The sequence below is a fragment of the Pedobacter sp. D749 genome, assembly GCF_019317285.1.
Lineage (GTDB): Bacteria > Bacteroidota > Bacteroidia > Sphingobacteriales > Sphingobacteriaceae > Pedobacter.
The window spans coordinates 1,153,426-1,211,096 of the sequence record NZ_CP079218.1; the positions used below are offsets into that span (position 1 = coordinate 1,153,426).

Consider the following 57,671-nt stretch of genomic DNA (forward strand, 5'->3'; position numbering starts at 1 on the left):
TCAATAGTAGTAAATGTTCTGCTTTTGTGCGGCTAATGATGCATTAGAACCAACATATCATTTTAAGTAAAAATTAACTTTTAGATTACATACAAAATAAAGACTTACCATATTTTTGACCGTTCTCGAAATCTTATTTATAAAACAGGAAACGAAGATTTAAAACCAAAAATGAAATACTTAGTCAAAGAAATCAGTGACGGAAACTGCGATATTACTTTGTTGCCAGAAAACCTGAATGATAGAAATCTTTTAGCCGAAACTACGAAAGGCCTTCAGCAAGATGATCAGGAAGCTATCCAATCGCATTATGAACATGCTTTAAAGAATGAAGTTCATGGCAATGCTGCATTTGTTTCTCTAAATAACGAAGAAAGCAATTATCCGAAAAGAGTAAATGTGAATTACCAGATTATTTTAAGCTGAATTAGCTTAATTTACTGCGAAAAGGCTTTCTTTACTATTAAAGAAAGCCTTTTTTGTTTTATTTCTAACTTGTAATATAAATTCTTCTCCAGTCGGGTTACATAAAAAGCTTTTTTTATTGCGTTAAGGTTTTAATATTTGATATTTGTTTGTCATTACGAAATTAAAAGGGAAATATTTTTGATAAATGACCATATTTGAGCCTAATTAGAACATCGTTCTTATTGCTTAGTATATTTGGAAATGAATTGTGTTTCTGGATAATACTTAGGTGAACACTAATTGATGCTAAAATAGTTAAGCGGAAACTTTAAACCATACACATACATTTTGTTTTAGCCTGACTAGCAAGCAAGAATGTGCGGCTAATGAATAACAGAAAGGCAGCAATGCTGATCAAAAGAGCAGCCATACATCACGAGCTTAAAACAACTAAATAAAAAAAACACAAGTAATGATAACTTTAAACCACACCAACCTTGAACCATCATATGCCATAGGGATTGATGTTGGCGGCTCTGCGATCAAATGCGGTGTAGTAAACGAGCAAGGAGAAATTTTGTATTCCACGCTGATTCCGCTAAAAAAAGCAAAAACTCAGGGTTCAATTATTGCACTTATTGTGGAAGCGATCCAAACCTGCGCAGCAAAAGTGAAACATCCTGTTTTAGGTGTGGGAATAGGATTTCCTGGAACGATATACAATAATAGAATTATTGCCGGTGCTGATAATCTGCCTGGTTTTAAACAACTTGCCCTGGGCGAAATCCTGCAGGATGTAACCCGTTATAACGTTATTATGGATAACGATACCAATTTGATGGGGCTGGGGGAGATGTGCTATGGTGCTGCTAAAGATTGTGGTGATGTGGTTTTTCTTACCGTCGGTACAGGGATTGGGGGAGCTGTTATGATTGACAATAAACTCTATGGCGGATTTAGAAATAGGGGAACTGAATTGGGCCATATTATTGTAGAACATAATGGTTTAGCCTGTGTGTGTGGCATAAAGGGATGTTTGGAAGCCTATGCTTCAGTAACTGCATTATTAAAACATTATCGATTTATTCATCCGGGCATACCCGAAACAGCAGAAGTTGATGGTCGTTATATTATAGAAAAATACCTGGCTGGTGAAGAGTATGCCCTGAAAGCTATGGGGCAGCATTTCGATTACCTGGCAACAGGGATCACTAGTTTTATTAATATTTTTAGCCCTGAAAAAATTGTAATTGGGGGTGGCATAAGCGAATCTGGTGCCTTTTATACTAGAGAAATAGAACGTAGGATCAAGACCTTAGCTGTTCCGGTATCATCAGGCAATGCCTTGGTTGTTCCGGCAAAATTGGGCAATAAAGCAGGCTTACTGGGCTGTGCAGCAAATGTTTTTCGAAAATTTAAAGCATTCGATTATGCAACCACTTAAATTACAATAGGAGATTGGGAATATAAATAGTAATCTGCATCCTGACAGATGAAAGCCTATTTGCCGTTATTCCTTATCCTGCACAGTCCAAACCAGGTCTTGCGTTTGATACCCCAGGTCATTTGCTTTTCTTAAGTAATCAGACTTTATTGCATCTGGGATATACTTTGTCCGCGAAAGTATCCAAAGATAATTTAGGTTATTACCAGCTATCAGGGCGTACTGGTAATCTTTGTCGATATCAATTACATTGTAACCGGCGTAAAACGGACCAAAAAAGGAGACTTTTAACCTTGCTTCGTCATCACTTTTAACAAATTTGGCTTTTCCAATGCTTTGTTTCCATTCGTTTTTTACCATATCATACCCCTTATTGTCGACCTTGATAGACCCGTCATCATTTTTTGAATAGGTAGCAGTCACATTCTTCAGGTTCTTTTCGAACTTGAAATCCATCCTGGCAATTTCGTACCAGGTCCCCAGGTATTTACCCTTATTAAAAGGCTTAACTGCTGATGCCCCTTTAGGGATTGAAACCTTACAGCTTGCATAGGCGGCTGCTATTATCGCTAATGTTGCTAACAAAAGCGTATTCCTGTATTTTGTTGTCATGATGGTAATTTAAATAACTGCAACAATGGGGAGGCACAAATGTTTGGGCCTTCAGATAAGGTTGAGATTTATTCCGGTTTTGGTAAGCTTTTTGAGCGTGGGCATTTTTGACTGCAATAGATAACATGTTCTCAGTTCTTCGCTCATTTTGCACGTCACACAAACGGGCGTTACAGATTGGAAATGTTTTTATGGGTAGGTGATGCTTTTTACATCCTTTATAAGCTGACTATTTAAATGATAATTTCTAGCCTACTAATTGTTTAATAGAGCTCTTTGTATGTATAGATGAAAATTTATTTTAAATCACCGACATTTGGGCTTTCTTAACCAATAGCGTGAAATAGCCCATGAAATATTTATTCTTGTTTACAGCTTTAATATTCTTGCATTACAATAGCTTCGGCCAAAAGAAAAAGTCACGGACTGAACCGCCACCTCCTCCGAAAGAAAGTTTAATAGAATTTTCGGAGAAACCATTTACCCTTCAGCCATATTCTTTCCCCATTTTATTTGAGTGGGAAATTAATGCAGATACCACGCTTAAAACGGGTGCCGTTTTTAAAAAAGTGATAAAGCTCACCTATGAAAAAACAGAAGTAAACAGTTATTACAGCCAACAGGAAGTTACCTTTAAAAGGTCAAAAACAGGCTTAGAAAATTCAGAACAGAAAATTCCAAAACTGATCATAAAGGTTGATTATTATGATGTTGAAATTTTAAATGATGTAGTCCTATTTAAAGAAAGGGACCGTAAAGTAATGGCCTTGAAAATTATTTATGATAAAAACAATTGGGTAAGACGATTGAAAGACGTAGATGTTGGAACTGTTTATCACCGCGTCAAATCGGAGGAACATCCAGTCGTTGCACCATAGCCCGGTAATTAGGAATATAAGGAATGAACACAAAAGCTAAAATTAGAAGATTGGAGAAAATCATATTGATTTCATATGCCGGAATATGGTTTCTCTTACATCTGCTATCAAGGCTGTTTTTGGATATGTATACCAGTAGCGAGCCTCCGGGATATTTGACCGTTGCAGCAATAGTTATTACTCCTATTGCTATTTATGCTGCTTTAAGAACCATGTTTTCGAAGAACGAAAAATGGTACCGTGCTATTATTTATTTCGTGGCCTATTTAGCACTTGGTATATTTACAAGTGAATACATTATCGTAAATGGCGATCTGTTACTATCAATGACCACTATTCCCGGAAAAACAGTTGAAGTTCCGGTGCTGAATGTCCATAAAGTTATTAAGCGTAAGCTGGGTTTTGATCATACTGCTGTTACCCTGCTTATTGAGGGTAAACCGATAGAAATGGAGGCAAGGCCATATACCTACTTTTTCTTAAAGGATAAAAAAGTACTTCGTATCATATCCCGTAAATCTTCTTTGGGAAATAATTACGTAACCTACATAGAATTAAAAGGTGGAGAACGAGGACTTGCACGGTGGCTGCATTTTAAAGATTGGTTATACAGATACCGCTTGCTATGGGCTGTGTTGACAGGTTTTATTGTTATTATCTGGATCGCAATAGTATGGTTTCCTGTAAAGACACAAAGAAAGCCTGTCCGCATCGGCTTTTGGAAAACAATGGGTATCGTTATGGGCATCCTCGTAGGTATTGCAGCGTTGTTATACGCTGCTCTACTCATTTATGTACGCTTTAAACTGTAAAGCTATATTTTTGATAATCTAAATAAGAGGGGGGGGAAGTTAGGAGATAGCTATAAACTAAGAAGCCTGCAAATTAATAATTTGCAGGCTTCTTATAATTTTTGTAATTTCTGTTTGTACTCGGGGCGGGAATCGAACCCGCACGCCTTTGAAAGCACAGGATTTTAAGTCCTGCGTGTCTACCAGTTCCACCACCCGAGCATTAGCCTGTTCCGAAATCCTTCGGTAGGTTAACTTTAAAATAAATGCCTTCTGGTAGGAAGGCATTTAGAGCGAAAGACGAGATTCGAACTCGCGACCCCGACCTTGGCAAGGTCGTGCTCTACCAACTGAGCTACTTTCGCAAATTAATACATGTGTTGTATTCCTTTGGGGTTGCAAATATAGGAATTAAACTTTTCGAATCAAAAAAATAAAATAAATTTTTAAAATAAAATTGTTAATGCTTCAAAATCAATGAAAATAAAAATAAAGTCTTAGCCAGGAGGATCACAACTTTAAACTTCTCCATTCCTAATTTTTTGCTTAATCGCTTTAAACAAAAAAACCTTTCATTTCTGAAAGGTTTTCGTTCGATTTTTTTGTGTGTACCCCCAATGATACAATTATACAAATATTTTCATGAAGATTTGGATGCATTATTGCGGTTGATTGCATAGAAACGGACTTTTGTAAATATGGCAACGGTACAAATATCCAAACCTTTTGAGTTGATAGGTAACAGAAACCATAAGGTTTTATCATTCTCTTCAAAGATTAATGTTCAAAAAATAAATATCGCCAACAACATTGAATAGATCTCTTTATGTCTCAACAAAATCTAAAGGAAACGAATCAAATTATCATTTATCAAACAAAAGATGGCGAGACTGAGATTGATGTAAAACTTGAAAATGAGACGATTTGGTTGACTCAAAATCAGATTGTTGAGCTTTTCAAAGTAGCAAGGCAAATATTAGCGAGCATATTAAAAATATCTTCCAATCCCAGGAACTAGATAAAACATCAACTATTCGGAATTTCCGAACAGCTGAAAAATAGGGAGAAAGAAAGATAACCAGAAATTTGGCTCACTATAACCTTGATTTAATTATATCGGTAGGATATCGTGTTAATTCTTTTAGGGATCACCTATATCTGTTATTGGGTACAGACGCTAAACGATCGGGCTGACGCTGGAAATTCCAATTTTATGGTTGCTAAGCTAATATTTTTTTTAATTGATTGATTTGTTGAACTTTACATTTTTTTTTATAAATTAGCTATTGATAATTTAATTAACAGATAATTATAATAATGGATTGTTAATATAAGTTAATATAAATTAAAAAGACGAGTATCAATCATACTAATTAATCCAAATTATAAGATAAAAAAATCTAAAACATCTAATTAACCGCCTCAATAATGAAAAAAAAGCTGCTCACCAGTATTGCGCTAGTTGCAATTCTGCTTTTTTGCCTAACCTATCCTCCCCAATGTCACGGGCAGTCTGCCGTTAAGACTATAACATATGATTGGGCCACAAAAGAAATCCTAAATAATAAATCGCTTCCGTTTGATGAACGGTTCAAGTTTAAGATTGTAAACCTAGACACTAAAATCAAAAGTGTTCAGGTGCTTATTAAAGAAGCAAATGGTTTAGTTTGCAACAGCCCACTAGATACAATTTGTTTCAATGAGCTTCCAACGGTAAATGAACTCTCATTTACATCACAAAAACTACAAAGTGTTACGGTTAAGAATGTACTTAAGCCTAATAAAGACTACTTTATCGGCTTCCAAATTGTTGAACGTGCAAAGTTAACCAATGAGGCACAAGCAGCACTCGACAAATATTTATTAAGTAATGCCGATTTAGGCAATGAAATTGATGGGTTAATGCGTGCAAAACTGGCCAAATTAAATATTGCCGATATTAACAAGGTCCTCTATAAGTATATCAAAATTTTCAATGGAAAGTACGAAGTAGATACTGCAAGCATCACCGCTGAGAAAAAAGATGATATGCAATATCAAGTTTTGACTGCTTTTTTAAATCTAAGCTCTATTGGAAAAAAAATCTACTACCAAGTCCATAGTCTTCAAACTCAATACAAAATTTCAAATGAACTTATTGCACCTTTAAATGATCTGATTGATACAACTAGTAATATTCCCGAATGTTGTAGGCTCAAAAATGGCTCTTCTATTGATTTACTTAACGGCAAACTTGAAAAAATCAAACAAGAAATTTTGAAAAAATCGGCACTGGACTCAGCAAAAAAAATAGAATTAGAGGATGACTATAAATCTTTTGTTGATGACATCCAAACAGAACTTACCACTCGCAATAAAGCAATAAAAGACTGGATAGGTATAACACTTTTAGGTGTAGTTTTAGATAAAACTATAATGATGATTGATCTTGGAACCACTACAATAGACCAGCAAAGCACTACAAGTAGCCCATATATATCGCAATCTTTTGGCTATGGTTTTAGTCCGCGAACCTCAAAAGGATTATTTTATTTTTCATATAGCATTTTCTTTCGACCAATCAATTTAAATGTACCGTTGTCAAACTACACAGGTAAAGACTATTTTGCTACGAGATTTTGCGCTAACCTTGGCTTTACCCTTGAAGATATAGAAACCAATAAAAGTGGAAAAATAAGTGGATTAGGTTCGCTTTTTTCCAATAAAGCTGGACTTATCGGAATAGGTTATCGACCGTTACCATTTCTTAAAATAGATTTTAATTATCTGATGTATTACATGAACGACCCAAATCCGCTGTTGAACCAGAAACGCTTTACTGCTTCACCAATGATAGGCGCTTCTTTCAACTTGAACATCATAAAGATTTTCACCGGTCAACCTAATACACTTACTAGTCTAAAAACTTACACAGAAAATTAATAGCCATGTGGATTAAAGTTAATTCAGCAACCCTTACGCCAAAAACAATTGCCAGTGGCGCTTCCGTAGAAGTAACCATTAAATTTAAAGGACAAGCCAAAGTAGCTAATACCAAAGTGGATGTTGTATTCACTATAACGCCGAACAACCACTTAACGATTAATGGTGAGGGGTCCGAAAATGACACCTTTACTTTTGGAACAACTTCCGCGGAATATACAAAAAAGGTAACGATTAAAAACAACCATACTCCAGCATCTCAAAATTCGCTAAACGGCGCTATTTCTATAGATGGTACCGCTACGGTTTCGAATGTAAAGACTGGCACTAATGTTGGCATTTTGTATAAATAATTATGAAAAAACTAAATTATCTCTCAATTGCATTAATTTTATTATTTATCATTTCTTCATGCAAGAAACAAGAAGAATATGTAATTAATGATAAATTAAATCCGGATGAAATTATCAACATCACATCAATCCAGCCTGGCTCCTTTGCTGCTGATAGCAATTCGAAATATATCATTCGTGTTCAGATCAATTCACGTACAGACTCCGCAGTGAGCGTGAACTTAACCACAACATCTGGACTAATAAATTCAAAATCTAGGTCTGAAACAATGCGCGTAAATGTAAACAGGTATGCTGATTTTATATTAACAGCAGGACAGACACCAGGGCCGATTTCTCTTAGGGCATCAGTATTGAGCACCTTTTTCCGCGATACAATCTTAACTTTCACCAAATCATATCCCGATACGATTTTATTGCATCCAGAAGCCTATACGATTGCCAAAAACTCATCCGTTGTGGCAAACATCCAGCTGATTAAAAATATGGGATTCCCAAGTAAAAATCAAACAATATTTCTGTCTGCTTTAGATATAAGCGGCAATAACATTGGAAGATTTACCTACACTGGCTCATATAGTCCTGGAGCAGTCATTAGTGGATCTTTTAGTCCGCCTACAGATTATATAGGAGTAGTAACGCTTGTGACTACGGTTGTTAAAGAAGACGGGGGGAAAATCGTGGGCAAGAACAATATTAATGTTCAATAATAATAAGGAGATATGCTTATATAATCAGTATTTAGTAATGGTGATACACTAAAACAACTTCTTGCAAGGAGCAGGTATGTATTGTATAAAAAAGCTTTTGACTGGACACCAAGTCAAAAAGAGCGGGCGGATTTGCTATTTGAAAGATATCCAGACCTCAAAGTAGCTCATTCGTTTAGTATGGAACTCAGCCATATATTTGATAAGACCACTGAAAAAGTGTTTGGTCTGGCCAAATTAGCTAAATGGCACGAAAAAGTAAGACAGTCCGCCTTTAAGGCGTTCAATACGGTTGCTAGATCAATTCAGAATCACTATCCGACTATTCTCAACTATTTTGATAACAGGTCCACAAATGCTTCGGCCGAATCTTTCAATGCAAAGATCAAAGCTTTTAGATCCCAATTCCGAGGGGTTAAATGCGTAAAGTTTTTCCTGTACAGATTAACTCAATTGTATGCTTAAAAAATGCATGGTCCACAACTTTTGGCGTTGATCCCTTTAAACTTCTCAATTCCAAATTTTTGCTTAATCCCTTCAAACAAAAAAACCTTTCATTTCTGAAAGGTTTTTGTTCGATTTTTTTGTGTACTCGGGGCGGGAATCGAACCCGCACGCCTTTGAAAGCACAGGATTTTAAGTCCTGCGTGTCTACCAGTTCCACCACCCGAGCATTAGCCGCTGCCGATCTCCATCGGCTTGGTTAACTTTAAAATAAATGCCTTCTGGTAGGAAGGCATTTTGGAGCGAAAGACGAGATTCGAACTCGCGACCCCGACCTTGGCAAGGTCGTGCTCTACCAACTGAGCTACTTTCGCATTTACAAAACTGATGTTGTTGTTTCGTTTTGGTGATGCAAATATAGGCAGATTTATATTTCTGTCAAGAGATTTCTTGTTAAAAATTTAATATTTAATTTAAATTGCTGGCTTTCAGTACCAGTAAAATTAAATCAGTTTCAAAACCTTTTGCCTGAAGGTAGCTCATCAGCTTATTTTTCCGTTTGAACGCATCATTTTCACCTAAATTTTCTGCTTTTTTAACCGCTAATTTTTCTATCGTTTGCAAATAATCATCTTCATCTATACTGTAAATTGCTTTTTGTAAAATTTTATCAGGAACGCCTTTCAATTTTAAACCCTGTTTAATTTTAACCCGGCCCCAATGTTTGATGTTGAATTTGCCCGATGCATAACTTTTGGCAAACCTTTCTTCATTCAAAAAATTGTTGATGATCAGGTCCGTAATAATTTCTTCCAGTTCATCCCCCCGCATTCCCCATTCTACCAGTTTGTACCGCATCTCTTTTTGTGAGCGTTCCTGGTAAACGCAAAAACTTTCCGCTTTGGCCAAAGCTTGTTTTTTATCTAATAATACTGCTTCTTGTTTACCGCTTTTCATAATTAATTACTGAAATTCGTAAAAATAAAAGCGATTACCGTATTTTTCTGAATATAATACAATGCAAAATCCAATATATACCGTTGCCAAAATAGCCGAAATTTTAAATGCCGCTCCCAAATTAGTTGATGGTGAGGCGATTATTCTTTACCTGATAATTGATAGCCGTTCCGTTTTAGTGCCAGAAAATTCTATGTTTTTTGCGCTTTCCTCACACCGCGATGGACATGAATTTATTAAAGATGCCTATGCAAAAGAAATCAGAAATTTTGTAATTACCGAAGCGAAATACATTCACGAATATCCAGACTGCAATTTTTTATTGGTAAATGATGCATTAGAGGCGCTACAAAAATTAAGTGCTTATCATCGGAATCAATTTGATTTAAAAACAATAGGTATTACGGGGAGCAACGGGAAAACTATTGTTAAAGAATGGTTATATCAGCTTTTGGCAACCGACTTTAATATTGTTAAAAGTCCGAAAAGTTATAATTCGCAAATAGGAGTGCCGCTTTCAGTTTGGCAGATTGAGGCTGATGATACCTTAGGCATTTTTGAAGCTGGTATTTCTGCGGTTAATGAGATGCAGCATTTAGCCGAAATTATCCGTCCTGAAATCGGAATCTTAACCAATATCGGCGAAGCACATGCGGAAGGATTCGGTTCTAAAAAAGAAAAACTTAAAGAAAAACTGAAACTCTTTGCAGCATCTGAACTATTTATTTACTCGCCAGAATACGTAACCGAAGTACGTGCGAAAGATTTGCCCGGTAAGAAAAAGTTTAGCTGGAGCAGCAAGCAGCTTGCTGACCTGCAGATTACTACTGTTGAACCCATTGAAGGGAATTGCTATTTAAGGGCCATTTATCAGAATATGGAAATAGAGTGTATGTTGCCATTTAAAGATAAAGCCTCGATAGAAAATGGCATGATCTGCTGGGCAACTTTATTGGCTTTAGGTTATACCCCTGAGCAGGCCGATCTGCGTTTGGAGAAACTGAGCCATGTAAGCATGCGTCTTGAACTGAAAAATGGTATTAATCAATGTTCCATCATAGACGATTCGTATAGTGCTGATATTTCTTCATTGGCTATAGCGCTGGATTTTTTAAATCAACAGAACCAGCACCCTAAGAAAACGGTTATCCTTTCCGAGTTATTTGAAACCGGGAGAGACGATCTTGATTTATATACCGAAATAGCCGGATTGCTCTCGCAGAAAAAGGTAAACAGGTTAATTGGTATCGGAACACATATTTCGCATTACGCCGATCTTTTTAATTTCGAAACCCAGTTTTTTGAGGATACCAATGCTTTTGTGGAGGCTTTTCCGGGTTTACAGTTTAACCACGAAACCATATTGGTAAAAGGAGCCAGGCGCTTTGAATTTGGACGCATCAGTAAACTGCTTACCCAAAAAATACACGACACGGTTTTAGAGATCGACCTGAATGCCATGGTAGGCAACCTGCAGTTTTACCGTTCCAAAATTAAGCCTGGCGTTAAAATCATGGCCATGGTGAAGGCCTTTTCGTATGGAAGCGGAAGTTTCGAAATCGCCAATTTATTGCAGTTCCACAAGGTAGATTATTTAGCTGTAGCTTATGCCGATGAAGGTATTGCTTTACGGAAAGCCGGAATTACGCTGCCCATTATGGTGATGAGTCCTGAAGAATCTGCTTTTGAAGCGATTATCAAACACAGGCTCGAACCTGAAATTTATAGTGTAGAGATTCTGAACAGCTTTTTAAATGCACTATCGGATTATGATTTCGATTATCCAATCCACATTAAAATAGATAGTGGCATGCACCGCTTAGGTTTCGATCAGGCTGAAATGGATGCCTTATCTGATCTGCTAAAGGATTCAGCAAGGGTAAAAGTGCAGAGTATTTTTTCTCATTTAGTGGCTAGTGATGCTGCGGAACACGATGGATTTACACAACAACAGATTGAAAGATTTAAAACTATCGCTAATCAGTTGGTAAATGTTTTAGGCTATAAACCGCTGCTTCATATATCCAATACTTCTGGTATTTCACGCTGGCCTGAAGCGCAGATGGATATGGTTCGTTTAGGGATTGGTTTATACGGTTTCGATTCTGCTTTGGCCAATAACCGCGGTTTACAGACGGTAATGGTGCTTAAAACTACTGTTACGCAGGTGAAAACTTTGGAGGCAGGAGAAACCGTAGGTTACAGCCGAAAAGGTGTGATGCAAAATGGCGGAAAAATTGCCACTGTAAAAATTGGGTATGCTGATGGCTACACCAGGTATTTTGGCAATGGCGTGGGTAAAATGCTGGTTAATGGTCATTTAGTGCCGGTAATAGGTTCAATCTGCATGGATATGACCATGTTGGATGTTACAGGTATTGATGTTAAACCCGGTGATGAAGCCATCGTATTTAATCAGGAGCATACCATTATGCAGCTCGCCAAAGATATCAATACCATTCCTTATGAAATTTTAACGAATATCTCGCAAAGGGTAAAGCGGGTTTATTTTTATGAGTAAGAGCTATGCTAAATTGTTTAATTGATATATTGTTGGCTATACAGTGTTAACAATTGAGCAATTAAACAATTCTAACCATATTTTTCCTAATTTTGCACCATGAATAAAGTCGGGAAAGCTATTTTAAACTATTTGATTAAAGGTTTATTAATTGTTGTGCCCATTGCCGTGAGTATTTTTATTGTGGTTTGGGCAGTTACAACAGTTGATAGCTGGTTAAATGTAAACAATATTTTAGGTGTAAATCCCAATACAGGCGAAAGCCGAAATATCCCTGGTTTAGGTTTGCTGACGGTTTTAGCCCTTATTTTGCTGGCTGGTATTTTTGTAACCAATTTGGTAACCGAACCGATGTACAATTGGTTCCAGCGGATGATGCAACGGTTGCCATTACTTAACTTTATTTATTCATCCATAAAAGATTTAACAGAGGCTTTTGTTGGCGATGAGAAGAAATTTAACCACCCGGTGCTGGTTGAAGTAGAGGGGGGCTTAAAAAAGATTGGCTTTTTAACGCAGAACGATCTGCATAAACTCAATCTGCCTGATGAGGTAGCTGTATATTTTCCACTTTCTTATTCTTTTGCTGGCCAGCTTTGTATTGTAAGAAGAGATAAGGTGACTGATTTGCAGATGACAGCCGCTGATGCCATGAAACTGGTGGTAAGTGGTGGTGTAAGCGGACTTTAACCATTTCTAATCTGGCCTTAGCATCTCGCTACGTGATGAAATAGTTCTTTAAAGGCTATATTAGTATTTCTATTGCCCTAGTGAGATGCTAAAACCACATCGTTTCGTCGTTATATCTGATGACTGCCCGCGCACAATAGCCCTGATGGAAATGGAAATCCCTTTTGGGTACCGGTAATTGTTGGTATAGAATAATTCCCAAAAGGATTGGAATGTACAGCAGGACCGGAACCGCCCTATTGATTACGGGTATTAGCGCTTCAAAAAGAAACGACTTTAGTCTTAGTGTCTCGCTACGAGACTGAATAATTCTATAAAGTTGAGATTAATACTTTTTATTGTCTTAGCGAGAAATGCTAAGACCAGATTGTCGCTTACAGATTCTTCGCTGCGCTCAGAATGACAACTAAAAAATACTCTTAAAAGTAAGCACGCAGAATATAAAAATAATCAGGCCGAAAATCAGTCTCGAATAGTATTCCCTTATAAAAAGGCCACATAGTACCAGCATATCATCCTCTACATTGGTATGGATCAATCCATTTCCTGTTGATGCATTAAACAGGATCTGTTTATCTTTATGGTTGTTCAACGACCAACGGCTTAACCAGCTGTTTTGATAACTCCAATCAAAATTTTCGCCAGATGCAAATACAATCCTGGCTTTAAAACCCAGCCAATCATAAGTAATTAAGGCTAAAACCTTATTCTGGTTGTCTAAGATTTTAGTTTCTGGTTTAGAAAACCCTTCACTTTTCAACAGGTAAATGCCTGCCTGAGTAGTGGCTATTGCCGTATTTTTCCAGGAACCAAAATTGATTGAAAATTTTAAATAGCCATTGTTCATTACCTGATAATTACTATCAAATAAACCTTTTCTCCAATTTAATATCTGTTCCATCTCACAAAAGGGCTAAGTTTTTTACTATTTATGGGCGAAGTGTTGTTATTGTGATGATCGGTATAAAACATGCAATAACTAAAATGGCCTGTTTGTTATAGATCTGCTTAATAAACAGACCTGCTATGATTAGTAGTTCATTATCCGTATCAGACGATAATGTACCACTGTTGCTGCTGGAGTTATACATAATATGCTCATCCTTATAATTGCTTACCGTCCATTGCGAACCCCATAAACTTTTTGATTTCCATTCATACTGCTCACCGGATTTTAAGCTGATTACCGCTTTTGACTTCCAGGTATCATAATTAATCACCGCAACTACTTCATTTGTTTTTCTATCGATTACCTTTGTTCTCGATTGCCAGAAACCTTCGTTTACAAATTGATAGTTTTTATCTTCAAGCATACTTTCTGCATCGCTTCTCCAGCTGCTAAAAGAAATCATACCTTTTTGAACACCATCTGCAAAAAGCTGAAAGTTTCCGTTAAGCCAATTACTTTTCCAATTGATAAATTTCGACATATTAATTGCGTTTTATTTTAGATGGCAGTGTTCTTCAGTTGTTACAATAAATGAAGACATAAAAAAAGTGCTTATTGTTTGTAAGCACTTTTTAGTTATCAATTATCAGTTTGCAATTTTCAGTTAGCCATACTAATGAACCAATGGCAAATGAACTATTAAACCAACCTAAAAATTCGGTTTAAGTACATATTTATCGTAGAAACGGAAAATATGCTCTGCGGCTTCTTCAGCGGTATCTACCAACCTGAAAAGGTTTAAATCTTCTTCGTGGATATTATGTTCTTTTTGAAGCATCGTACCTTTAATCCAGTCAATTAATCCACCCCAATAATCAACGCCCACCAATACAATTGGGAAACGGGCTATTTTGCCGGTCTGGATTAAGGTTAAAGCTTCAAATAGCTCATCCATGGTGCCAAAACCACCTGGTAATACCACAAAACCCTGGCTATATTTCATGAACATCACCTTGCGCACAAAGAAATAATCAAACTCCAGTAATTTATTATGATCGATATATTTATTGTGGAACTGCTCAAAAGGCAACTCAATGTTTAAACCTACCGATTTTCCACCGTTGGTATGGGCGCCTTTGTTACCGGCTTCCATAATGCCCGGACCACCGCCTGTAATAACACCATAACCGCGATCGGTTAATAATTTACCACATTGTTCTGCCAATTGATAATATCTATGCGTTTGAGCGGTACGCGCTGAACCGTAAATGGTAACACATGGGCCAATTTTAGCCAGTTTCTCAAAGCCGTCTACAAATTCGGCCATGATTTTAAAAATTTGCCAGGAATCTGTTACTTTAATTTCCTGCCAGTCTTTGTTTTCAAAAGCACTTCTAATTTTTTCTTCACTCGTCATATAAATAATGCTAAATATTAAAATTTGGTCTGCGCATCAGTTTTTTTGCTGATGAACAACAAGCCTATAAATGTGATTAAACCGTTAATTAAAATCAGTTCCACACTAAAAACGTAACCGCCCAGTAAAGTGGTCGAATACGTGGCAAGCAAGTAACATAAAAAAGGTGATAATAAGCAAACTATTGGGACTAATTTATCATGGAGGCCACGTTTTTTTACAAATAATCCAAAACTATATAATCCTAAAAGCGGTCCGTAAGTGTAAGAAGCAATGGTGAAAATTAAGCTGACTACTGATGAACTGTTCAGCGCATTGATTACGAGAATCACCAGGAACATCAAAATAGAAAAGGCCACGTGTACAGTATGGCGTTTTTTTACGGCGTCTTTGGCATTTACATTTTCTGCCTTCGCCATGCCTAAAAAGTCGACACAAAAGGATGTGGTTAAAGCGGTAAGTGCTGAGTCGGTAGTGGCAAAGGTTGCAGCAGTTAAGCCCAGCATAAAGATAATGGCCGGTATAGCGCCCAGGTTGTTTAAAGCAGTTTCCGGAAATAGTAAATCTGTTCTTGGTTTTCCGGTAATGTGGTCTAAAGGAATATCGATGCCGTTTTTTGCCGCGAAAATGTATAATAATGCACCGACACTCAAAAAGAACACATTCAGAATCACGAATACGCCTGTAAACGTGAACATGTTTTTTTGTGCCTCTTTTATGGTGCTCATGCTCAGGTTTTTCTGCATCAGATCCTGGTCTAAACCTGTCATGGCAATGGTCACAAAAATACCACCGATAAACTGTTTACTGAAATAGAACTTATTGGTCAGGAAATCATCTAAAAAGAATATCTTGGAATAGCTACTGTTTTTTACCGTCTCAAATGCCTGCGGAATATTGAAATTTAAACTGTTGCAGATAAAATAAATGGTTAAGAAAACCGATAAAACGAGGAAAAAGGTTTGTAAAGTGTCGGTAATAATGATGGTTTTTAATCCACCTTTAAAAGTGTACGACCATATCAATGCCAACGAAATCAATACCGTTAACCAAAAGGGAATTCCATAATTGTCGAAGATAAAACGTTGTAAAACAATGACTACCAGATACAGTCTTGTCGCTGAACCCAATGTTCGACTCAATAAAAAGATCGATGCTGCGGTTTTGTAACTGTAATGCCCCAGCCTTTTTTCAATATAGCTATAAATGGAGGTTAAGTTCATCCGGTAATAAAGCGGGAGCAAAACTGTAGCGATGATGATAAAGCCAACCGCATTGCCGAGCACAAACTGGAAATATTGAAACTGGTTTCCGCTGGGTGCGCCAACTTCACCAGGTACGGATATAAAGGTAACCCCCGAAAGTGCAGTGCCGATCATTCCAAAGGCAACCAGGTACCATTTAGAATTTCTGTTGGCAACAAAAAAAGTGCTATTGTCTGACGATTTTTTTGAGGTTACAAAAGAAATGACAATCAGTAGCAGAAAGTAACCAATTAGAAAACACAAGAGTATGGTTGGTGACATAGTTTTATTTTAAGCTGATAAATGTAAAGAAAAGTATCAAATCAAGCAATATTCCTGAGTCCGAAGTCGGAAGTCCGGAGTCCGAAGTTAAAACGTCCAATAACAATATGCAATTATCAGACACCTAAAATCAATATACAAATGATAAATAAACGCTAATCAATTTTTAGTTGGCAATTTGCAGTTAACATTGGCTATGAACTATTGACCATGAGCTAATATCCAGTTTTTAGTTGGCAATTTGCAGTTACTATTGGCTATGAACTATCAACAATTAAGCTATTGACCATGAGCCAATATCCAGTTTGCAATTACTATTGGCCATGAACTATCAACCATTAAACTATTGACCAATGAACCAATGACTAATGAACTATTGAACTAACAAACCTTTTTACCTATTTTTGCACCATGAATTTTTCATCCAAACTGCTCGAAGATGCGGTAAACGAATTCTCAAAACTTCCTGGTGTAGGGCAAAAAACAGCTTTACGTTTGGTGTTACATCTTTTAAACAAAGAGCAGGAGGAGGTAAATCAGTTTGGCAATACTTTTATAAAACTTAAACAACAGATTAAACATTGCAGCACCTGCCATAACATTTCTGATTATGCGGTGTGTGAGATCTGTACTTCGATAAAACGCGATAAAGAAACCATTTGTGTGGTAGAAGATACTCGTGATGTAATGGCGATTGAAAACACCGGACAATATTTTGGCGTTTACCATGTTTTAGGAGGCTTAATTTCTCCAATGGACGGTGTGGGCCCTTCCGATTTGTTTATTGACGGATTGGTGGCCAGAATGGCAGTTGGTGGAATTAAGGAAGTAATTTTAGCGCTCAGTCCGAATATGGAAGGCGATACCACCTTGTTCTATCTCTATAAAAGACTAAAAGAATTCAATGTTCCGGTAACCACCATTGCCCGCGGAATTGCTTTCGGGGGAGAACTTGAATATACCGATGAAATTACCTTGGGTAGATCGATTGTAACCCGCGTACCTTACGAAACTGCAATGATGAAATAGGATTAAGATTTACAGGATTTTAGGATTACAGGAATAAAGCACTCAACATTCAAAAAGAAAATCATTTTTTAATGAAAGATAAAGTTATCATCATCACCGGGGCATCGAGTGGAATCGGAAAAGCCTGCGCCGAAGAATTTGCTAAACGTGGCGCCAATTTGGTTTTAGCTGCACGCCAATACGTAACCCTTTGTGAAATCACTGCAGAACTGGAAAAAAAATATAACATCAGGGCCGTTGCGGTTCAGGCTGATGTAAGTAAAGAGGCCGATTGCGAACTGATTATCAAACAGGCTTTGGTTTCTTTTCAAAAAATTGATATTCTGGTAAATAATGCCGGTTTATCGATGCGTGCCCTGTTTAATGATCTTGATTTATCGGTGCTAAAAAACCTGATGGATGTGAATTTTTGGGGAACCGTTTATTGTACCAAATACGCTTTGCCTGAGATTTTAAAAACCAAAGGAACAGTGGTTGGTGTTTCATCAATTGCAGGTTACCGGGGTTTGCCTGGCAGAACGGGTTATTCCGCTTCTAAATTTGCAATGAATGGTTTTATGGAATCTTTACGTACCGAATTACTAAAAACAGGTGTAAACGTTTTATTGGCCTGTCCTGGCTTTACTGCTTCAAATATCCGGGTAACCGCTTTATCAAAAGATGGTGCTGCACATGGCGAAACCAGTATGGATGAAGGTAAAATGATGACATCAGAAGAGGTGGCGGGCATTATCGCCGATGGTATCGAAAAACGTAAACGTACCTTAATCATGACCGGACAAGGGAAATTAGCGGTATGGATGAACAAACTTTTTCCTGCATTGGTAGATAAAAAGGTCTTTGATTTGTTTGCAAAAGAGAAGAATCCGCTGATTAAGGCTTAAAGTAGAGGGTTTAAGCTAAATAGAATAGCGTATTTCGGTTAGGGTTTGGCGTTTCGGTGACACAGTTATGTTAGCGGTTTAAGCTAGATTAATTGTCAGTCTGAGCGGAGTCGAAGACTCTTACCGGAAGTTCCATAGGCAAAATCTAGTCGTTTCTAATTGTGGAGCTGAAAAAGATGCAAGTATTTATGGTTTACCGTAAAAAACAAAAATAATTAATTGAGTTTTTTGTATCTCATTTAATTAAATTCATATGGCAAAAACAGCTGCATTTCATTCTGTTAAACAAAGTGTTTACCATGATAACACTAATTGTACGGAAGGTAACAACATCGAAAAGGAAAACTTAAGGACTGGTACAGGTGGTAAACCAAAATGTGCACATTGTTCTAGGTTAAACTAGTTTATTGTTGATTATTAATTAATGAAAAATTAAGACTGCCCCTTGTGAAAAACGAGGGGCTTTATTAATATTTTTTGCTACTGTGATCTCGATGTGAAAATCTACCGTGTGGACACATTTTTTAAGAGAATAGTTTAGGCATCTCGCTAACCAACTTTAATAAAGCACGGATTTTAACCAAGGACGCTGTCAATCCCAAGAGCCGGGGAAATCAAAAAACAGTTGCAATTCAGGTAAATCGGCACTAAAAAATCTGAAACGCAGTGGTTTTGTGTTCATAAAAGATGATTTAATTTTAAAAAAAAATATTGAACACAAAACGAAGTGCCGCTGTTTTTTGATGCGCATGGGATTGTGCAAAAGGCTCATTGCTGGATTGACAAAGCGCTTTGGGTACTTTGGCGCTCCAAAGTACCATGCCCCGCGGCATAGAGCGGTAGAAGAATATTATAATTAATTTTGCCAACACGGTAGGATCTGAAAATGGGCAGGTTGACGAACCGATTATCAAAAATCCGCCTCTACAACAATTTCGTTTATTAACTGAAGCGTTAAATCTTTTTTATGTACAAATCCCTTGTTTTAGTAATGCTCTTGTTCCAAACGATACTTTCTTCTGCGCAAGTTAAAAAAGTAAAAAACATCAATTATGTGGGCAATACTGACGAAGCCAATACACTGAATATTTTTTACAAAAACGACAGTATCAAAAATAAACCCGTATTAATTTTCATTCATGGCGGCTCGTGGAGCAGTGGTAAAAAAGAAACTTATTGGTGGTTGGGAAGGAATTTCGCGCGAAAGGATGTAGTTACCGTTATCATTAATTATCGCTTAGCACCAAATGTTCAGTACGAAAAAATGGGCGATGATTGCGCTTTGGCAGTAAAGTGGGTACAAGCGCATATAGCCGATTATACGGCGAGTAAGGAAAAGATTTTTGTAATGGGACACTCAGCGGGGGCACATCTTGCTGAATTGATTAATGCTGATCCTAAATATTTTAAAAAAGTGGGTATTAAAAATCCGATTAAAGGAGTAATCCTGAATGACCCTTTCGGCTTAGATATGAAGGAATATTTAAGCACAGCCGAAAAAGACCATTTTTATTTCGATTTCATCCGGACTTTTACCGATCAGCCTGCGGTTTGGAAAGAGGCTTCACCATTGGATTATGTAAACAACATCAAAAATCCGCATTTGCTTTTTTATGGAAGCAAAACTTATGGTGCCATTAAATTGCAAACGCCGAGGTTATATGAAAAACTTAAAGCCAACAATATCCCGGTAGAAATAAAGGAGATTAAAGGCAAAAGCCATGTCCCGATGATCAGTCAGATGATTTTTGGTGGGAATCAATTGTATCAGGATATTTTGGATTTTATATGGCGTTATTAACACCCCGCCTTACAGGCACCCCTCCGGGAGAGGGGAATGCAAATTGCATAAAGACGATGAGGGACAATTCCCCTCCTTTGGAGGGGTGCCTGTAAGGCGGGGTGGTTTTGTTTACTGCACCAGCCCACCTAAACCCGGTAGAAGTGAAAATCCTTTTTGTTTGCAGCAACATTGAATAGAATGTCACAAAAAGATTGTAGCGGATAACGGGACTACCGCAACCGATTAGCATTGAAACTTGCTTTCCAAAAAACAAAACAATTTTTTAAAAGAGGAAAAAGACCTTTACACCGTCCGCGTAACCTTATCCAGCTTACTATAATCCATCACCATTTTGCCTTCTTCATTATGGTAATACATTTTCTCAAACTTAGCATCCATTTCTATTTCCTCATCCTGATAACTGGTTCTGGTGTGGATGGTCTGCGAGAAAGTATCATCAAAAGCTTTAAGAATTACAAAAACTTCCACTTCTGCCTGTTGCAGTTCAGTTAACGATTTTTCGAAAAACGGACTTTCTTCTGTAATCGGGTGTACCAGCGTCCAGTTTAAAGAGAGGATGCCGATTTTATTGCGCTCTAATGCGAGGGGATAGAATTTTCTTACATGTTTACCATCAACGGTTTCATTGTACGACATGACCATCTGCACTTCAACCTCGATAAGCTGATTGCGACGCAGGTTAACCAAACGGCACATTAAACCATGGCCTTTTTCGTAAGGAGCAATCACCATTTTTTTGCTGAAACTCACTTTAGAAGTAGGCCGGCTAAAACGGCCATACAATAAACCTGTTGCTAATGCAAAAGCAAGCAGGCCCAGCATACTTTCGAAGGCAGCCAGAATGCTCGTAACAAAGCCCTGCGGAGAAATATGACCATAACCCACGGTAGAAATGGTTTGAGCAGAAAAGAAAAAGGCATCAAAAAACTGATCGCGAAGGGTTGCACCTTTAGCGCCTTCCAGGTTTTCGATACCCACTACATTATATAAAACTGCGAATATGGTATTTACAACGAGGTAGGCCAGTAGAATGACGAAGAAAAAACGCGGCCAGCTCATGGTAACCAGGCGGGTATAGGTATCGTCGAACTTAAACCAGGGCAGGCCTGTACGTTCTATATTTGCCGAACCATCAGGGTTAAGCATGCGCTGGTTTTTGGTTACCGGATTGGATCCGAAACCTAAATCATCATTAAACTGTACTTTTCTTTTAAAGAAAGCCATATATTTTTAGAAAGATTTTGGAATATTAAAAAACTATGTCAATATTTGCTTTATACAAACATGATAATTAAAAACTTAAATAACAATTGGTGGTGGCATAACGAAATTCGTTAGGCAAATTCTATTGTTATATATTTTAAAATATTTTAAACACAACTAAGAGGATTGCCCAAAAAGCAATCCTTTTTTTATGCCTTCCCCTCCCGTGGAGGGGTGTCCGCAGGACGGGGTGGTTTTAAAAATAGGCTTCATGCTGAACTTGTTTCAGCATCTATAAAATAAGATTTAGAAAATATTAAGTGGTTTGTGGAGACACAAACCATGGCGCAAAATAAAGAGATAAATGAAAATGAACCACAGATGAGCACAGATACACACAGATTTTTATCCGTGTTCATCCTTTTCATCTGTGGTTAAATAACATTGCAATAAACCATCGCCAAGGTTCGTGTCTCCACGAACCGGAATAAATATAAATAGTTTGGGGAGATACAAACCATGGCGCAAGATTGAATATAAAACATGAAAAAAATATTAAACCATTTATTCGAGAACAAGAGTTTTAGCAGGGAAGAAGCAAAGAACATTCTAATCTCCATTTCGGAAGGAGCTTTCAATTCTTCACAAATTGCCGCTTTTATTACCGCTTATGCCATGCGCAACATCACGGTGCAGGAGTTACAGGGCTTCCGTGATGCGATGTTGGATATGTGTGTAAAAGTAAACTTATCAGGTTACGACCTGATTGATCTTTGCGGTACCGGTGGTGATGGCAAAGACACTTTTAATATTTCTACCCTGTCCTCATTTGTAGTGGCAGGTGCTGGCCATCATGTGGCTAAACACGGTAATTATGGCGTTTCTTCAGGCTGCGGATCTTCCAATGTAATGGAATATTTAGGCTATACGTTTACCAATAACGAAGACACTTTAAAACGTAATCTGGATAAAGCAGGGATCTGTTTCCTGCATGCTCCGCTGTTTAATCCGGCGATGAAAATTGTAGCACCGATTCGTAAGGAGTTAGGGGTGAAAACATTTTTTAACATGCTCGGCCCCATGGTTAACCCGGGACAGCCAAAATACCAGATGGTAGGGGTATTTAGTTTGGAACTGGCGCGTTTATATGCTTATTTATATCAGGATACGGATAAAAGTTATACCATTGTACATGCACTGGAAGGTTATGATGAAGTTTCGTTAACCTGCGATGTAAAAACCTTTTCGAACAAGGGAGAACAGATTTTAACGCTTCAGGATATGGGCTTCGACAAGGTTGATATGAATTCCATTAAAGGTGGTGATACCGTAGAATCATCAGCCAAAATATTTATGGATGTGTTAAACGGCGAAGCCACTGATGTGCAGAACAATGTGGTACTGTGTAATTCGGCACTAGCAATTAAAACGATCAAACCTGAACTGTCTTTTGCTGACTGCTTTTATGAAGCCGAAGAATCTTTAACAAGCAAAAAAGCGTTAAACAGTTTCAAAAACTTATTGGCATGTTAAAGTTAAAAGTTTGCGGAATGCGTTTGGCGGCGAATATTGCTGCGGTTGCCGAATTGCAGCCAGATTATCTTGGCTTTATCTTTTATGATAAATCGCCCCGGCTAATCAGTGATGTTTCTGCTGAATTGATTAAATACATTCCCGCAGAAATTAAAACTGTTGGTGTTTTTGTAAATGAAGAGCTTGAAAAAGTAAACGATAAAGTAAACACATTGAAGCTAAAGGCTGTTCAGTTACATGGCAGTGAATCGCCTGAATACTGTGAAGCATTAAAATCGACTTTCTCTACTTTAGAAGTGATCAAAGCTTTTGGAATAGATGAAGATTTTGATTTTTCTGATCTGGAACCTTATTTAGATGTGGTGGATTACTTTTTGTTTGATACCAAAACCAAAACACATGGTGGATCGGGAAAAACATTCAATTGGTCTGTTTTAGACCAATATACTTGCAACAAACCTTACTTTTTGAGTGGTGGAATTGATTTAGAACATAGCTCAGCTATAAAAGAAATAAATGACGAACGTTTATATGCTTTGGATATCAATAGCAGGTTCGAAATTGAGCCGGGTTTGAAAGACGCGGAGAAGATTAAAGAATTTATTAAAGAAATGAATAAATAGACGGTCATACTGAGGTACGAAGTATCTGCAAGCGACGAAGAACTGCTGACGATATTTAACAGATTCTTCGTTCCTCAGAATGACAAAATTTACGGATATGAAATACAAAGTAAACGAAAAAGGATATTATGGAGATTTTGGAGGTGCATACATTCCCGAAATGCTTTATCCAAACGTAGAAGAATTGCGTCAAAACTATTTAAAGATTATTGATGATGCCGGTTTTCAAAAGGAATTTCATCAGTTATTAAAAGATTACGTTGGCCGTCCTTCGCCATTATACCTGGCTAAAAGGTATTCGGAAAGATTTGGTGCCAATATTTTCTTAAAAAGAGAAGATTTAAACCATACTGGCGCCCATAAGATTAACAATACCATCGGACAGATTTTATTGGCAGAAAAACTGGGCAAAAAAAGAATCATTGCCGAAACAGGTGCTGGTCAGCATGGAGTAGCTACAGCAACGGTTTGCGCTTTGCGTAACCTCGAATGTGTGATTTACATGGGCGAGGTGGATATTGAGCGCCAGGCACCGAATGTAGCCCGCATGAAAATGCTGGGTGCAAAGGTTGTTCCCGCCAGTTCTGGAAGTAAAACCTTAAAAGATGCAACCAATGAGGCGATGCGCGACTGGATTAATAATCCTGTTGATACACATTATATCATCGGTTCGGTGGTGGGTCCACACCCTTATCCAGATATGGTGGCGATTTTTCAATCGATCATCTCTGAGGAAACCAAAAAACAATTGTTGGAGCAAACAGGTAGTGATCAGCCTGATTATGTTTTGGCTTGTGTAGGTGGTGGAAGTAATGCGATGGGCATGTTCTATCATTTTATGGACGATGAGAATGTTAAACTCATCGCTGTTGAAGCAGCCGGAAAAGGAGTCTCGAGCGGATTTTCTGCCGCAACCACTTATTTAGGTAAAGAGGGTGTTTTACACGGGAGCAGAAGTATTTTAATGCAAACGCCAGATGGTCAGGTAGTAGAACCCCATTCGGTTTCGGCAGGATTGGATTATCCGGGCATTGGGCCACAGCATGCACATTTGTTTAAAACCGGCCGCGGCCAATATGTTTCCATTACTGATGAAGAAAGTTTAGAAGCTGGTTTGCTTTGTACACAACTGGAAGGGATTATTCCAGCTATTGAAAGCGCACATGCATTGGCTTACTTAGAAAAAATGGAATTCAAAGGCGGCGAAAATGTAGTGGTTTGCCTTTCAGGCCGTGGCGACAAGGATCTGGATACTTATATTAAATATTTTAATCTTTAAGAAAGATTTGAGAAGTGAGATATGAGACAGTAGACTTCCTTGCAGGTCATCAATCTCCAATCTCACATCTCAAATCTCCCATCTCAAAAACATGAACAGAATTAAACAACTCTTTCAGGAGAAGAAAAACATATTATCAATTTATTATACTGCTGGTTATCCAAATACTGGCGATACGATTCAAATTGCTGAAGCACTGGAAAAATCGGGTGCTGATATGCTCGAAATTGGTTTTCCTTATTCCGATCCTGTTGCCGATGGACCGGTAATTCAAGCCAGTAGTAAACAATCACTCGATCAGGGCATGACGCTTAATCTGCTTTTTGAACAGTTGAAAGACTTGCGTAAGACCGTTACCATTCCTGTTTTGTTAATGGGGTATGTAAATCCGGTTTTGCAGTTTGGCGTAGAAAAATTCTGCGAAGCCTGTGCCGAAGTAGGGGTAGATGGTTGTATCGTTCCTGATTTGCCCATGGTAGAGTATGAGGAATTTTATAAAGATTGCTTTGAAAAACATAACCTGAGCAATGTGTTTTTAATCACCCCTCAAACGGCTGAGGAACGCATCCATAAAATTGACGGTTTAACCAATGGATTTATCTATTTGTTATCATCATCGGCTACTACGGGTAAAAACCTCGAAGTTGGCGATACCACAGAAGCTTATTTCAGCAGAATTAAAAACCTGAATCTGAACAACCCAACAATGATCGGCTTCGGAATCAGTGATAAACAGACTTTTGATAAGGCCTGCTCGTACGCTAATGGTGCTATTATTGGTACTGCTTTCGTTAAAGCCATTGCTGATGGGAATTTGGAGGAAAGTGTAAGCAATTTCATGATGAAGTTTAAGCGTTAGTATTTTTCTTTTCTTCCATAAATCGTCATTGCGAGGCACGAAGCAATCTTACAACTATCGCTACTAGCGAGCGCATTAAGATTGCTTCCCCGAAAGTCGGGGCAGGCTTTTTCAGGTCGTCACCCTGAACTTGTTTCAGGGTCTTAATGGTTAAAACTTTACTAGTTTCTTTTCACCATATAAGACATGTAAGAACATATTAGGTATTGCGCTTATATTTAACTTATATGCCTTATATGGTTCAGTCTTTTGACGGCTGTTACTAAGGCACAATACTTTGTGTTCTTTGTGCCTTTGTGGTTAATCCTTTCTAGGCTACATCGTCATTCCCAACTTGATTGGGAATCGTAATGCTCTGGTAGTGTTTTTAGGTAGCATTAAGATTAGCTTCGCTGAGCACTTCGTGGTTCCCGCCTGCGCGGGAAAGACGACCTTTTTTAGTAATCTTATAACTATAGGTATAGCGATCGTAGTATGATTGCCTGTCTGTTTCAGGTAGGCTTTATACATCGAAATGGCGGATTTTTTTGTACATTAGTCCCATTAAAATCTCTTTATAAATATAACTCAAACAGAATTCAATTCTGATATTCCCTTATCGTTCTGATAGCAAGGGATAAATTTTTATTTTCTAAAATTTTATAAAAAACATCATGCAAGATTTAAAAATTGCTTTAATCGGTGCTACAGGTAAAGCCGGTACTTATATTTTAAAAGCGCTATTGGCGCAACAATTCAGGGTAAAAGCCCTTATCAGGAATCCAGAAAAACTTCAGATCCATCATCCCTCGCTGGAAATTGTAATCGGCGATGTTAAAGATGTGGAAACGGTACATGCACTTATCCAAGGCTGCGATATCATGGTCAGCGCCTTGGGAATGGGACAACCTACCAGCGAAAAAACAATCTTCACACAATCAACAGCTAATATTCTAAAAGCAATGAAGGCTTTTGATCTGAAACGTTACATCGTCATAACCGGTATCAACGTAGATAGTACTGCTGATGAAAAGGATGTCAAAACCCAATTTGCTACCCAATGGATGTACGATAATTATCCGGTTTCTACCGCAGACAGGCAAAAAGAATATGATCTGTTAACTGAAAGTGATCTTGATTGGACTTTAATCCGATTGCCTTTAATCATGCAAACCGACGAGGAAACCCCTGCAGGCACAAGTTTGATTAATTGTGATGGCGATCAGATTAATGCTTCTAATTTGGCCCGGTTTATTATTGAGCAGTTCGGGGAGAAGGCCTTTGTACAACAGGCACCTTTTATCTGGAATAGTTAGATTTTTTTACCACTAAGGCACGAAGTCACTAAGAAATTTGCTTTGTGTTCTTTGTGACTTAGTGGTGAATCTTTTTCTTTTCTGAATCGTCATTGCTAGCAACGAAGCAATCTTACAACTATCGCGATTAGCGGGCGCATTAAGATTGCTCTTTCCCTTCAACCTGATCCGATAGCTATCCGATTTGTTTCAGGGTTTTAACGGTTAAAACTTTACTAGTTTCTTTTTACCATATAAGACATTTAAGGACATATTAGGCATTGAGCCTATATGTAACTTATATGCCTGATATGGTTCAGTTTTTATCTGTTATTATTAAGATACAATACTTGGTGTTCTTTGTGACTTAGTGGTGAATCTTTTTCTGCATCGTCATTGCGAGGAACGAAGCAATCTTACTACTATCGCAATTAGCGAACGAATTAATATTGCTCTTCTAGTCCGTCACCCTGATCCGATAGCTTTCGGATTTGTTTCAGGATATTAGTGGTTAATACTTTTATTATAGTTTTTTACCATATAAGACATGTAAGAACATATTGGGCGTTGCGCTTATATGTAACTTATATGCCTGATACGGTTCAGTTTTTGGCGGCTATTACTAAGGCACAATACTTGTGTTCTTTGTGGCTTGGTGGTTAATCTTTTCTCCGCTGAATCGTCATTCCCAACTTGATTGGGAATCCTGATGCCATGTTAGGGGTTTGTAGGGTTCATTAAGATTAGCTTCGCTGAGCACTTCGTGGTTCCCACCTGCGCGGGAAAGACGACCGTTCTTAGCAATGCCTTAAAATGACGATATTTTGAATGGATTTACCTATTCACCCAATCCTCATAACCCATCTCAAATTTCACTTCACCTTTATTTACCACGCCTACTTTTTTCCAGCCTTGCCGGGTATAAAATTCTTCCGCACGGGTATTGGGCGATGTACCCAACCAAACTATTTCCTGCGTTTGATCAAAATACCAATCCATCATTAAGCGGTGCAGTTCTTTGCCGATGCCTTTACCTTCGAACTCCGGACGCAGAAAGAGCGCCCAAATGTTATGCTCCTTTAAATCTACGATGGAGAACCCAACTACTTCTCCATCTACTTCGCAAACCCATCCTTTGCCGCGGTGCGTAATAAATTCTTCGCAATCTTTATCCGTAACCAAAGCAGGATCGGACAAAATGTTCTCTTTTACGGTATGCCTGACAATTTGGATCGCAGGGATGTCAGTTCTTTTTGCTTCGCGGAAAATCATTTTTTATAAGTTATTGAGAAAATTAATTTATTTGAAAAAGCGTTTCAGATGCTTTAATCGTTGATTATCATTCGTAAAACTAATCAATAAAATGTTTATGACAAATGAATGATTGTGAATTCTGGAATTGGTTCTACATTTGCTTAACGGTGTTAGATTATTTACACCTAATATTCCAGTCATGGGAAGTAAAGAAAGAATTCTACGTTTAAAAGATGAAACCAGAACCAAAATTCTGGATGCTGCCTTGAACATTGTGCAAACAGAGGGATGGCAGGCATTGAGTATGCGTAAAATTGCCGACCAGATTGAATATACTGCACCAATTATTTACGAATATTTTTCGAACAAAGATGGCATCTTACTGGAACTCACCAGAAGAGGATACCTCATTTTGGCCAAAGATATCCGCGAAGCCAGGGATCAGCACGAATCTCCGGAAGATAAAATGGAAGCCATGTGGATTGCCTACTGGAACTTCGCTTTTACCCACAAAGAATTTTATCAGTTGATGTACGGTGTAGACATGGTTTGTTGTAATGTTAAAAATTCGATGCCCGAAGCTGAAAACTTGAGTAGTATGTTAGGGGATGTAATCGAATCTTTATTTGATAAGAAACCCGTATCTGAGGATGATATCTGCAGAAAATATTACACCTATTGGTCGATCATTCACGGGTTAATTTCCATCAACCTGGTACGTCCGAATGGCAGAACAACAAACGAACTAAATCAACAAATTTTAAAAGATGCCATCAAAGGCATTACTTTATCTATTAACAGTTAAAATATTTTTTTTACACCGTAATTTAACACTGTTAGATTATTTATACACTATAATCCAATTAAATTTAATTATATGAAATCTCTACATCGCTTGTATCCGTTACTTAACACCGTTAAATGGTTTAATGGTATTAATTCAATGTTAACAATTTCTCTTCTATCTATAATTTTGGTGAGTTGTAAGTCATCTCCTGATCAATCAGCAGCGGCACCACCACCACCAGCACTGCCTGTAAGCGCAATTAACGCCAGCACAGAAACTACGTATATAGAATATCCGGCTTCTATTCAGGGCGCTGTTGATATCGATGTGCGTCCGCAGGTAAGTGGTTATTTACAAAGCGTTCTGGTTAACGAAGGCGCTTATGTAACTGCCGGACAAACCCTGTTCAAAATTAACGAAAACCCTTACCGCGAGGCTTTAAACAATGCCAAAGCAAGTTTACATGCTGCAGAAGCGGCTATTTTAAACGCCCAATTGGAAGTTGATAAATTAACACCACTTGTTCAGAATAAGGTAGTTTCTGATTTTCAGCTAAAAACCGCTAAAACGGCGTATAAAATCGCCCAGGCAAATGCCGAACAAGCTAAAGCCAGTGTGGCTTCAGCACAGATTAACTTAGGTTATACCAATGTTAAGGCTACTGTTAGCGGTTACATCGGTCGCATTCCTAAAAAACAAGGAAGTTTAGTTTCTCCGACTGATCAAGTTGCTTTAACGCAGTTATCAGATATCCACGAAGTACATGTTTATTTCTCCCTTGCCGAAAACGACTTCAACAACTTTAATGCAAACTACCCGGGTAAAACTCCTGCCGACAGGATCAAACATTTACCAGCAGTAGAACTTTTACTGGCCGATAATTCAGCTTACCCGATTAAAGGTAAGATTGATATGATTGATGGTCAGTTTGATAAAAACACAGGTGCCATTACTTTAAGGGCCAGTTTCCCTAATGCCAGTGGAACCCTTCGCTCGGGTAATACGGGGAAAATCCGTTTAGGTTTACAGCACGATAATGCCATTCTGGTACCGCAGTCCTCAACGGTAGAAATGCAGGATAAAGTATTTGTATTTACCGTAGGCGACAGCAGTAAGGTGAAAAAACAAGCCATTACCATTGTGGGTAAAGCCGGCGAAAATTACCTGGTTAAAGACGGGGTAAAAGCTGGCGACCAGATCGTGTTAAGCGGGGTTGATAAGTTACAGGAGGGTATGGTGATCCAGCCTCAAAAAGCAGCAGATAAAGTAGCTGTTGCAAAAACAAAAAATTAACAAACCATTAAAGTTTAAGCAATCATGTTTCAGAAATTTATAGACAGGCCTGTACTTTCAACTGTTATTTCCATCTTATTGGTAATAGTTGGTATACTTGGCCTAACAAAGTTGCCCTTAGAGCGCTTTCCAAATATCGCACCTCCGTCGGTATTGGTAACTGCGGTGTACCCTGGGGCTAATGCCGAAACCATTTTACGTTCGGTAACGCCATCATTGGAGGAAGCAATTAACGGTGTGGAGAACATGACCTACATGACCTCCAGCGCCAGTAACGATGGTACCCTGGCCATTACGGTTTACTTTCAACAAGGTACCAACCCCGATCAGGCAGCTGTTAACGTGCAGAACCGGGTTTCGCAGGCCACCAGTCAATTGCCTGCAGAGGTTGTTCAATATGGTATCACCACCACCAAACAGCAAAATAGCTTTATCGGGGCTATCGGGGTTTACTCTGAAGATCCTGAAAAATACGATGCCGTTTTTGTAAATAACTATGCGCAGATCAATATCATTCCCGAACTTAAACGGATTCCGGGGGTAGGTTCGGCCAGTGTATTCGGTGGGATTAAAGATTATTCGATGCGTATCTGGCTAAACCCAAGTCAGTTGGCTACTTACAAAATTACACCTAACGAAGTAATCACTGCCATTCAGGATAAAAACCTGGAAGCGGCCCCTGGTCGGTTTGGTGAAAGAAGTAGTGAGGCCTTTGAATATATCATTAAATATAAGGGTAAACTGACCAAACCAGAGGAATATCAAAATATTGCGATCCGTTCTAATTCAGATGGTTCTATATTACGTTTAAAAGATGTGGCCCGTGTAGAACTGGGTGCTTATAGCTATGGTAGTGTTAACCGTTTAAACGGACACGATGGGATTACCATCGGGGTAATCCAGTTATCAGGTTCTAATGCCAACGAAATCCAAATTGCTATTGATAAACTGTTGGCTAAACTATCGAAAGATTTCCCGGCAGGTATTAAATACAACCAGTTTTACCGTACCAAAACCGATCTGGACGAATCCATTAATCAGGTGGAACACACTTTGATCGAAGCCTTTTTACTGGTATTTATCGTGGTATTTATCTTCCTTCAGGATTTCAGGTCTACTTTAATTCCGGCTATTGCGGTTCCGGTGGCGATTATCGGTACCTTCTTTTTCATGCAGTTGTTCGGCTTCTCTGTTAACCTTTTAACCCTGTTCGCACTGGTATTGGCCATTGGTATTGTGGTAGATGATGCGATTGTGGTGGTAGAAGCGGTGCATGCCAAAATGGAAGAAAACCCTTCACTTAGTCCGAAAGAGGCAACCACCCAGGCGATGAGCGAAATTACCGGGGCCATTATATCAATCACACTGGTGATGGCGGCGGTATTTTTACCGGTTGGTTTTATGACCGGCTCAACAGGGATCTTCTACAAACAGTTCGCTTTAACCATGGCGATAGCCATCATTATATCAGCTGTTAACGCCTTAACCTTAAGTCCGGCATTGGCTGCCTTATTTTTAAAGAACAAACATGCTGAAGGTGGTCACAACGCGCCTAAAAAAGGTTTTGTAGAAAAGTTTTATGCAGGTTTTAACGGTGGGTTTAATTACATGACCAACCGGTATGTTGGCGGTTTGAAAGTGCTTATCCGTAATAAATGGATCAGTATGGGCGGGCTTGCTTTAATCGTTCTGGTTACCGTTTTCCTGGTAAGCCGAACTAAAACAGGCTTTATCCCGACAGAGGATCAGGGTTTTGTGGCGATTGCCGTGGCCAGTCCATCAGGAACATCCTTAGCCAATACCAATAAAATGTTAAAACAGGCTGAAGCAGAGCTGAGGGCGATGCCATCAGCAAGATTTGTGATGTCGTTGGCGGGTTATAACTTTTTAACCGCATCCAACAGTCCGTCGGCCGGACAGATTTTCTTATTGTTAAAACCAAACGACGAAAGAGGGGAAGTTAAAAACATCGATGAGATCCAAAATATTGTAAGGGCCAAAATGGCGGCCATATCTGCCGGTACCTTCTTTGTATTCAGTTTTCCTACGGTTCCGGGCTTTAGTAACGTGGAGGCCATGAACGTGATGTTACAGGATAAAACGAATGGCAGGCTGGATAAATTTAGTGGTGTGGCGAATAACTTCATCGCCAAGTTAATGGCGAAACCGGCTATTGCTTATGCTTTTACTTCTTATAAAGCAGATTATCCGCAGTTACAACTGGATGTGAACGACGAAAAGGCCGATCAGCTGGGTGTAAGCAAAAAAGATATCTTACAAACCATGCAGACGTATTTTGGTACGGCGCAGGCCTCAGATTTTAACCGCTTTGGTAAATATTACCGGGTAGTGGTTCAGGCAGATGTTGCCGACAGAACTGATCCTGCAAGTATTGACCGTGTATTTGTGAAAAACAAGGCAGGTGAAAGTGTGCCCATCAGTACCCTGGTTAAATTAACCCGTGTATATGGTTCTGAAACGGCTTCGCGTTATAACCTGTTTAACTCGATAGAGGTAAATGCGATCCCTAAACCAGGTTTCAGTTCTGGTGATGCGATTAAAGCGATAGAAGAAACGGCTAAAGAACAGTTGCCAACCGGATATGCCTACGAATTCTCAGGACAAACACGTGAGGAAATTTCTTCAGGCGGACAGTCGACAGTGATCTTCCTGCTTTGTTTAGTGTTTGTTTACTTCTTATTATCAGCACAATATGAAAGTTACATCCTGCCATTGGCGGTAATCCTTTCTATCCCTACAGGTGTATTTGGTGTGTTTGTGGTATTGGGTTTAACTGGTATCGAAAATAACATTTATGTACAGGTAGCACTGATTATGCTGATCGGGTTGCTGGCTAAAAACGCCATCCTGATTGTGGAGTTTGCCGTGCAGCGACGAAAGGCAGGACTCAGTCTTGTTGATTCGGCCATAGAAGCCGCAAGATTGAGGATCAGACCGATTATTATGACCTCACTGGCCTTTGTATTCGGTTTATTCCCGATGAGTATTGCAACAGGTCCGTCGGCGCAGGGTAACCACTCCATCAGTATCGGAGCAGCAGGAGGGATGGTATCGGGTGTAGTTTTAGGCTTGTTCATCATACCAGTACTTTTTGTCATCTTCCAGGCTTTACAGGAAAAAATATCAAAAAAATCAAAAAATGAGGTTGTTCAGCACCATGGAGAACCTGTAAATAATAATCATGTAGTTTATGAAACGGTTTAATATTATTACCATCCTGCTCCTTGCTTTAATCTGGAGCGGATGTTCGGTTTCGAAAGATACAGCCTTGCCAAATATAGCACCAGGTTTGTTCAGAAACGGATTGCCAAAAGATTCTTCAAGCATTGGCACGATGCCCCTGAAGAGTTTCATCAACGACCTTACTGTTCAGCATTTAATTGATACAGCGCTGGTTAAAAATTACGATATGCAAATTGCATTGAAAAATATCGATGCGGCTGAAGTATTGTTCAAACAATCGAAATTGGGTTATTTACCTGAATTGAAATTGCAGGTGGCGGCGAGTTCGAGCCGCCCGTCTGATAACAGTTTAAATGGTTTAAGCCTTAACCAGTTTACCGGTTCAACACACATCGAAGATTACAATGCGAACCTGGGTGTGGTTTGGGAAGCTGATATCTGGGGAAAAATCCGCAATCAAAAAGCTGGCGCTTTAGCCAGTTTTTTGCAGACAGAAGAGGCACGTAAAGCAGTTCAAACACGTTTGGTGGCCAATGTGGCGCAAGGTTATTACAATTTGCTAATGTTGGATGCACAATTGGAAATCGCGAAAAAGAACTTAAAGCTTAACGACAGTACCTTAAGGATTATCAATTTACAGTTTGATGCTGGTCAGGTAACTTCATTAGCGATACAGCAGGCACAGGCGCAGCAGTTAAATGCGGCACAGTTAATCCCTCGTTTAGAGCAGAATGTAACCTTACAGGAGAATGCTTTAAGTGTATTGATCGGTACTTTGCCTAAAGCCATTAACCGCGAAAGCCGTTTAGATAAAATGATCATTCCGCAGGATTTAAATGCAGGTTTTCCTTCATCGATGTTAAGCCGCAGGCCTGATATTAAAAGTGCAGAACTGGCGCTTACCGTTGCCAATGCAAAGGTTGGGGTGGCAAAAGCAAGTTTATATCCATCATTGGTGATTACCGCAAGCGGAGGCATCAACTCTTTTAAAGCGAGCAACTGGTTTAATGTACCTGCATCTTTATTCGGTTTGGTTGGGGCAGGGATCACCCAGCCGATTTTTCAGAGAGGTCAGTTGAAAACTTCTTTAGAGCTGGCTAAAATCGACCGTGAAAAATCGGTGATCCAGTTCCGTCAGTCGGTATTGAATGCGGTTGGCGAAGTTTCGGATGAGTTAACGAAAGTAGAGAAGTTAAATGCACAATACAGCATCGCTGAAAAAAGAGCGCAGACTTTACAACAAGCTTCAAGAAATGCAGGTTTGTTGTTTAAAAGCGGTATGGCGAACTACCTGGAGGTAATTACGGCGCAAGGCAATTTATTGCAGAGTGAACTGGAATTAACCACTATTAAAACAGAGCAGTTAAATGCTGTGGTAGGTTTGTACCGCTCGTTAGGAGGCGGCTGGAATTAATTTGCAAAAACCTATAAGGTTTTAAAGACTTTATAGGTTTGTGTATAAATTTAGGCACTAAGGACGCGATGTTCTTGGTGCTTTTTTATTTGATGCTGTCATCCTGAGCGCAGCGAAGGATCTTTTGATCGAAGATTCTTCACTTCGTTCAGAATGACAATTAAAAGGTTTTTCCCCTTTGCTCTGCCTTGCCTCGGTTAGCCACCGAAGGGCTTTTACTTTTTTTCAGTGTTGGTTTATGTTTTTATAGGCCTTCAAGCTTGCTTCGCAGGTTCCTTGATGAAAAAGTAACAAACCTGAGCGCAGCGAAAGCATGCCTGCCTAAAAAAACAACAACAAAAAGGCATAACTGAAAGGCTTGGATCTGATGTCGGATAAATTCGTCAAAGCTTTGAGGTCGTCAGCACAAGCCCCGATGAAGGATCGGGGAGGGCGTGCTGCCTCTGGGCTGTGGTAGGTTGAAGGGAGGTGCAAAAGCTTTAACGTTTTCTCCTTCCATCATATCCCAGGCCGGATAGCATGAAGCAGATAGCGCGGAGCAGAAACAGGCATCCGTAGATTTATTCCTCTGAAACTATGAGAGGAACTCCCCTCCTAATTTAGGAGGGGTTGGGGGTGGTTAGGATAATATTGTTCTTGCCCTTTTTCCAGGCTTGCCTTGTTATTTTCTGTCATCCTGAGGTACGAAGGATCTTTTGATCGAAGATTCTTCACTTCGTTCAGAATGACAATTAAAAGGTTTTTCCCCTTCGCGCAGTCTTGCCTCGGTTGGCCACCGAAGGGCTCTTTCTTTTCTCTTGATAGAAAAGAAACAAAAGATCAAGGCTTAGATCTGATGTTGGATAAATTCGTCAAAGCTTTGAGGTCGTCAGCACAAGCCCCCGATGAAGGATCGGGGAGGGCGTGCTGCCTCTGGGCTGTGGTAGGTTGAAAGGAGGTGCAAAAGCTTTAACGTTTTCTCCTTCCATCATATCCCAGGCCGTATAGCAGGGAGCAGATAGCATAATGCAGCGGATTAATCGCGTTATTTCAATCGCGATTAATTCATCCTACTTTTATTTTCCTTCGGGTTTTTGTCATCCTGAGCGTAGTCGAAGGATCCTTCCATCATTTCCCAGGCCGTATAGCGAGGTGCAGATAGAATGGAGCAGATCGCATGGAGCAGAGACAGGCATCCGTAGAATTATTCCTCTGAAACTATGAGGGGAACTCCCCTCCTGATTTAGGAGGGGCTGGGGGTGGTTAGGAAATAATATTGTTCTTGCCCTTTTTTCAGGCTTGCATTGTTATTTTCTGTCATCCTGAGGTACGAAGGATCTTTTGATTTAAAGATTCTTCACTTCGTTCAGAATGACAATTAAAGGTTTTTCCCCTTCGTCCGATCTTGCCTTAGCTACCGATGAAAAATCGGTACAGGCTCACCGCCAACAGAGATCTTACTTTTTTTTGGTTGTGTATATGTTATTATAGGCCTTCAAGCTGCTTTTCTGTTGGCTTGGCCCAAAAGAAATAAATCTGAGCGTTATTTCAATCGAGATCAATTCTTCATCGAATAGTTGTCGGATGACGGGTTGTTATGCGCAGAGCTGATTTTTGAACCATATAAGAAATGTAAGAACATTTTAGACACTTGGCTTATATGGCCCTTATATTTCTTATATGGTTGATTTTTTGGAAAGCAGGTTTTGTGATAGTCGGTTCCGGTAGTCCCGCTGTCCGTTTTATCCTGATGAAGAATCAGGATGCTCACTTCCATCGGGTTTAGTTTAATCAGGGCAGTGCTTTGAATGTACCATCACTTGATTTTAATGACCAGCAAGGCACCATGTATTGGCATGTTGGTGTGGATACTTTTTGTAAGAATACATTTGTCATCCTGAGGGTTAATTAATTGTTTAAAATCAATATGAGTGACGTATAATTGTCTTCTCTTGTCCCAGGGCTCGGTCTTGCCTCGGCTCGCCGCCGCCGAAGGGCTCTTTCTTTTTGGCATCAAAAAGAAACAAAAACTGCCGGCTGAAAATTTTTCTTTCGAAGCTAGTAGTTTGGCTTAGGCAGTGCAGCCCGAAAAATTTGTTAGGCCGGATTTAAATAGAACGGAGATATCGTGCTATGGCCTAGCTGGGTGGAAATACTATAGTAATTAAAGTTTTGATTAATAATAATTTGTAAAATAACGGCAATGGTAGCGCAGCGAAGGATCTTTAAATAGCCGTCTATATGGTCAATCCATCATCCGATAGGTATGAGATGCGAGGCTGGGGGCAGAGCGAATCAGCCTGTACCGATTTGTCGGTAAAGCAATCTTACAAATGGTTAATGCATAATTTTAAGTTTTGCCCCTTACCCAGACTTCTCCCACACAGCTATATACCAAAGTAACCCTTAGCTATGTTGCGCTTTACCTTTTATTTAGCTATTGTTAACCAGCCAACCGAAAGCGATGCAAACCTTTGATAACGCCGACCTTTACCATAGCTCCATTTCAACCGAAGCAAAGCCGAAGTTATAGTTAAGTTAGTGTACAGCAGGGGATAAGCAAGCCTGGCCGGAAGGTGGCTTAAACGTGGGGTAAATGTGGCGTGAAGGTGGGGTTTGGAATATTTTTTTTGGGATTTTTAAATCAGATTGATTAAATTGGATGATCATCCCTTTTGTTTAACCTAATATACTAAATTATGGCTAGCCAGAATGGAATTATCAAAATTAACGGACAACTGGGCGATCTTGTGTTTTACAAGCGTGGAAATACAGATGTTGTCAGACAAAAAGCTGCCCACAAACAGCAAACTGAAGCGAGCAAAAAAAGCAGTCGCGATTTTGGCACGGCCAGCAGAAATGCCGCTTATATCCGGAAAGCATTTGCCCCGCTGGTCAAACTTTATGCCTATGGCGATCTCCTCAATCGCCTGAACAAACGTTTTATCGAAATCTTTAAAACCATCCCGGCCGAACATGCAGGAAATAAAAAATTAATTGACGGTAACATCGCTTTGCTTAAAGGTTTCGAATTTAACAGCAGCAAAGCCCTGGAACAGTTGTGGCTTCGCGAAACGGTTTTGTGCATAGAACCCGATGGATTAGTAAAACTTATTCTGCCTAAGTGCGAACTTAAATCTCTCCTGAAACCGCATCCTAAAGCTACCGAAGCCCGGTTGCAGGTGATGGGCTTTCATTTCGAACTGGATGATCAGGGCGGCTACGAAATTATGGAAGTAAATGACCTGGTGATACCTTTAAGCGACAGCCATTTTTCGAAAACAGCCTTGACCTTGCAGCTGAATCACCAGGGGGATAAAGCCTTGATTTTCGCTATGGGCATTTCATTTTTTACTGATGCTGCCCGCTTTGCCGACCGGCGTTATTATGCTTGTAAAATTATTCACGCCCTGCATGTAAAGGATGGTATAATCGTCGATTTTGTGACTCAACCTAAAGTGGAAAAAGAGGTAGTAAAGCAAGAGGATAAGTTAAGCTGGGTGGTAGAGGAGGGGTGAGTTTGTTGTTATTTAGTCTCGGGTTTAATTAAAAATAGGTTAATTTACCCTTGTTTAGGGTACGTGAAACCGTATAGTATATTTAAAAAAAAATATCAAATTCGACGCTTGTTTTATCGATGGTATTTAGTTTAATCAATAAAAAAAAATGCTACTTTGTAGCCTTAAAATCATATAATGAATTACGGAACCCGCATAGCCTCTGTACATAGTGGAAGTAGTTTATTTACTGGTGATGCAGGTGGTGGCGAAATAACATCCGCAGGTATAGCACCGTGAAATTTTAAACCTTGCTTAATATGAATTCTGAATTAATTTTATACCAATCTGAAGATGGGCAAACTAAAATACAAACTCGTTTAGAAGATGAAACCGTTTGGCTTACGCAAGCACAGCTCATTGAGTTGTTTGGTAAAGCTAAATCTACCATTAGCGAACACATTAAAAATATTTTTGAGGAGGGTGAATTAGACGAACATTCAGTTGTTCGGAATTTCCGAACAACTGCTGCAGACGGAAAAGAGTACCAAACCAATCATTATAATCTCGATGTAATTATCTCTGTAGGCTATCGTGTAAAAAGCTTGCAGGGTACCAAATTTAGGCAATGGGCAACCGCCAGACTGAGAGAATATATTGTTAAAGGTTTTACCATGAACGATGAACTGCTGAAACAAGCAGGTGGTGGCGATTACTTTGATGAGTTATTGGCTCGCATTAGAGACATTCGTTCTTCTGAAAAAGTATTTTGGCGCAAGGTATTGGATGTGTATGCCACCAGTATAGATTACGACCCGAATACCGAAACCTCGCAAACCTTTTTTAAAACCATACAAAACAAAATGCATTGGGCAGCACACGGACAAACTGCTGCAGAAGTGGTTTATAGCAGAATTGATGCTGCAAAACCTTTTTTAGGCTTAACCAACTTTAAAGGCGTACAGCCTACCCAACAAGAAATTGCTGTAGCCAAAAATTACTTAAACGAGCAAGAACTCAATGTGCTTAACCGAATGGTAACGGCTTATTTGGAGGTAGCCGAATTACAAGCCTTAAACCGCAAACCCATGTACATGCAAGATTGGCTAAAACGAGTTGATGACTTTTTGCAAATGACGGGTAATGATATTTTAACCCATTCCGGTACGGTTAGCCACCAACAAGCTTTAAACAAAGCCAAAGAAGAATACACCAGCTATAAAGAAAGCCTGAAAAACGAACTCTCTAAAGTAGAGCAAGATTTTGTGCAGCATTTAGAACAAAAACATAAACAGCTTAAAAATAAGAATGATGGAAATTAAGCTGAAGAAATATGATGCTTATAAAGATTCTGGTGTGGAATAGTTAAGTTAAGCTGGGCGGTTGAGGAGAGTTGAATTTGAGAACTAAATCATTGCATTTAAGCCATTCTTTTTATGTTTACGGTTAACCGTATAAAATTGCGTATTGCATTAAATAGGTTTGGTGCAGTTAAATTTAAAACCAAATCTTATGGCCAGTTACCGATTAAATTTGAACCAGCAAGCCAATGGCGATTACGAGGTTCACAAGGATGATTGCATGTATTATCCTTCAGAAAATTACGATTACTTAGGGCTGTTTAGTTCTTGCACGCCGGCGGTTGATGAGGCAAAGAGGAAGCATCCGTATAAGAAAATTAACGGGTGTAAGAATTGTTCGAATCCTTGCCACACGAGTTAATTAGATTGTGATGGTGTTAAAGCAGCAGCGAAAAGTTGCTGCTTTAGTATCATTCCTGGTTTAAATAAGCCAAAATAGATTTTGATAGAGATTATCTCGTTTTTTGTTATGGTTCCTTATGACTACATTAGACAACTAAATAAATTATCGTGCACTCAAATTCTATCGTCCAAGATGTAGTTCTATTATTTAGGACTATAATTTTCCTTTTATCTTCTAACAATTTAGATTAACAATTAGGGTATTTGCTATTTTAGCAGAATAACTATTACTAATTTATAATATGGCCAAAATAGCAAAGCAGACTAAGAGTATAGAAGAGATTTTATGGGATTCTGCTAATAAATTACGAGGAACCGTTGAATCATCAGAATATAAACACGTTGTACTAGGCTTAATCTTTTTGAAGTTTGCCAGCGATAAGTTTGAAGAGCGTAGAGCGGAATTGAAAAAAGAAGGGAAAGAGAAATATCTGGAAATGAAGGAATTCTATAACATGAAGAATATCTTCTTTCTACCTGAAGAGTCTCGTTGGAGTACCGTAATCAAAAACTCGAAACAGAATGATATTGCCTTAATTATCGATACCGCTTTACACACCGTTGAAAAAAATAACCCTGCACTAAAAGGCGCATTGCCAGATAATTATTTCTCTCGTTTAAATATGGATGTGAGCAAGCTTTCTGCCCTGCTCGATACGATTAATAATATTGATACCCTAAAAGACAAACAACAAGACATAGTTGGGCGTGTGTATGAATATTTCTTAAGTAAGTTTGCCTTAGCCGAAGGAAAAGGGAAAGGCGAGTTCTATACCCCAAAATCTATTGTAAACCTCATTGCTGAAATGATTGAGCCTTACAAAGGTGTAATCTATGACCCTGCTTGTGGTTCTGGTGGTATGTTTGTACAGTCTATTAAATTTATAGAGAACCACCACGGCGATAAAAAGGAAATTTCTATTTACGGCCAAGAATATACGGCTACGACTTATAAATTAGCTAAAATGAATTTAGCTATACGTGGCATTGCTGCCAATTTAGGTGATGTACCTGCTGATACTTTTGGGCGTGACCAACACCCGGATCTAAAAGCCGACTACATTATGGCCAACCCGCCTTTTAACCAAAAAGATTGGCGGGCAAGCAATGAATTGGTAGACGACCCACGCTGGCGTGGGTATGAAGTGCCACCAACCAGCAATGCCAATTATGCCTGGATATTAAATATGGCGAGCAAGCTCTCTGAAAATGGAGTGGCTGGTTTTATCTTAGCCAATGGCGCTTTAAGTGGGGGCGGTGAAGAATACAAAATACGTAGAAAACTGATTGAAAATGATTTGGTAGAGGCCATTGTGATTCTGCCTCAGAATATGTTTTATACCACTAATATTAGTGTTACACTTTGGATTTTAAATAAAAACAAAAGAGAAAGAACATTATTAGTTAACGACGGCGTTAAGAATTATCGAAATCGTAAACATGAGATCTTATTTATGGATTTACGAGAAAGAGGTATCCCATTTGAAAAGAAATTTACACAGTTCTCTGCCGGAAATATTATAGAGATTACGCAAGCTTATCATAACTGGCAAAGCGATTTAAGTAGCTATCAAAATGTAGCTGAATTCTGTTATTCTGCCAGTAAGGAAGATGTGGTTGCTAAAGATTATTCATTGGTACCTAGTAAATACATCGAATTTGTAAATAGAGATGAAAATATAGATTTTGATGAAAAGATGAAGAGGTTGCAAGAAGAGTTTAAAACTTTATTGCAAACAGAAAAACAATCAAAAAAAGAGCTACTTGGTGTTTTTAAAGAATTAGGTTATGAGATCGAGTTATAGACCTATTGGAAATTACATCAGATTGGTTGATGAAAGAAACAATGGGTTACATACCACAAATTTATTAGGGGTAAGTATTTCGAAGCAATTTATAAAATCTGTTGCCAATGTTATTGGTACAGATATGGAGAATTATAAAATTATACGGAAAAATCAATTTGCTTGTAGCATTATGCAAGTCCGTAGAGATAGGAAAATGCCAGTTGCTTTATACACCAAAGATGAACCATCACTTATTTCACAAGCTTATCCTGTTTTCGAAATTATAAATGCAGAAGAACTTTTGCCCGAATATTTAATGATGTGGTTTACACGTTCTGAATTTGACCGTGAAGCTTGCTTTTATGCTGTTGGTGGAGTAAGAGGTAGTTTAGAATGGGAAGACTTTTGCAATATGCAGCTACCAATTCCATCTCCAGAAAAGCAGTTAGAAATTGTAAGAGAGTATAATGTAATTCAAAGCAGAATTAAACTTAATAACCAACTCATTGCCAAATTAGAAGAAACTGCCCAAGCCATTTATAAACAATGGTTTGTAGATTTTGAGTTTCATAATGAAAATGGTTTGCCTTATAAAAGTAGTGGTGGGGAAATGGTAGGAAGTGAGTTGGGGGAAATACCGAAGGGGTGGGATGTAGGCCGATTGGGTGATATTACTAAAATAATTATGGGGCAATCTCCAAAAGGAGATTCATATAATACTGAGGGAATTGGAACGCCTCTGGTCAATGGCCCTGTAGAATTTGGAGAATATTTTACAGAAAAAACTAAATGGACTACATCAGTTACAAAATTGTCTGAAATTGATGATCTAATAATTTGTGTTAGAGGAAGCACAACAGGGAGGTTTGTTAAGAGTGATGGTTTCTATTGTTTAGGGCGTGGAGTTTGTAGCTTAAGAGCATTCCATTCCCAAAGATTTGTCGACCAAGTTTATCAAAACAGTTTACAAAAACTTCTAGCACTAACTACAGGTTCTACATTTCCTAACTGGGACAGATTAACATTATCTAATTTTTTAATAATAATACCAAGTCGTGATTTAATGGAAGAATATGAGAAAAAGATAAGTTTGGTATTTGGCTTAATTGAATCTAAACACAAGGAAATTATTATTATCAATAATATTAAAAAAGTGTTGTTTGCGAAAATGACGAAAGTTGAATTTGAAAATGAATTTGCTTAAATAAAATAAACTAACGCTCGATGACAAAAATCAATAATCCCAAATTTTTAACGAACGCTCCTATTGGAGAAGACCTCTTTAAAAATAAATCACAAGATAAAATTGCTCAAATAATTAGTGAAAAAGTAATCAATGAATCAGATTTCAAAATAATTGGAATTGATGGCGAATGGGGTTCTGGAAAAAGCAATTTGGTAAAACTTATTCAAAGTAAACTGACAGATACTCATGTTTTTTTTATTTATGATGTATGGGGACATCAAGAAGACGAGCAACGAAAAGCCATTTTAGTTGAACTTACCGAGTTTATTAAAAATGAAGATAGTTTACTGAAAAAACATACAAAGGATTGGGATTCAAAATTAAAACAGCTTTTAGCAAACTCAAAGGAAACAACCACAATAAATCAGCCTTATTTAAGTATAGGCTTTATTTTTAGCCTATTATCGATTGTGTATATTCCAACGGTAAATGTTTTTAAGGATTCAATTAAAGATTTTTTTAAAATAGAATCTTTGTTTTGGAAACTAGTATTAGTAGCGTTTCCAATATTAATTGTCATTGGTATTTATATATACAATGTAATTGGAAATTGGTTTACTAAGAAAGGCTTTTGGAAATCGTTCAAGATATCTGCCGAAGAAACATTTCAAGTCTATACGAATAAGCAAAAAGAAGAAACTAAAATCGAAACAATTTCTGAGAATCAACCTTCGGTAAGAGATTTTCAAAAATGGATGAAAGAAATAGATTCAGACTTAGATAAGAAAGTGGTTATTGTCTTTGATAACTTTGACAGGCTTCCTAAAAAGCACATTCTTAATATTTGGTCCTCTATTCACATTTTTTTCGCGGAAAAAAAATATGATAATATCAAAGTCATCGTGCCTTTTGATCGAGAGCATGTCCAAAATGCTTTCAAGGAGTTAAATTCAACAGATAAGACTTTTGGTGATGACTATGTTAACAAGACTTTTGATATAGTTTTCCGAGTTACATTGCCAATTATGTCCGACTGGAAACAATTTTTCGAAAATCAATGGAAAAAAGCTTTTACGCAATTCGAAGAAGATGAGATGAAATTGGTAATTCAAGTTTACGAATTTCTAAATAGAAGAATAACCCCTAGAGAAATTATCTCATTTATTAATGAGATCCTAACAATAAAGCTGTTAGATGAGAAATTTAAAGAAAGATACATCTCGATTTTTGTATTAAGAAAAGACGAAATTTTAAAAGACCCACTAATTGCGATTACGAATCTTGATTATCTAATGGGATTAAAATCATTCTATCAAAATGATTCCGAATTTGCTAAGCAATTAACCGCTATTATTTACCACATTGAAATTGATAACGCATTAGAACTCATATATACTCAGGAACTACGCGATGTGTTAAATAAGAATGATGTTGAGCAATTTAACATTATTTGTAAATCAGAGTTTATCGACTCAATATTTAATTCTGCAATTTCCAGTATAGAACTTTTTGAAAATCCAATTAAGACGTTATCTCATTTAGAAAAAGAAACAAATCTTTCCCAATTACATATTGATCGGGCTTGGAATTTATTTTATTATAAGATTTTAAACAGCAAACGGCATATTGATAAACTAGAAGTGGAAGATTGGCAAGTGGTATTAATCAATAATCATCAGGACAATAAATATTTATTTGAATTATTGAAAGGGTATTCCGATATTTTAGATGAAACTAATTCCGTAGAATATGTTTCATTAATTGATCAATTGTTCAAAGAAATTAGTCAAGAAAAAGTAAGCCCACTTATACTTGAAAAAAATATTGCGTCCAAAAGTTTTGTTGAATTTATTGAAAATAAAGGGGATAATTATCAACCATATAAATTGGTTACTAATGGTCAAACACTGGATGAATATCTATCGAAATTAACTATAGATGTAATTCTTAAATTAAAGAATACAAGAGTTTTAACGAAAAATTATGTTTTACCTAAGTATAAAGTATTTCTTAAAACTAGTTTAAACACCTATATAAGTCAAAATAGTGTGGAATTAGCAAACGATGTAATGCTTAAGATTAAGGAGACCATTAAAAATAAGCAAGATTTAAAAGACACTTTAGATGATGCTAACATCTATACTTTATACACAAACAATTTATCATCTGAATTGCCAATAATAGATGAGTTGATTGCAATGAGAATTGCCAGAGCTAATTTATTTGAACCATCTTATCAAAGTTATTTTCAAGATACTCTAAACAATGAGAATGATGATAGATCGAAAAAAATTGCAAGAACTATTTTAAATTATATTTCCTATGATAATATATTATTAAAGGCAAAATATTTTAAAAGCTCTCCATTATTTAGGCAGACCATTTTGAGAATGTTTACAATGTCTGACCTAGGAAGAACAGCTGATATCACAAGTTTAATTGAAAAATATCAAGAACTAAAAACTAGTTTAGCTATTGTTGATGATAATTTATTGAAAGAATTCAATAAATGGGATATTGATAAATCTAAATTTGATATTGATAAATTAGACAATGAATTTATTGACGACTGTTATCAATACGATGAATTGAATATATCAAAATTGTTTTTGGAGAAATTTAACGAGGATTTCAAAGATTTAGAAGAAGCAGATTACGAGGTCGTCTTTGGAGATGGGAGCGACGTGCATTTTCGCTATTTTGAGAAGCTGAATTTGGACTCTTTAACCCAAACTTCACTTGATGTATTTGAAAAACAATTAATAGCTAAAATCAAAGAAGGTAGTGTTGGGGATCCATGGTGGAAGATACTTGAAGTGTACGATTCAAATAATCATACTATTTCGGTAGTTAATTGTTTGAAAAATATCAGAGATCAGTTCTTAAACTCCAATATGGAGTTAGACGTACAAACAGCTAAAGAAATTTTACCATATTTTCTAAAGCACGGATTGCTGAATCCAAATACTGAAGTTTTTCGAACTATCATTAAAAACAGTTTTCTGTCCGATGATGGCTTCGTTAATATACTTTTAAATCATATAGATTACATCAAATCTTTGTACCAAAATTCTGGGCAATCAGAAAAAGAAAGCTTTCGTAATATTGTTAATGAAAAACGAGATGCAAGTGAACTTTTAGAAAGTATGGCTAAGTCCATTGGAATCAGAAAATCTAAAGAAAAATCAGAAGATCAGTAATGTCCGAAACCAACCACGTAGAATACAAACAAGAACTTACCGATTCGCTAGAAAAGGAAGTGGTTGCTTTTTTAAATTATAAGGAAGGCGGTGTAATTTATATTGGTATTGATAATGCTGGTAAAACAACAGGGGTTTTAGATAGTGACGGCAAGCAGTTAAAAATAAAAGACCGCTTAAAACATAATATCTCTCCCTCTTGCTTAGGCTTGTTTGATGTAATTAGTGAGCATAAAGATGGATTGGATATTATTAAAATTATAGTAGCGAGTGGTAGTGAAAAGCCTTATTTTTTGAAGAAATATGGTATGACAGAGAAAGGGGCTTTTATCAGAATTGGTACGGCATCAGAGCCTATGCCTCAAAAAATGATTGATGCGCTGTTTGCCAGGCGTACAAGAAACTCCATCAGCAAAATTAAATCTAACCAACAAAATTTAAGTTTTGAGCAGTTAAAAATCTACTATGAGGGCGTAGGTAAAAGATTGAATAATAATTTTGCTGCCAATTTAGAGCTACTCATTGCAGATGAGCAATATAATTACGTGGCTTATTTAATTTCCGATAAAAACAGTACTTCCATAAAGTTAGCCCGGTACAATGGTTTAACCAGGGCTAATTTGGTAGAAAATAATGAGTATGGTTATGAATCTTTAATTAAAGCCACCAAACAGGTTTTAGATAAAATAGAGTTAGAAAATAAAACCATTACCCAAATCACTTCCAAAGCAAGAAAAGAAGCCAGGCTCTGGGATGCAATTGCGTTACGTGAGGCGATTATTAATGCATTTGTACATAATGATTACACAACCGAGGTACCACCAAAATTTGAGTTGTTTGATGATCCTATCGAAATCACTTCAACTGGTGGTTTACCGGATGGGTTGAGTCAGGATGAATTTTTCGAGGGCTTTTCGGTGCCAAGGAATAAGGAGATTATGCGGATTTATAAAGATTTGGATCTGGTAGAACAATTAGGCTCGGGTATTCCCCGCATTTTAGAAAGCTATTCAAAAGATTGTTTCAAATTTTCAGATAATTTCTTACGAATGTCTTTTCCTGTTAACGACCAAGCTAACGACCAAGCTAACGACCAAGCTAACGACCAAGCTAAAGCAAAAGACTTGATGGAACATCTGAAAACTAGTTTGGGTAGCCTGGGTACGGTAAAACGCGAGCTGATGGTTGAACTCAAAATGCCAACTGAAAAGCAGGTAGAAAAATATGCCAAGTTAGCAACGCAACTTACTGCAGAACAATTTGAAATCTTAAAGTTTTCGGGAAAGCCAAAATCAAATAAGGAAATTCAGGAAGACTGTTTAGGCTTAAAAAGGCATAACGACAACTTTAAACGATACATAGAACCTTTAATAAACTTGAAGTTATTAAACAGGACGTTGCCGAATGTTCCGAATAGCCCCCAACAAAAATATTATACAACAGAAATTGGCAATATCATATTGTTGATTAACGATTATAAATAGCATGAAATTTACCGAATCGCAATTAGAGCATGCATTTATTAACTTACTTGAAGATGAGAAAATGATTCATCAGGTAGGTAATGTAGTCCGTAAAGCCACTACAAATTTAGTTGAAGAACCTGTTGTAGTATATGGTAATATCGTTAGCGATAAAGTTCTAATTGATGAAGACTTAAAAGCCTACCTGCGTAGGCAGTATCAAGACGATGAGATTACAGAGAATGAAATTGAATCTATACTTAGGGATTTAGATCGTTTACCCTCTTCCGATTTGTACGAGAGCAATAAAATTTTTATGAAAATGGTTTCAGATGGTTTTTTGCTTAAACGGGAAGACCGGCTCAAAAAAGACATCTATATTCAACTGATAGATTATTCAGTATCAGATCGAAATACGTATAAAATTGTAAATCAATTGGCCATAAGAGGCTATGAGATGCGCATTCCAGATTTAATATTGTACATCAATGGTTTGCCATTAGTCGTGTTTGAATTTAAATCTGCAATTAAAGAAGATACCACCATACACAATGCCTATGAGCAACTAACGGTCCGTTATAAAAGAGACATACCCGAACTATTTAAATACAATGCATTTTGTGTGATTAGTGATGGAGTAAATACCAAGGCCGGTTCATTCTTTGCACCTTATGAGTTCTTTTACGCCTGGAGAAAAATTGAGGGAATGAAAACCGAGGTTGATGGTATTGATGCCATGTTTACGTTAATACAAGGGATGTTTAACCGAACCAGGTTAAGGGATATAATCCGCAATTTTATTTACCTGCCAGACAGTTCTAAGAAAAATGAAAAGATTGTTTGTCGTTATCCTCAATACTATGCTACAGTTAAGCTTTTCGAAAATATAAAGTTACACCAACGCCCTCATGGTGATGGAAAAGGTGGCACCTATTTCGGTACAACAGGTTGTGGTAAAAGCTATACCATGCTTTTTTTGAGTAGGCTGCTGATGAAAAGCACCTATTTTGGTAGCCCTACTATAATTTTAATTACGGATAGAACAGATTTAGATGATCAGCTCTCTGGTCAATTCACCAACGCTAAAGGTTTTATTGGTGATGAGACTGTTGTTAGCGTAGAAAGCAGGAGTAATTTAAGAGAACTATTGCAAGGCAGAAATAGCGGTGGTGTTTTCTTAACCACCATACACAAGTTTACGGAGGATACGAAACTACTTACCGATCGAACTAATGTGATTTGTATTTCCGATGAGGCGCACAGAAGTCAAACCAATTTAGATCAGAAAGTAAGTATCACTGAAAAAGGCGTTACTAAAACTTACGGCTTTGCGAAGTACTTACATGACTCCTTGCCAAATGCCACTTATGTTGGCTTTACAGGTACGCCAATTGATGCAACGATTGATGTATTTGGCGATATTGTTGATGCCTATACGATGACTGAATCGGTTAATGATGAAATTACGGTTAGGATAGTTTATGAAGGTCGTGCCGCAAAGGTTTTGCTTAATAACCATAAGCTCGAAGAAATAGAAGCTTATTATGCCCAATGTGCCGAGGATGGAAGTAATGAAAATCAGATAGAAGAAAGCAAAAAGGCAATGGCACAGATGAATGCCATTATAGGAGATCCGAAACGTTTACAAGCCATTGCCGAAGATTTTGTCCGCCATTATGAAAACAGAATTGTTGAGGGCGCTACAGTAAAAGGTAAAGCCATGTTTGTTTGTAGTAGTAGACAAATCGCTTTTGAGTTATACAAAAATATTTTAACCATACGTCCTGATTGGGCTGAAGTAAAAATTGCCGCAGATGATGTTGTGCTTTCGGAAAAAGAGCAGAAAGAAATTAAACCGATGGAACGCCTAAAAATGGTGATGACCAGAGGTAAGGATGATGATGAGGCATTATATAAGTTATTAGGCACAAAAGGCGATCGCAAAGAATTTGATCGTCAGTTTAAAAACGAAAAATCCAACTTTAAAATAGCCATTGTTGTTGATATGTGGCTCACAGGTTTCGATGTTCCGTTTTTAGATACCATGTATATTGACAAACCCATTCAAAGACACAATCTAATTCAAACCATTTCCCGGGTTAACCGGAAATTTGAAGGAAAAAATAAGGGTTTGGTTGTCGATTACATTGGAATCAAGAAGCAACTAAATTTAGCCTTAGCACAATATGGTAAAGGGGATTCGCAAAATATTGAAGATATTGAACAATCAATTGTAGTTGTAAAAGATCAACTTGACCTTTTGAATAAGCTGTTTCATAAATTCGATTCTTCAAAATATTTTCATGGAACACCGGTAGAACAACTTAAGTGTTTAAATGAGTCTGCCGAATTTGTGCAACTCACTCAAGAACTCGAAAAGCGTTTTATGTACATCGTAAAACGCTTAAAGTCTGCTTATGATATTTGTTCGGGTAGTGGTGTTTTCAAAGACGAAGAACGAGATTTAATTCATTTTTATTTAGCTATAAGAGCTATTATTTACAAGTTAACAAAGGGGGTGGCACCAGATGCGGCCCAAATGAATAATAAAGTCCGCCAGATGCTTCAAGATGCAATAGAAAGCGAAGGCGTTGAAGAGATATTTAAACTTGGAGATGATAATGAAACAGAAGTAGATATATTTTCCGAGGATTATATGGCAAAGATTGATAAAATAAAACTGCCTAATACCAAGATTAAATTATTGCAAAAACTACTGGCGAAAGCAATTGATGATATCAAAAAAATAAATAAAATTACCGGTATTGACTTTTCGAAGCGACTTCAGTTCATTGTAGATAAATACAACGAACGTAAAGAAAACGACGTTTTAAGAAGTGAAGTTTTAGAAGATTTTACAGACGAAATTATCGACTTGTATTACGCCCTTAAAAAGGAAAAAGATTCTTTCAAAGATCTGGGAATTGATTTCGAAGAAAAGGCATTTTACGATATATTAAAAGCCTTAGCCATTAAATACGATTTTGCCTATCCAGAGGATAAATTAATTCATTTAGCGCAAGAGGTAAAAGATGTGGTTGATGATAAAGCCAAATACACCGATTGGAGTAAAAGGGAAGACATTAAAGCAGAATTAAAAGTTGATTTAATCATCCTGCTAGCCGACAATGATTATCCGCCTATTGATCGGGATGAGGTTTATAAAGAGATTTTTGAGCAAGCGGAGAATTTTAAGAAGTATAATAGATATTGATAATCAATCATTCAAAACGACTAAATATAAAACAGCTCTCAACTAGTGAAAAAATCAGACGAAGATTTATTGAATGAGGAAACCTTAGTTACAATAGAACACCACAACAAAAAAAATAAAACCATTCTATTCGATTTTCTAGATTCGAAGCATTTTAATCGATTCATGGAAAATTATGATTCTCCATTTGAAAACCCCAATGATGCTTCAATGGTTATGTTTTATAATTTTAATTTTAGCAAAAAATTTCAATTAGGTGTTTATTACAATGTCAAGAAATCAATATCTGAACTTTTAATTGAGGCTGAATTAGTGAGTGATTCAGATGTTATCTTATTTAAAATCAATGTTAAGGGGCGTGATATTAGAGAGTTTATAGTTGCAAGTAATGTAAGTGCAAAATACATATATGAAGACATTAATGATGGTCAGAACGTAAACAATACCCCCGAAAAACCATTCCTTGCTTTAGCCGATGGTTTATCAGAAAGAATGCTGATTGTAAAATGTGTAGGACAAGGTAGCTGGAATGAGTTTTCTTTTAGTGGGGATGTTAAAGTTGTTTATGATATTGGTACTTCCTATTCACATAATAGACAAACTGTTAAAAAATTGATGAACTTACGTGACAATGACTACCAAAAATCAAATCCTATTATAGTTATTTCTCATTGGGACGTAGATCATTATCATATGCTTTTGGAGGCCGAAGATCAAACCATCAAGTCTGTAAAGGCTTTTATCTATAGGTCTTTAGTACCAAATAAAACTTCCAGGAAGTTACTTGATAGATTCAAGGTATTAAATCCATCTGCATTATTTCCTGTCCAGGAGGAGATCCCAATTGGAGGAAAAACATCAGATAAGTTAGTGAAAATATTTGGCGACAGATATGGTTTTTTTATTTTCAATGGATCAAAAAACAGAGATCGCAACAAGGCTGGATTACTAATTGCATTAAAGACTCGGACTCAAGTAATTGTTTTAGGTGCCGATTTCTATTATGAACAAATTAATAAATATGTTTTACCTAATTTTTATTATAAACATAATCATTACCTTATTGTTCCTCACCATGGTGGTGAAGCTGGTAAATTTATTTATGAAAATTTAAATTCTATTTGCAAAGATGCAATAATTTCTGTTGGAGGAATGTATTCTTATACTCATCCACTATACGTTGTTAAAGAAGAGTTAAGAAATAAAAAGTTTAGACTCATTAATTTTAAAGGAAAAGATTCCCCTTTTCAATACGAATTGATTTTACATTAATCAAGCAAATACTTATACTGAAGTTAGGGTGATCTGATTACTCTACTATTTAAATTTCCTGTAAAAATAAAAAAAATATGGATAATGAGCTTAGAATAAAATTAATTGAACTGGCCCGAAATCGAAGAAAGATTGGTTATGGTAATATAATGAGTGAATATGGATTAAATGCTAATGATCGGGATCATGTCAATGTTTTTGCTGAAAAGATTGGTGATATTTCAGAACATGAACATACTTTCGATCGGCCAATGCTTAGTTCTCTTGTAATGCATTCCGATTTACAAACCATAGGAGTCGGTTTTTATCCACTCGCCGAAAAACTTAATCATGGCGATAGTGAATATCTTAAGAGAACTTATTTCGAGCGAGTAATGCATGAAAAATGCTTTAAATGCTGGGCAGAAGATGAACTTTATTACAATGAAACTGGCGAGAAAAAACCATCGAAACCTGTCGATCCTTACAGTCTAATTTTAAATGAGAAAATGCCTGAAGGTTTTGAAAACTCTCCTGTGAGGACCTTTGATTTTAAAGGCTCACAAATTGATTGGTTAGCGAAACAAAAGAATGATCAAGAACTTGGTTTACTCGGAGAAGAGCTGGTAATCGAATATGAGAAAAGAGTGCTATATGATAATGGTTGCCATGATTTGATAGAGCAAGTTATAAAAGTTGCTGATGGAAATGGTTTTGATATACTATCAAAAGAATTAGATGGATGTGATAAGTTTATAGAGGTTAAAACTACTAAAGGAAATCAAAACACTCCATTTAAAATTACAATAAACGAAATCAAATTTTCGGAGGTGAATTCAGATAAATACTATTTATATCGCCTATATGATTTTAATGTGGAAAGTAAACAGGCTGAATTTAATGAATATCAAGGTGATCTAAATAAGCATTTCTTTTTTGATCCAAGTATATTTGACGCATTTAATAAAAAGTAAGGAACAAGTTTTTATACTGATTTAAACATTTGTTACCTGCTCTTCAATATTTCCACTTTCTCCCTTTCACTTGCCAACAATCTTTCGTAAAATTCTTTGTTAGCATCTAATGCTTGCACTAACTTGTCTAAAGGATTGAATGTAGGCTGAATATTTATTACATTGATTGTGGAGTTGTCGTTACTTGTAGATGTATTCGGAATATTTCTTGATCGCTTCCTCCCAATGCCTTAGCCACTTTTTCTAAAGTGCTATCTTCAATTTCTGCACTTTCCTGAACCAGTTTGCTTTAATGGCTTGTTATTTTTCTGTTAATTTAGAAAAATCTAGTAATTCATCAACACTTACGTCTAACGCTTTTGCCAAATTTACTAAAATATAAGCAGTTGGATTAGCTCCTTGCTTTTCGTATCTGTTTATGAACTGTTTGTCTTTTCCATCAAGAATAGCAGCTAGTTCAGTTTGTTCTAATTTTTTAGCAACTCTAAGTTGTAGTATTCGTTTGCCTAGGTTTTTCCTAAAGGTTTTAACTTCGTCGTTCATATCGCAAACTCACGAAATAATACAGATTTTGGTCAACAAATTTGTTTACTATTAATGTTTTATTTATATTCGAATATTATAATTAGGTACTAATAAAAGTCTTGCAACCACAGAATCTGACGCCGTTGAAGCAAGACAGCAGATTAATGCCCATATCTATGCGTAGATGTATATATTTGTACATCGAAATAGATGTGGGACTGCTGTAAATCCATTTCAACGTAAGGCGTCAGAAACTTTGATGTGGTTATGGTAAGCAGTCCCACATTTATTATTTAGGGACTTTGCTTCCCAGCAAGACTCGTAAAACCATACGAGTATGATGACTAAACACATTACCATTGCAGGGAAACCGCTTTCGCGGTTTTACAAACTGCCTTTTGAAAAAGGGAGCAGGGTGTTAAGGTTAGCGGTGCTGGATCAGATCGCTATCGGATTGCATAGCACATTTAGCGTAGGTAAAAAAACTGAGCCGTTGGCCATACAATCGCTTTCTTTTGATCAGGGTTTGTTAATCGTTAACATTAAATTGGAAGGGGAAGAAGCAAGGGTTTATATTGGGGTAGAGTATGATTGCCTGTTGGTGAGCTGTAGTGTTGATACGGATGAAACCTACCTTGGACGTTATGCTTACCTTACTTTGCGGGCCATGATGCGGAGCGGTTACTGCGATTTTAAGGAATATTACTGGCCGGCATGTTTTGCTTTGGGTAACAAGCGTTCCGGATATGTAGATGTGGTTAAAAAACCTGGCGGTTTTACTATTACATTGAAGAAAAAGTTTAGCGGTTTGTTTAGGCCTGGTGATGATTTGCCGGATGTTACGGAACGGGTGGTAGTACCGCTTGAAAGGCTGTCGGGTAAACATGCGATGGCACGGTTGGCACCGGTTAGCATTGGCTATTGTTTTGCCAATACCGATCTGCAGCATTTCCACAGCAACCATTATCCTTTTTTAATTCCTTATGTTTTTGCGGCCACGGCTTACCTTAAAACGGTTAAATCTTTTAAACGTTTCGGGTTTAATACGAATGATGTGGAGGGCATTAGCCTATCGCCGCAACAGGAGGAGCTGAACGGCATCTGTTTCGCCATGAAACCGCTAGCGGCCATACGTTTTAGTGCATACGCTGCGCTACCCGAAGCCGTAGCTGAAATTAGCAGGATTAATGAGGCTAATCAACTCGAAATTTTTAAGCTATGGAACAAGGCTTTACCGTTATTGGTACAGCAACCTTTTACGCATTACCTATATACTTATGGCATGCGGAATGTTGCGGGCAAGCCAGTAAGAAAGGATATGAAACTGGCTTTTTTCTCGATGGATATTCCTGTTTTAAGCTTTGTGTTAAGGGATAAGGGTGGTTATTTTGAACTGCAGCTTAGGCTTAAGGTGAAAGGGAAGCTGTTGAAGTTGAGTAGCGATAGTATTGGGCTGTTTTTGGTTTGCGATCGGGTTAAAACGTATTTGTGGTATTTGCTTGAGGCAGAAATGGATTATAAACTAGTTTGGTTTTTTAGCAGGGTGAATTTTAGGGTACAGGTACCAAAAGGGTATTATAAGGAGTTTTTTGAGGGGTTTGTTGAGGGGATAGAGCGGTGGTATGAGGTTAAGAGGGGGTAAGGGGGTAATTACTAATACAGTCGTCATTGCCGCGCAGGCGGGAATCTTAATGCAATCGCTATTTCCTTGCCCAGGCTCGGGCTTGCCTCGGTTAGCCACCGAAGGGCTTTTACTTTTTCCTTGATGAAAAAGTAACAAAAAATCAAGGCTTGCATCCTTTCTTGTAAAAACCTACGGAAATCTTGATAGCGGCAGTATCGAGGCTCTTACCCTTGCTTATCCCTGCGCTCCCGCTTTGATCCTGCCTTGGGCTGTGGGGTTATGAGGGGGACTGCAAAGATTTCCGTGCTTTTTCCGGCGAAAATCTGCGAGGCCGGATAGCAGGGAGCAAATAGCATGGTGCAGTAATTTGTTTTTAGTTCTTTCCCTTTCAGGGGAAAGGTGCCGATAGGCGGATAGGGGTTTAAGGCGCTCGCTATAATACGGTCGTCATTCCCGCGCAGGCGGGAATCTTAATGCAATCGCTATTTTCTTGCCCAGGCTCGGGCTTGCCTCGGCTCACCGCCGCCGAGGGGCTCTTTCTTTTCTCTTGATAGAAAAGAAACAAAAGATCAAGGCTTGCATCCTTTCTTGTAAAAACCTACGGAAATCTTAATTGCGGCAGCATTGAGGCTCTTACCCTTACTTATTCCCACCGCTCCCGCTTTGATCCCGCCTTAGGTTGTGGGGTTATGATGAGGAGGTGCAAAGATTTCCGTGCTTTTTCCGGCGAAAATCTGCCAGGCCGGATAGCAGGGTGCAGATAGCGAGGGGGCCTATTGCAGGGTGCGATAATTTGTTTTTTAGTCCTTTCCCTTTCAGGGGAAAGGTGCCGATAGGCGGATAGGGGTTTAAGGCGCTCGCTATAGTACGGTCGTCATTCTCGCGCATGCGGGAATCTTAATGCAATCGCTATTTTCTTGCCCAGGCTCGGGCTTGCCTCGGTTAGCCACCGAAGAGCTCTTACCTTTTTCTTGATAAAAAGGTAACCAAAAATCAAGGCTTGCATCCTTTCTTGTAAAAACCTACGGAAATCTTGATAGCGGCAGCATCGAGGCTCTCACCCTTGCTTATTCCCAACGCTCCCGCTTTGATCCTGCCTTGGGCTGTGGGGTTATGAGGGGGACTGCAAGATTTCCGTGCTTTTCCCGGCGAAAATCTGCGAGGCCGGATAGCAGGGAGCAGATAGCGAAGTGCATATTGCAGGGTGCGATAATTTGTTTTTTAGTTCTTTCCCTTTCAGGGGAAAGGTGCCGATAGGCGGATAGGGGTTTAAGGCGCTCGCTATAGTACGGTCGTCATTCTCGCGCATGCGGGAATCTTAATGCAATCGCTATTTTCTTGCCCAGGCTCGGGCTTGCCTCGGTTAGCCACCGAAGAGCTCTTACCTTTTTCTTGATAAAAAGGTAACCAAAAATCAAGGCTTGCATCCTTTCTTGTAAAAACCTACGAAAATCTTGATTGCGGCAGCATCGAGGCTCTTACCCTTGCTTATTCCCAACGCTCCCGCTTTGATCCTGCCTTAGGCTGTGGTGTTATGATGGGGAGGTACAAAGATTTCCGTGCTTTTTCCGGCGAAAACCTGCCAGGCCGGATAGCAGGGCGCAAATAGCATGGTGCAGTAATTTGTTTTTAGTTCTTTCCCTTTCAGGGGAAAGGTGCCGATAGGCGGATAGGGGCTTAGGGCGCTTGAAAGTAAGCGAAAACACAGTTCAAAGATTTCTCCATTCCGCTGCGCTCCAGTCGAAATGACGACTGATTTTTTCTAAGAAATTTGCCAGGCCGGATTGCAGGATGTAGATCGCATGGAGTAGAGAAAAGCATCCATAGATTGATCCCTTTGAAACTATGAGGGGAACTCCCCTCCTAATTTAGGAGGGGTGGGGGTGGTTATGAGGAGGATTTTCTTTAGTCCTTTCCCTTAGGGTAAAAGTGCCGATAGACGAATAGGGGTTTAAGGTGCTAAAAGGTAACGCTTGTATTTCGCGTTCTTTGCGGTTCCTCTCTGCGTTCTTTGCGGTTAAATATTCGCTTTATCCTCTTACAACGAATCTAAAAAATCTAAATACAATGGAACGCTTGCTTCTATCCACTCTTCCGATGGGTTATTGTCTATTCCATAATAAGCAAACAGGGGTTGGTAATCGGCTTTTACATATTGAAAAGAAAGTTCGAACGGACGGGTTAATTCTGCTAATGTATATTTATA

General features: G+C 38.0%; 41 protein-coding genes, 4 tRNA genes and 1 pseudogene (1 of these 46 running past the window's edge). 32 read left to right on the forward strand and 14 right to left on the reverse strand.

Features of this window, described 5'->3' with window-relative positions; all coding sequences use genetic code 11:
* Window positions 1-171: 171 nt before the first annotated feature.
* Both KYH19_RS04830 and KYH19_RS04835 read left to right on the forward strand, forming a co-directional pair.
* Window positions 172-426 carry a hypothetical protein gene (locus KYH19_RS04830; protein ID WP_132404358.1) on the forward strand — a complete coding sequence of 85 codons (255 nt, stop codon included), beginning with the start codon at window positions 172-174 and terminating at the stop codon, window positions 424-426.
* A 454-nt stretch (window positions 427-880) separates the two neighbouring features.
* Window positions 881-1,852 (forward strand): ROK family protein, encoded by a 972-nt coding sequence (locus tag KYH19_RS04835; RefSeq protein ID WP_219077784.1) that lies wholly within the window; start codon window positions 881-883, stop codon window positions 1,850-1,852.
* A gap of 66 nt (window positions 1,853-1,918) precedes the next feature.
* Here the strand turns inward: KYH19_RS04835 and KYH19_RS04840 are convergent, their stop codons facing one another.
* Complete coding sequence (locus tag KYH19_RS04840; RefSeq protein ID WP_219077785.1) at window positions 1,919-2,464, reverse strand: lipocalin family protein; 546 nt, start codon at window positions 2,462-2,464, stop codon at window positions 1,919-1,921.
* A gap of 350 nt (window positions 2,465-2,814) precedes the next feature.
* On the opposite strand from KYH19_RS04840, the gene KYH19_RS04845 reads away from it, so the two are divergent.
* Complete coding sequence (locus KYH19_RS04845) at window positions 2,815-3,342, forward strand: hypothetical protein (protein WP_219077786.1); 528 nt, start codon at window positions 2,815-2,817, stop codon at window positions 3,340-3,342.
* Window positions 3,343-3,392: 50 nt separating this feature from the next.
* On the forward strand, window positions 3,393-4,154 hold the full coding sequence (locus KYH19_RS04850; protein WP_219077787.1) for a hypothetical protein: 762 nt from the start codon (window positions 3,393-3,395) through the stop codon (window positions 4,152-4,154).
* A 117-nt stretch (window positions 4,155-4,271) separates the two neighbouring features.
* On the opposite strand, the gene KYH19_RS04855 is transcribed toward KYH19_RS04850, so the two are convergent.
* A tRNA-Leu gene (locus KYH19_RS04855) sits at window positions 4,272-4,355 on the reverse strand.
* A gap of 70 nt (window positions 4,356-4,425) precedes the next feature.
* Window positions 4,426-4,498: transfer RNA gene (locus KYH19_RS04860), tRNA-Gly, on the reverse strand.
* A 1,063-nt stretch (window positions 4,499-5,561) separates the two neighbouring features.
* Between KYH19_RS04860 and KYH19_RS04865 the strand changes: the two genes are divergently transcribed.
* The 4 genes and pseudogenes from KYH19_RS04865 to KYH19_RS04880 form a co-directional block, all read left to right on the forward strand.
* The gene (locus tag KYH19_RS04865) at window positions 5,562-7,055 is read left to right on the forward strand and encodes a hypothetical protein (protein ID WP_219077788.1); all 1,494 of its coding nucleotides are present in this window, start codon (window positions 5,562-5,564) and stop codon (window positions 7,053-7,055) included.
* A 5-nt stretch (window positions 7,056-7,060) separates the two neighbouring features.
* Window positions 7,061-7,408, forward strand: a complete 348-nt coding sequence (locus KYH19_RS04870; protein ID WP_219077789.1) for a hypothetical protein — start codon at window positions 7,061-7,063, stop codon at window positions 7,406-7,408.
* Window positions 7,409-7,410: 2 nt separating this feature from the next.
* Window positions 7,411-8,118 carry a hypothetical protein gene (locus KYH19_RS04875; RefSeq protein ID WP_219077790.1) on the forward strand — a complete coding sequence of 236 codons (708 nt, stop codon included), beginning with the start codon at window positions 7,411-7,413 and terminating at the stop codon, window positions 8,116-8,118.
* Window positions 8,119-8,178: 60 nt separating this feature from the next.
* Window positions 8,179-8,583, forward strand: a pseudogene (locus tag KYH19_RS04880) (transposase); the annotation flags it as partial.
* Window positions 8,584-8,707: 124 nt separating this feature from the next.
* Here KYH19_RS04880 and KYH19_RS04885 read toward each other — a convergent pair.
* The 3 genes from KYH19_RS04885 to KYH19_RS04895 all read right to left on the reverse strand — a co-directional run bounded on the left by KYH19_RS04885 (window position 8,708) and on the right by KYH19_RS04895 (window position 9,519).
* Window positions 8,708-8,791 (reverse strand) — tRNA-Leu (locus tag KYH19_RS04885).
* A gap of 69 nt (window positions 8,792-8,860) precedes the next feature.
* Window positions 8,861-8,936 (reverse strand) — tRNA-Gly (locus KYH19_RS04890).
* Window positions 8,937-9,030: 94 nt separating this feature from the next.
* Window positions 9,031-9,519, reverse strand: coding sequence for a regulatory protein RecX (locus tag KYH19_RS04895; protein WP_219077792.1), 489 nt, complete (start codon window positions 9,517-9,519; stop codon window positions 9,031-9,033).
* 61 nt (window positions 9,520-9,580) lie between these two features.
* Here KYH19_RS04895 and KYH19_RS04900 point away from each other — a divergent pair, with 61 nt between their 5' ends.
* Together KYH19_RS04900 and KYH19_RS04905 are read left to right on the forward strand one after the other, a co-directional pair.
* Entirely contained in the window at window positions 9,581-12,040 is a 2,460-nt protein-coding gene (locus KYH19_RS04900) for a bifunctional UDP-N-acetylmuramoyl-tripeptide:D-alanyl-D-alanine ligase/alanine racemase (protein ID WP_219077793.1), read from the forward strand.
* Window positions 12,041-12,139: 99 nt separating this feature from the next.
* Complete coding sequence (locus KYH19_RS04905) at window positions 12,140-12,730, forward strand: DUF502 domain-containing protein (RefSeq protein ID WP_193426017.1); 591 nt, start codon at window positions 12,140-12,142, stop codon at window positions 12,728-12,730.
* 406 nt (window positions 12,731-13,136) lie between these two features.
* Here the strand turns inward: KYH19_RS04905 and KYH19_RS04910 are convergent, their stop codons facing one another.
* The 4 genes from KYH19_RS04910 to KYH19_RS04925 all read right to left on the reverse strand — a co-directional run bounded on the left by KYH19_RS04910 (window position 13,137) and on the right by KYH19_RS04925 (window position 16,562).
* The gene (locus KYH19_RS04910) at window positions 13,137-13,631 is read right to left on the reverse strand and encodes a hypothetical protein (protein WP_132396556.1); all 495 of its coding nucleotides are present in this window, start codon (window positions 13,629-13,631) and stop codon (window positions 13,137-13,139) included.
* 28 nt (window positions 13,632-13,659) lie between these two features.
* Entirely contained in the window at window positions 13,660-14,160 is a 501-nt protein-coding gene (locus tag KYH19_RS04915) for a hypothetical protein (RefSeq protein ID WP_132396554.1), read from the reverse strand.
* A gap of 168 nt (window positions 14,161-14,328) precedes the next feature.
* Complete coding sequence (locus KYH19_RS04920) at window positions 14,329-15,036, reverse strand: TIGR00730 family Rossman fold protein (protein ID WP_029278019.1); 708 nt, start codon at window positions 15,034-15,036, stop codon at window positions 14,329-14,331.
* Between the two features lie 17 nt (window positions 15,037-15,053).
* Window positions 15,054-16,562 carry a sodium:solute symporter gene (locus KYH19_RS04925; protein WP_219077794.1) on the reverse strand — a complete coding sequence of 503 codons (1,509 nt, stop codon included), beginning with the start codon at window positions 16,560-16,562 and terminating at the stop codon, window positions 15,054-15,056.
* A 411-nt stretch (window positions 16,563-16,973) separates the two neighbouring features.
* Between KYH19_RS04925 and recR the strand changes: the two genes are divergently transcribed.
* From recR to KYH19_RS04940, 3 genes are all read left to right on the forward strand, one after another.
* Window positions 16,974-17,591 (forward strand): recombination mediator RecR, encoded by a 618-nt coding sequence (gene recR, locus KYH19_RS04930; RefSeq protein ID WP_121282941.1) that lies wholly within the window; start codon window positions 16,974-16,976, stop codon window positions 17,589-17,591.
* 71 nt (window positions 17,592-17,662) lie between these two features.
* Entirely contained in the window at window positions 17,663-18,475 is an 813-nt protein-coding gene (locus KYH19_RS04935) for an SDR family oxidoreductase (RefSeq protein WP_219077795.1), read from the forward strand.
* Window positions 18,476-19,442: 967 nt separating this feature from the next.
* A complete protein-coding gene (locus tag KYH19_RS04940) occupies window positions 19,443-20,276 on the forward strand; it encodes an alpha/beta hydrolase (protein WP_219077796.1) in 834 nt (277 codons plus the stop codon).
* 285 nt (window positions 20,277-20,561) lie between these two features.
* On the opposite strand, the gene KYH19_RS04945 is transcribed toward KYH19_RS04940, so the two are convergent.
* The gene (locus tag KYH19_RS04945; RefSeq protein ID WP_219077797.1) at window positions 20,562-21,503 is read right to left on the reverse strand and encodes an ion channel; all 942 of its coding nucleotides are present in this window, start codon (window positions 21,501-21,503) and stop codon (window positions 20,562-20,564) included.
* A gap of 522 nt (window positions 21,504-22,025) precedes the next feature.
* Between KYH19_RS04945 and trpD the strand changes: the two genes are divergently transcribed.
* The 5 genes from trpD to KYH19_RS04970 all read left to right on the forward strand — a co-directional run bounded on the left by trpD (window position 22,026) and on the right by KYH19_RS04970 (window position 27,071).
* On the forward strand, window positions 22,026-23,015 hold the full coding sequence (gene trpD / locus KYH19_RS04950; RefSeq protein WP_219077798.1) for an anthranilate phosphoribosyltransferase: 990 nt from the start codon (window positions 22,026-22,028) through the stop codon (window positions 23,013-23,015).
* The gene (locus tag KYH19_RS04955) at window positions 23,009-23,638 is read left to right on the forward strand and encodes a phosphoribosylanthranilate isomerase (protein WP_255562556.1); all 630 of its coding nucleotides are present in this window, start codon (window positions 23,009-23,011) and stop codon (window positions 23,636-23,638) included. Before trpD ends, KYH19_RS04955 begins: the two co-directional genes overlap by 7 nt.
* Window positions 23,639-23,735: 97 nt before the next feature.
* Window positions 23,736-24,917: a tryptophan synthase subunit beta gene (trpB, locus tag KYH19_RS04960; RefSeq protein ID WP_219077799.1), complete on the forward strand. Its 1,182-nt coding sequence runs from the start codon at window positions 23,736-23,738 to the stop codon at window positions 24,915-24,917.
* Window positions 24,918-25,008: 91 nt separating this feature from the next.
* A complete protein-coding gene (gene trpA, locus KYH19_RS04965) occupies window positions 25,009-25,776 on the forward strand; it encodes a tryptophan synthase subunit alpha (protein WP_219077800.1) in 768 nt (255 codons plus the stop codon).
* Between the two features lie 653 nt (window positions 25,777-26,429).
* On the forward strand, window positions 26,430-27,071 hold the full coding sequence (locus KYH19_RS04970) for an NAD(P)-dependent oxidoreductase (protein WP_219077801.1): 642 nt from the start codon (window positions 26,430-26,432) through the stop codon (window positions 27,069-27,071).
* A gap of 813 nt (window positions 27,072-27,884) precedes the next feature.
* Here KYH19_RS04970 and KYH19_RS04975 read toward each other — a convergent pair.
* Window positions 27,885-28,322 (reverse strand): GNAT family N-acetyltransferase, encoded by a 438-nt coding sequence (locus KYH19_RS04975; protein ID WP_132396533.1) that lies wholly within the window; start codon window positions 28,320-28,322, stop codon window positions 27,885-27,887.
* A gap of 181 nt (window positions 28,323-28,503) precedes the next feature.
* On the opposite strand from KYH19_RS04975, the gene KYH19_RS04980 reads away from it, so the two are divergent.
* The 13 genes from KYH19_RS04980 to KYH19_RS05040 all read left to right on the forward strand — a co-directional run bounded on the left by KYH19_RS04980 (window position 28,504) and on the right by KYH19_RS05040 (window position 53,316).
* Complete coding sequence (locus tag KYH19_RS04980; protein ID WP_132396531.1) at window positions 28,504-29,109, forward strand: TetR/AcrR family transcriptional regulator; 606 nt, start codon at window positions 28,504-28,506, stop codon at window positions 29,107-29,109.
* 72 nt (window positions 29,110-29,181) lie between these two features.
* Entirely contained in the window at window positions 29,182-30,384 is a 1,203-nt protein-coding gene (locus tag KYH19_RS04985; protein ID WP_219077802.1) for an efflux RND transporter periplasmic adaptor subunit, read from the forward strand.
* Window positions 30,385-30,408: 24 nt separating this feature from the next.
* Entirely contained in the window at window positions 30,409-33,609 is a 3,201-nt protein-coding gene (locus KYH19_RS04990; protein ID WP_219077803.1) for an efflux RND transporter permease subunit, read from the forward strand.
* Window positions 33,596-35,002, forward strand: a complete 1,407-nt coding sequence (locus KYH19_RS04995; protein WP_219077804.1) for a TolC family protein — start codon at window positions 33,596-33,598, stop codon at window positions 35,000-35,002. Before KYH19_RS04990 ends, KYH19_RS04995 begins: the two co-directional genes overlap by 14 nt.
* 2,678 nt (window positions 35,003-37,680) lie before the next feature.
* Window positions 37,681-38,499, forward strand: a complete 819-nt coding sequence (locus tag KYH19_RS05000; RefSeq protein WP_219077805.1) for a hypothetical protein — start codon at window positions 37,681-37,683, stop codon at window positions 38,497-38,499.
* Between the two features lie 299 nt (window positions 38,500-38,798).
* The gene (locus KYH19_RS05005; RefSeq protein ID WP_219077806.1) at window positions 38,799-39,800 is read left to right on the forward strand and encodes a virulence RhuM family protein; all 1,002 of its coding nucleotides are present in this window, start codon (window positions 38,799-38,801) and stop codon (window positions 39,798-39,800) included.
* A 683-nt stretch (window positions 39,801-40,483) separates the two neighbouring features.
* A complete protein-coding gene (locus KYH19_RS05010) occupies window positions 40,484-42,046 on the forward strand; it encodes a class I SAM-dependent DNA methyltransferase (RefSeq protein ID WP_219077807.1) in 1,563 nt (520 codons plus the stop codon).
* A complete protein-coding gene (locus KYH19_RS05015; RefSeq protein WP_219077808.1) occupies window positions 42,030-43,232 on the forward strand; it encodes a restriction endonuclease subunit S in 1,203 nt (400 codons plus the stop codon). Before KYH19_RS05010 ends, KYH19_RS05015 begins: the two co-directional genes overlap by 17 nt.
* A gap of 20 nt (window positions 43,233-43,252) precedes the next feature.
* The gene (locus tag KYH19_RS05020) at window positions 43,253-46,414 is read left to right on the forward strand and encodes a P-loop NTPase fold protein (protein WP_219077809.1); all 3,162 of its coding nucleotides are present in this window, start codon (window positions 43,253-43,255) and stop codon (window positions 46,412-46,414) included.
* A complete protein-coding gene (locus tag KYH19_RS05025) occupies window positions 46,414-47,898 on the forward strand; it encodes an RNA-binding domain-containing protein (RefSeq protein WP_219077810.1) in 1,485 nt (494 codons plus the stop codon). Before KYH19_RS05020 ends, KYH19_RS05025 begins: the two co-directional genes overlap by 1 nt.
* A 1-nt stretch (window position 47,899) precedes the next feature.
* Entirely contained in the window at window positions 47,900-51,091 is a 3,192-nt protein-coding gene (locus KYH19_RS05030) for a type I restriction endonuclease subunit R (protein WP_219077811.1), read from the forward strand.
* A gap of 45 nt (window positions 51,092-51,136) precedes the next feature.
* Window positions 51,137-52,363: a hypothetical protein gene (locus KYH19_RS05035; RefSeq protein ID WP_219077812.1), complete on the forward strand. Its 1,227-nt coding sequence runs from the start codon at window positions 51,137-51,139 to the stop codon at window positions 52,361-52,363.
* A gap of 77 nt (window positions 52,364-52,440) precedes the next feature.
* Window positions 52,441-53,316: a DUF3883 domain-containing protein gene (locus tag KYH19_RS05040; RefSeq protein WP_219077813.1), complete on the forward strand. Its 876-nt coding sequence runs from the start codon at window positions 52,441-52,443 to the stop codon at window positions 53,314-53,316.
* A gap of 300 nt (window positions 53,317-53,616) precedes the next feature.
* On the opposite strand, the gene KYH19_RS05045 is transcribed toward KYH19_RS05040, so the two are convergent.
* Complete coding sequence (locus KYH19_RS05045; protein WP_219077814.1) at window positions 53,617-53,859, reverse strand: helix-turn-helix domain-containing protein; 243 nt, start codon at window positions 53,857-53,859, stop codon at window positions 53,617-53,619.
* A gap of 319 nt (window positions 53,860-54,178) precedes the next feature.
* On the opposite strand from KYH19_RS05045, the gene KYH19_RS05050 reads away from it, so the two are divergent.
* Complete coding sequence (locus KYH19_RS05050; RefSeq protein ID WP_219077815.1) at window positions 54,179-55,483, forward strand: hypothetical protein; 1,305 nt, start codon at window positions 54,179-54,181, stop codon at window positions 55,481-55,483.
* A gap of 2,020 nt (window positions 55,484-57,503) precedes the next feature.
* Here KYH19_RS05050 and KYH19_RS05055 read toward each other — a convergent pair.
* A protein-coding gene (locus KYH19_RS05055) for an NAD(P)H-dependent oxidoreductase (RefSeq protein WP_219077816.1) crosses the window boundary here: on the reverse strand, window positions 57,504-57,671 show its end. 363 nt of this gene lie beyond the right edge of the window; only the last 168 of its 531 coding nucleotides appear in the window; the start codon falls outside the window, past its right edge — the gene reads right to left on this strand; the stop codon is at window positions 57,504-57,506.

What these genes read in the sequence shown, in the direction of transcription:
- KYH19_RS04990 (WP_219077803.1), top strand. Translation starts at nt 30,409, where the DNA reads ATGTTTCAGAAATTTATAGACAGGCCTGTACTTTCAACTGTTATTTCC.
- KYH19_RS05000 (WP_219077805.1), top strand. Translation starts at nt 37,681, where the DNA reads ATGGCTAGCCAGAATGGAATTATCAAAATTAACGGACAACTGGGCGAT.
- KYH19_RS04905 (WP_193426017.1), top strand. Translation starts at nt 12,140, where the DNA reads ATGAATAAAGTCGGGAAAGCTATTTTAAACTATTTGATTAAAGGTTTA.
- KYH19_RS04845 (WP_219077786.1), top strand. Translation starts at nt 2,815, where the DNA reads ATGAAATATTTATTCTTGTTTACAGCTTTAATATTCTTGCATTACAAT.
- trpA (WP_219077800.1), top strand. Translation starts at nt 25,009, where the DNA reads ATGAACAGAATTAAACAACTCTTTCAGGAGAAGAAAAACATATTATCA.
- KYH19_RS04830 (WP_132404358.1), top strand. Translation starts at nt 172, where the DNA reads ATGAAATACTTAGTCAAAGAAATCAGTGACGGAAACTGCGATATTACT.
- KYH19_RS04935 (WP_219077795.1), top strand. Translation starts at nt 17,663, where the DNA reads ATGAAAGATAAAGTTATCATCATCACCGGGGCATCGAGTGGAATCGGA.
- KYH19_RS04970 (WP_219077801.1), top strand. Translation starts at nt 26,430, where the DNA reads ATGCAAGATTTAAAAATTGCTTTAATCGGTGCTACAGGTAAAGCCGGT.
- trpD (WP_219077798.1), top strand. Translation starts at nt 22,026, where the DNA reads ATGAAAAAAATATTAAACCATTTATTCGAGAACAAGAGTTTTAGCAGG.
- KYH19_RS04915 (WP_132396554.1), bottom strand. Translation starts at nt 14,160, where the DNA reads ATGTCGAAATTTATCAATTGGAAAAGTAATTGGCTTAACGGAAACTTT.
- KYH19_RS05005 (WP_219077806.1), top strand. Translation starts at nt 38,799, where the DNA reads ATGAATTCTGAATTAATTTTATACCAATCTGAAGATGGGCAAACTAAA.
- KYH19_RS05030 (WP_219077811.1), top strand. Translation starts at nt 47,900, where the DNA reads ATGAAATTTACCGAATCGCAATTAGAGCATGCATTTATTAACTTACTT.
- KYH19_RS04900 (WP_219077793.1), top strand. Translation starts at nt 9,581, where the DNA reads ATGCAAAATCCAATATATACCGTTGCCAAAATAGCCGAAATTTTAAAT.
- KYH19_RS04980 (WP_132396531.1), top strand. Translation starts at nt 28,504, where the DNA reads ATGGGAAGTAAAGAAAGAATTCTACGTTTAAAAGATGAAACCAGAACC.
- KYH19_RS05010 (WP_219077807.1), top strand. Translation starts at nt 40,484, where the DNA reads ATGGCCAAAATAGCAAAGCAGACTAAGAGTATAGAAGAGATTTTATGG.
- KYH19_RS04925 (WP_219077794.1), bottom strand. Translation starts at nt 16,562, where the DNA reads ATGTCACCAACCATACTCTTGTGTTTTCTAATTGGTTACTTTCTGCTA.
- KYH19_RS04975 (WP_132396533.1), bottom strand. Translation starts at nt 28,322, where the DNA reads ATGATTTTCCGCGAAGCAAAAAGAACTGACATCCCTGCGATCCAAATT.
- KYH19_RS05025 (WP_219077810.1), top strand. Translation starts at nt 46,414, where the DNA reads ATGTCCGAAACCAACCACGTAGAATACAAACAAGAACTTACCGATTCG.
- KYH19_RS04910 (WP_132396556.1), bottom strand. Translation starts at nt 13,631, where the DNA reads ATGGAACAGATATTAAATTGGAGAAAAGGTTTATTTGATAGTAATTAT.
- KYH19_RS04835 (WP_219077784.1), top strand. Translation starts at nt 881, where the DNA reads ATGATAACTTTAAACCACACCAACCTTGAACCATCATATGCCATAGGG.
- KYH19_RS05045 (WP_219077814.1), bottom strand. Translation starts at nt 53,859, where the DNA reads ATGAACGACGAAGTTAAAACCTTTAGGAAAAACCTAGGCAAACGAATA.
- KYH19_RS04840 (WP_219077785.1), bottom strand. Translation starts at nt 2,464, where the DNA reads ATGACAACAAAATACAGGAATACGCTTTTGTTAGCAACATTAGCGATA.
- KYH19_RS04940 (WP_219077796.1), top strand. Translation starts at nt 19,443, where the DNA reads ATGTACAAATCCCTTGTTTTAGTAATGCTCTTGTTCCAAACGATACTT.
- KYH19_RS04895 (WP_219077792.1), bottom strand. Translation starts at nt 9,519, where the DNA reads ATGAAAAGCGGTAAACAAGAAGCAGTATTATTAGATAAAAAACAAGCT.
- KYH19_RS04920 (WP_029278019.1), bottom strand. Translation starts at nt 15,036, where the DNA reads ATGACGAGTGAAGAAAAAATTAGAAGTGCTTTTGAAAACAAAGACTGG.
- KYH19_RS04985 (WP_219077802.1), top strand. Translation starts at nt 29,182, where the DNA reads ATGAAATCTCTACATCGCTTGTATCCGTTACTTAACACCGTTAAATGG.
- KYH19_RS05015 (WP_219077808.1), top strand. Translation starts at nt 42,030, where the DNA reads ATGAGATCGAGTTATAGACCTATTGGAAATTACATCAGATTGGTTGAT.
- KYH19_RS04945 (WP_219077797.1), bottom strand. Translation starts at nt 21,503, where the DNA reads ATGGCTTTCTTTAAAAGAAAAGTACAGTTTAATGATGATTTAGGTTTC.
- KYH19_RS04955 (WP_255562556.1), top strand. Translation starts at nt 23,009, where the DNA reads ATGTTAAAGTTAAAAGTTTGCGGAATGCGTTTGGCGGCGAATATTGCT.
- KYH19_RS05020 (WP_219077809.1), top strand. Translation starts at nt 43,253, where the DNA reads ATGACAAAAATCAATAATCCCAAATTTTTAACGAACGCTCCTATTGGA.
- KYH19_RS05050 (WP_219077815.1), top strand. Translation starts at nt 54,179, where the DNA reads ATGATGACTAAACACATTACCATTGCAGGGAAACCGCTTTCGCGGTTT.
- KYH19_RS04865 (WP_219077788.1), top strand. Translation starts at nt 5,562, where the DNA reads ATGAAAAAAAAGCTGCTCACCAGTATTGCGCTAGTTGCAATTCTGCTT.
- trpB (WP_219077799.1), top strand. Translation starts at nt 23,736, where the DNA reads ATGAAATACAAAGTAAACGAAAAAGGATATTATGGAGATTTTGGAGGT.
- KYH19_RS04870 (WP_219077789.1), top strand. Translation starts at nt 7,061, where the DNA reads ATGTGGATTAAAGTTAATTCAGCAACCCTTACGCCAAAAACAATTGCC.
- KYH19_RS04995 (WP_219077804.1), top strand. Translation starts at nt 33,596, where the DNA reads ATGAAACGGTTTAATATTATTACCATCCTGCTCCTTGCTTTAATCTGG.
- recR (WP_121282941.1), top strand. Translation starts at nt 16,974, where the DNA reads ATGAATTTTTCATCCAAACTGCTCGAAGATGCGGTAAACGAATTCTCA.
- KYH19_RS04875 (WP_219077790.1), top strand. Translation starts at nt 7,411, where the DNA reads ATGAAAAAACTAAATTATCTCTCAATTGCATTAATTTTATTATTTATC.
- KYH19_RS05040 (WP_219077813.1), top strand. Translation starts at nt 52,441, where the DNA reads ATGGATAATGAGCTTAGAATAAAATTAATTGAACTGGCCCGAAATCGA.